Annotated in this window: 41 protein-coding genes (1 of these 41 cut by a window edge); 21 read left to right on the top strand and 20 right to left on the bottom strand. The window is 53.8% G+C overall.

Features of this window, described 5'->3' with window-relative positions; genetic code table 11:
- Positions 1-45 precede the first annotated feature (45 nt).
- Positions 46-336: a transposase gene (locus IE090_RS14065; protein ID WP_189389180.1), complete on the bottom strand. Its 291-nt coding sequence runs from the start codon at positions 334-336 to the stop codon at positions 46-48.
- 297 nt (positions 337-633) lie between these two features.
- Here IE090_RS14065 and IE090_RS14070 point away from each other — a divergent pair, with 297 nt between their 5' ends.
- Positions 634-2,034, top strand: a complete 1,401-nt coding sequence (locus tag IE090_RS14070; RefSeq protein WP_189389182.1) for a PhoPQ-activated protein PqaA family protein — start codon at positions 634-636, stop codon at positions 2,032-2,034.
- 198 nt (positions 2,035-2,232) lie between these two features.
- Here the strand turns inward: IE090_RS14070 and IE090_RS14075 are convergent, their stop codons facing one another.
- Both IE090_RS14075 and IE090_RS14080 read right to left on the bottom strand, forming a co-directional pair.
- Positions 2,233-3,192 carry a DUF4917 family protein gene (locus IE090_RS14075; protein ID WP_189389185.1) on the bottom strand — a complete coding sequence of 320 codons (960 nt, stop codon included), beginning with the start codon at positions 3,190-3,192 and terminating at the stop codon, positions 2,233-2,235.
- Between the two features lie 745 nt (positions 3,193-3,937).
- Positions 3,938-5,188 (bottom strand): MFS transporter, encoded by a 1,251-nt coding sequence (locus tag IE090_RS14080; protein ID WP_189389188.1) that lies wholly within the window; start codon positions 5,186-5,188, stop codon positions 3,938-3,940.
- A gap of 67 nt (positions 5,189-5,255) precedes the next feature.
- Between IE090_RS14080 and soxR the strand changes: the two genes are divergently transcribed.
- The 4 genes from soxR to IE090_RS14100 all read left to right on the top strand — a co-directional run bounded on the left by soxR (position 5,256) and on the right by IE090_RS14100 (position 12,517).
- Positions 5,256-5,693 carry a redox-sensitive transcriptional activator SoxR gene (soxR, locus tag IE090_RS14085; RefSeq protein WP_189389191.1) on the top strand — a complete coding sequence of 146 codons (438 nt, stop codon included), beginning with the start codon at positions 5,256-5,258 and terminating at the stop codon, positions 5,691-5,693.
- Between the two features lie 373 nt (positions 5,694-6,066).
- Positions 6,067-7,113 carry an efflux RND transporter periplasmic adaptor subunit gene (locus IE090_RS14090; protein WP_229815781.1) on the top strand — a complete coding sequence of 349 codons (1,047 nt, stop codon included), beginning with the start codon at positions 6,067-6,069 and terminating at the stop codon, positions 7,111-7,113.
- A gap of 14 nt (positions 7,114-7,127) precedes the next feature.
- Positions 7,128-10,193, top strand: coding sequence for an efflux RND transporter permease subunit (locus IE090_RS14095; RefSeq protein ID WP_189389197.1), 3,066 nt, complete (start codon positions 7,128-7,130; stop codon positions 10,191-10,193).
- A 134-nt stretch (positions 10,194-10,327) separates the two neighbouring features.
- Complete coding sequence (locus IE090_RS14100) at positions 10,328-12,517, top strand: DUF748 domain-containing protein (protein WP_189389200.1); 2,190 nt, start codon at positions 10,328-10,330, stop codon at positions 12,515-12,517.
- Between the two features lie 40 nt (positions 12,518-12,557).
- Here the strand turns inward: IE090_RS14100 and IE090_RS14105 are convergent, their stop codons facing one another.
- From IE090_RS14105 to fabB, 6 genes are all read right to left on the bottom strand, one after another.
- On the bottom strand, positions 12,558-13,331 hold the full coding sequence (locus tag IE090_RS14105) for an amino acid ABC transporter ATP-binding protein (protein ID WP_189389203.1): 774 nt from the start codon (positions 13,329-13,331) through the stop codon (positions 12,558-12,560).
- A gap of 12 nt (positions 13,332-13,343) precedes the next feature.
- The gene (locus IE090_RS14110; RefSeq protein WP_189389206.1) at positions 13,344-14,468 is read right to left on the bottom strand and encodes an amino acid ABC transporter permease; all 1,125 of its coding nucleotides are present in this window, start codon (positions 14,466-14,468) and stop codon (positions 13,344-13,346) included.
- 1 nt (position 14,469) lies between these two features.
- A complete protein-coding gene (locus IE090_RS14115) occupies positions 14,470-15,663 on the bottom strand; it encodes an amino acid ABC transporter permease (protein ID WP_189389209.1) in 1,194 nt (397 codons plus the stop codon).
- 70 nt (positions 15,664-15,733) lie between these two features.
- Positions 15,734-16,747, bottom strand: coding sequence for an amino acid ABC transporter substrate-binding protein (locus tag IE090_RS14120; RefSeq protein ID WP_189389212.1), 1,014 nt, complete (start codon positions 16,745-16,747; stop codon positions 15,734-15,736).
- A gap of 363 nt (positions 16,748-17,110) precedes the next feature.
- A complete protein-coding gene (locus tag IE090_RS14125; protein ID WP_189389216.1) occupies positions 17,111-22,006 on the bottom strand; it encodes an ATP-binding protein in 4,896 nt (1,631 codons plus the stop codon).
- 176 nt (positions 22,007-22,182) lie between these two features.
- Positions 22,183-23,400 carry a beta-ketoacyl-ACP synthase I gene (gene fabB, locus IE090_RS14130; protein ID WP_189389219.1) on the bottom strand — a complete coding sequence of 406 codons (1,218 nt, stop codon included), beginning with the start codon at positions 23,398-23,400 and terminating at the stop codon, positions 22,183-22,185.
- A gap of 225 nt (positions 23,401-23,625) precedes the next feature.
- Here fabB and IE090_RS14135 point away from each other — a divergent pair, with 225 nt between their 5' ends.
- Positions 23,626-23,877 (top strand): hypothetical protein, encoded by a 252-nt coding sequence (locus IE090_RS14135; protein WP_189389222.1) that lies wholly within the window; start codon positions 23,626-23,628, stop codon positions 23,875-23,877.
- Here IE090_RS14135 and IE090_RS14140 read toward each other — a convergent pair.
- The 4 genes from IE090_RS14140 to IE090_RS14155 all read right to left on the bottom strand — a co-directional run bounded on the left by IE090_RS14140 (position 23,852) and on the right by IE090_RS14155 (position 28,273).
- Positions 23,852-24,616 carry a phosphatase PAP2 family protein gene (locus IE090_RS14140; protein WP_189389225.1) on the bottom strand — a complete coding sequence of 255 codons (765 nt, stop codon included), beginning with the start codon at positions 24,614-24,616 and terminating at the stop codon, positions 23,852-23,854. The genes IE090_RS14135 and IE090_RS14140 overlap by 26 nt on opposite strands.
- Positions 24,606-26,189 carry an ArnT family glycosyltransferase gene (locus IE090_RS14145; RefSeq protein ID WP_189389227.1) on the bottom strand — a complete coding sequence of 528 codons (1,584 nt, stop codon included), beginning with the start codon at positions 26,187-26,189 and terminating at the stop codon, positions 24,606-24,608. The genes IE090_RS14140 and IE090_RS14145 overlap by 11 nt, the downstream gene beginning before the upstream one ends.
- Positions 26,182-27,228, bottom strand: coding sequence for a glycosyltransferase family 2 protein (locus IE090_RS14150; RefSeq protein WP_229815782.1), 1,047 nt, complete (start codon positions 27,226-27,228; stop codon positions 26,182-26,184). The genes IE090_RS14145 and IE090_RS14150 overlap by 8 nt, the downstream gene beginning before the upstream one ends.
- A gap of 103 nt (positions 27,229-27,331) precedes the next feature.
- Positions 27,332-28,273 carry a lysylphosphatidylglycerol synthase transmembrane domain-containing protein gene (locus tag IE090_RS14155; RefSeq protein WP_189389232.1) on the bottom strand — a complete coding sequence of 314 codons (942 nt, stop codon included), beginning with the start codon at positions 28,271-28,273 and terminating at the stop codon, positions 27,332-27,334.
- A gap of 126 nt (positions 28,274-28,399) precedes the next feature.
- Between IE090_RS14155 and waaC the strand changes: the two genes are divergently transcribed.
- Positions 28,400-29,425, top strand: coding sequence for a lipopolysaccharide heptosyltransferase I (waaC, locus tag IE090_RS14160; protein WP_189389235.1), 1,026 nt, complete (start codon positions 28,400-28,402; stop codon positions 29,423-29,425).
- Here the strand turns inward: waaC and IE090_RS14165 are convergent.
- The 3 genes from IE090_RS14165 to IE090_RS14175 form a co-directional block, all read right to left on the bottom strand.
- Positions 29,409-31,937 (bottom strand): EAL domain-containing protein, encoded by a 2,529-nt coding sequence (locus tag IE090_RS14165; protein ID WP_189389238.1) that lies wholly within the window; start codon positions 31,935-31,937, stop codon positions 29,409-29,411. The two genes, waaC and IE090_RS14165, sit on opposite strands and share 17 nt — an antisense overlap.
- A complete protein-coding gene (locus IE090_RS14170) occupies positions 31,927-34,785 on the bottom strand; it encodes a CheR family methyltransferase (protein ID WP_189389241.1) in 2,859 nt (952 codons plus the stop codon). Before IE090_RS14170 ends, IE090_RS14165 begins: the two co-directional genes overlap by 11 nt.
- Before the next feature lie 77 nt (positions 34,786-34,862).
- The gene (locus IE090_RS14175; protein ID WP_189389244.1) at positions 34,863-35,909 is read right to left on the bottom strand and encodes an AraC family transcriptional regulator; all 1,047 of its coding nucleotides are present in this window, start codon (positions 35,907-35,909) and stop codon (positions 34,863-34,865) included.
- A gap of 161 nt (positions 35,910-36,070) precedes the next feature.
- Between IE090_RS14175 and IE090_RS14180 the strand changes: the two genes are divergently transcribed.
- From IE090_RS14180 to IE090_RS14190, 3 genes are all read left to right on the top strand, one after another.
- Positions 36,071-37,678, top strand: a complete 1,608-nt coding sequence (locus IE090_RS14180; RefSeq protein WP_189389247.1) for an FAD-binding oxidoreductase — start codon at positions 36,071-36,073, stop codon at positions 37,676-37,678.
- 94 nt (positions 37,679-37,772) lie between these two features.
- On the top strand, positions 37,773-39,371 hold the full coding sequence (locus IE090_RS14185) for a glycerol-3-phosphate dehydrogenase/oxidase (protein ID WP_229815783.1): 1,599 nt from the start codon (positions 37,773-37,775) through the stop codon (positions 39,369-39,371).
- Between the two features lie 3 nt (positions 39,372-39,374).
- The gene (locus IE090_RS14190; RefSeq protein WP_189389250.1) at positions 39,375-40,928 is read left to right on the top strand and encodes an FGGY-family carbohydrate kinase; all 1,554 of its coding nucleotides are present in this window, start codon (positions 39,375-39,377) and stop codon (positions 40,926-40,928) included.
- A gap of 23 nt (positions 40,929-40,951) precedes the next feature.
- Here IE090_RS14190 and IE090_RS14195 read toward each other — a convergent pair whose 3' ends face one another.
- Positions 40,952-42,178, bottom strand: a complete 1,227-nt coding sequence (locus IE090_RS14195; protein ID WP_189389253.1) for an EAL and HDOD domain-containing protein — start codon at positions 42,176-42,178, stop codon at positions 40,952-40,954.
- A 100-nt stretch (positions 42,179-42,278) separates the two neighbouring features.
- Between IE090_RS14195 and IE090_RS14200 the strand changes: the two genes are divergently transcribed.
- Both IE090_RS14200 and IE090_RS14205 read left to right on the top strand, forming a co-directional pair.
- Entirely contained in the window at positions 42,279-43,244 is a 966-nt protein-coding gene (locus IE090_RS14200; RefSeq protein ID WP_189389255.1) for a chemotaxis protein CheV, read from the top strand.
- A gap of 72 nt (positions 43,245-43,316) precedes the next feature.
- Entirely contained in the window at positions 43,317-44,111 is a 795-nt protein-coding gene (locus IE090_RS14205; protein WP_189389259.1) for an MOSC domain-containing protein, read from the top strand.
- On the opposite strand, the gene IE090_RS14210 is transcribed toward IE090_RS14205, so the two are convergent.
- From IE090_RS14210 to gltA, 3 genes are all read right to left on the bottom strand, one after another.
- Positions 44,108-44,683 (bottom strand): hypothetical protein, encoded by a 576-nt coding sequence (locus tag IE090_RS14210; protein WP_189389263.1) that lies wholly within the window; start codon positions 44,681-44,683, stop codon positions 44,108-44,110. The two genes, IE090_RS14205 and IE090_RS14210, sit on opposite strands and share 4 nt — an antisense overlap.
- Positions 44,684-44,755: 72 nt before the next feature.
- Entirely contained in the window at positions 44,756-45,637 is an 882-nt protein-coding gene (locus IE090_RS14215) for an NAD(P)-dependent oxidoreductase (protein ID WP_189389266.1), read from the bottom strand.
- Between the two features lie 60 nt (positions 45,638-45,697).
- Positions 45,698-46,975, bottom strand: coding sequence for a citrate synthase (gene gltA / locus IE090_RS14220; protein ID WP_189389269.1), 1,278 nt, complete (start codon positions 46,973-46,975; stop codon positions 45,698-45,700).
- Between the two features lie 359 nt (positions 46,976-47,334).
- Here gltA and sdhC point away from each other — a divergent pair, with 359 nt between their 5' ends.
- The 9 genes from sdhC to sucD all read left to right on the top strand — a co-directional run.
- Complete coding sequence (gene sdhC, locus IE090_RS14225; RefSeq protein WP_189389272.1) at positions 47,335-47,709, top strand: succinate dehydrogenase, cytochrome b556 subunit; 375 nt, start codon at positions 47,335-47,337, stop codon at positions 47,707-47,709.
- Positions 47,703-48,050 (top strand): succinate dehydrogenase, hydrophobic membrane anchor protein, encoded by a 348-nt coding sequence (gene sdhD, locus IE090_RS14230; protein ID WP_189389275.1) that lies wholly within the window; start codon positions 47,703-47,705, stop codon positions 48,048-48,050. Before sdhC ends, sdhD begins: the two co-directional genes overlap by 7 nt.
- 3 nt (positions 48,051-48,053) lie before the next feature.
- Entirely contained in the window at positions 48,054-49,826 is a 1,773-nt protein-coding gene (gene sdhA / locus IE090_RS14235) for a succinate dehydrogenase flavoprotein subunit (RefSeq protein WP_189389278.1), read from the top strand.
- 15 nt (positions 49,827-49,841) lie between these two features.
- Positions 49,842-50,552, top strand: coding sequence for a succinate dehydrogenase iron-sulfur subunit (locus IE090_RS14240; protein ID WP_189389280.1), 711 nt, complete (start codon positions 49,842-49,844; stop codon positions 50,550-50,552).
- A 267-nt stretch (positions 50,553-50,819) separates the two neighbouring features.
- Positions 50,820-53,657 carry a 2-oxoglutarate dehydrogenase E1 component gene (locus IE090_RS14245; protein WP_189389283.1) on the top strand — a complete coding sequence of 946 codons (2,838 nt, stop codon included), beginning with the start codon at positions 50,820-50,822 and terminating at the stop codon, positions 53,655-53,657.
- A 31-nt stretch (positions 53,658-53,688) separates the two neighbouring features.
- Positions 53,689-54,897 carry a 2-oxoglutarate dehydrogenase complex dihydrolipoyllysine-residue succinyltransferase gene (gene odhB, locus IE090_RS14250; protein WP_189389286.1) on the top strand — a complete coding sequence of 403 codons (1,209 nt, stop codon included), beginning with the start codon at positions 53,689-53,691 and terminating at the stop codon, positions 54,895-54,897.
- Positions 54,898-54,917: 20 nt separating this feature from the next.
- Positions 54,918-56,360 carry a dihydrolipoyl dehydrogenase gene (gene lpdA / locus IE090_RS14255; protein WP_189389288.1) on the top strand — a complete coding sequence of 481 codons (1,443 nt, stop codon included), beginning with the start codon at positions 54,918-54,920 and terminating at the stop codon, positions 56,358-56,360.
- A 127-nt stretch (positions 56,361-56,487) separates the two neighbouring features.
- Entirely contained in the window at positions 56,488-57,651 is a 1,164-nt protein-coding gene (gene sucC / locus IE090_RS14260; RefSeq protein WP_189389427.1) for an ADP-forming succinate--CoA ligase subunit beta, read from the top strand.
- Positions 57,652-57,654: 3 nt separating this feature from the next.
- Positions 57,655-57,671: the beginning of a succinate--CoA ligase subunit alpha gene (sucD, locus tag IE090_RS14265; protein ID WP_189389291.1), read on the top strand. 856 nt of this gene lie beyond the right edge of the window; only the first 17 of its 873 coding nucleotides appear in the window; it begins with the start codon at positions 57,655-57,657; the stop codon falls past the right edge of the window.

Below are 57,671 nucleotides of genomic sequence, written 5' to 3' on the forward strand. Positions count from 1 at the left end.
GCGTGACACTGCCATCATCCTCCCACTGACGGATAAAGTCGTACTTTATTTCATTTCTTTCGCAAAGAAGGCGCTGGCCTTTTTTAGGATTTCCTTCTCTGAGCGCAGCTCTTTATTTTCACGCCTCAAGCGCTTCAGCTCTGCGCGCTCATCGGCCGCTAAAGACTCGCCTGAAGCTTCGAGTTCCAGTTCTTTTTTCCAGCGTCGAAGGTTGTTCTCACTGGTATCAACCGCCAGGGCTGCTTTGGCAAAGGAGTAGCCTTGCTCGGTAATCAAAGCTACTGCGTCTTTCTTGAACTCAGGCGTAAACTTGCGCCGTTTTTTCTCTGTTGTCATCGTTCACCTCGGTTGGTATGAATACTATCTTAACGAGGTGTCCGGGTGAATTAGACCACTACAACAACCTCAAGGAGTGCATGGCGTTTAGCGAGGTGTTTGCATAGCTATCATGTTTCTGCCGGCTAAAAACCACTGCCTAATTGGCTGTCTATCTATTTCCCTTATGTCTATAATTCCGCCCGAATTTTAGGCTGTATCAGTCTGATTTTTGCTCAATTCGATTCAAAATATATAAGGAATACCATGAAAACAGTGATGTTTTTCAGGTCGGCAGTTCTGCTGGCTGTCTCGCTGATGCTAACAGCATTCGCGCAAGCGGAAACCGCATTAGATCGCTACTTGGCAAAGGATGATGGCAAGTTCGATTGGGAATATGTTCGCACAGAAGACAAGGGTTTTTACGTTGGCCATGAGGTATTGGTAACGTCTCAGCAGTGGCTGACGGAAAAAGAAACAACCCGCCCGATCTGGCAGCACGATGTGATGTTTTACTTCCCTAAGAAGTTAGCGGATAAGCCGTATGGCAAGCTGGCTTGGCGTACCGATTCAGCCATTGTTTACGTGGCGGGTGGAACGCACTTGCGTGACTCTAAATTTGATGACTTGTTCGGCAAGGTGGCGGCAAAGTTTAATAAAATCGTGATTGAAGTTCGCCAGGTACCCAATGAGCCTTGGTCTTATGTGGTCGATGGTGAAGGTGCCAAAGAAATGCAGGAAGACAATTTGGTCTCGCGCTCTTTTGAATTGTTCTTAGATACGGGCAATGAGGAATGGCCGCTGTATTTGCCGATGGTGAAATCCGTGGTGAAAGCCATGGATGCCAGTACTGAGTTTTTGGATGAATACCATGGCCTTTATGTTGACCGCTTTTCTATGGTGGGCGGCTCTAAGCGTGGTTGGACTACTTGGCTAACCGCCGCCGTTGATCATCGCGTACAAGGCATTGTGCCGGCGGTTATCGACGTATTGGATATTGATAAGTCGCTGGAAAATCAGTACGAAGCCATTGGCGACTACTATCCAATCTTGCACACCTATACCGGCAAAAACTTGCCATGCCGTTTCAAAACCGAAGACGGTCAGAAGTTGCTCGACATCGTGGACCCGATCGAGTATCAGGACAGAATGGCCGGTCTGCCAAAATTCATTCTGAATGGTACCTCGGATGAGTTCTTTCAAAATACCAACAGTTTGAACTACTGGGACCAAGTGTCTGGCCCTAAGAACATTCGCTTTGTTCCTAATGCCAGTCACAATCTTCCAGAAGACGCCATTATGTCGGGCTTTGCATTTGCGAGTAAGGTGTTGGATCGCAATGGTCGACGCTCTGCGCCGCATATCTTTTGGGAAGCTGATCGCGAAAACAACGTATTGACTGTGTACTCTTCTAAGATCCCCATGAACGTTGAGTTTTGGACGGCTGATAACGAAACACTGGATTATCGTTTAAACGTCGCTGGCGATGAGGCTTGGAAGAGCAAGACGTTGCGCGCCAAGCATATGAAAGTCGAGTTTAAAGATCCGGATGGTGATGGCCGCTCTAAAATGTACTACGCATTTTCTAAGCCGCTCGAGGCACCTGAGTCGGGTTATCGTGCAAGCTTGTTTAGCTTAGACTTTGGCATGCAGACCTTTACCACCAGCATTCATATGACCCCTGAAGCGAAGCCGTATAGCGGTCTTCACTGTCAGTAATGTGATGGTTAAAACCCCGTAGCTAATACGAGGTTTTTATATGGTTAGGAGAGCATATATGATTCTTAATCTGACCAGTATTTGATCGTCAAGGCAATAGCTTTTTCTTTGATGCTGCCCCTGTGGTGACTGCCCGATTATTTTGTTTAGTGATGCTGCCTCGCTTTTATTTCTTAAATGCTTTGTTAACCCTATTGTTTACCAATTTATAAAATCAGTAACATTTTCTAGTCTTACGATCTCAGCTGTATGACCTAGTGTTGCACTCCAGTATCTATTTCGCTCATCTTGTTGGCCGGCGCCATCCCACTCAATAACTCGTATAGATTTTGCAGTTAAATATGGACGAAGAAGCAGGTTTAGGTGTTTGTCTAGGCCTGAATATCCAAATAGTATTATTTCATCGGCCTCAGAAAGAGCAAACTGTAAGTAATCCCAGTATGTTGATAAAACATGAGAGGCTGCAATAACAGATGGCTTATGCTTTACATGGGTCAAGACTATATGCTCGCTAGCCTCATTCCTGTCGACAGTTAATTGGTTTCGACTTAGCTTCGATGTTTGTTGGCCGTCATTAACGAAAAGAGGGGAGCCGTGGAGGTGCAGGTAGTATCCGTATTTTTTATCGTACTTACGCTCAAGTGCATCGGGTGAAAAACCACTATTCAACATCCCATCAACTAAATAGCCGTCATAGCCAGTGACAATATCATTGTCTATGAAAGAATTGTATAGCAATTTGTCATAGTTGAGCGTTGCAACATGTGAACGAGTATTTTTGATGAAATTAACAAGGTTGTTTTCGAACTGGTCAGGTAAGTTTCCATCATAGTTGTGGAGTTTAGTTGCTACTTTATGAATGTATTGGGCTGTAATTTCAGGAAAACCCCGGCCGTCCTCAGTAAGCCAGTGAACATCTCCTTGTCCAATTCGATTTAGAGCTTTGCAGTACGTAACAGCTTGGTGCAAGGTGTCTAGTTCATGCTCGCCTTTTGGAGCTCCCGTGCGCCCAAGGCATCGTTCAATTAATTGCTTCTGCTCCGGTGTTAAGAAATTTTCTTTATTCCATATGTCTTCAAGTGCTGTCGTTAATGAAAAGTGATCAGGGTCTAAAGCCATTCCCAATCCATTTCCAAATATTATTAATTTTCTACTCATTTTATTACCTTGGCATCATCAATTAGGGCCAATAGACTATTGGCCTTAGTGTCAGCCTTTCCAGCTGGAATTATTCGAGGACTTTCTACTAGTCCATTGAGTCACGATTGGATATCCCTGTTTTTCTCATATTTCCTATTGGAAAAGTGTGCCTGCCTAGTTTTCAGGCCAACAGTGGTATCAAAGCTAAGCGACAATTATCAGTGTTTTGATGTTATTGATAATTAAGCTACCAGGAAGGAATTCTGCTCGCAAGGCTGTCAAGCGACATAGTATGTCGGTAGCTTTCGCACGGTATTCATTCTAAGATTTGAACTCGCTCTCGCGCCTAGGTTCTCCGCGCCTTAGCAGGCCGCCTGAGTTGGCAATGGCTGTGCCCGTAGGGGCTGCCCGGACGGCAGCACCAGCCAACATCCTGCTTGGATGCAGGCTGTTGGCGTTGCGGCGACCACAGCATTGGCAACTCAGGATTCACGGCCTGCGCAGCGCAAAGCAGGGAGCTCGCCCGCCCGGCGTGAGGGATAAGATCCCTCAAGGAGGGCATAGGGCTTAGAGAATTTTAAAGCTATCTACGTTGTTTCTGCTGCGTTAAAAAGCTCAAAAAATGCTCACATATTACAGGTAAGCTGCGCTTTTTTTATTACTTTTCGCCTAGCAGAAACTGCCTCGATGTACGCTTTCAGTCGTTTGCCTGCCCGGCGTGAGGGATAACCTCAAGGAGCGCATAGGGTTTGGCGTTTGGAGGTTACGTGCCTTCGCTCGTTCTCCGCAGTGCCGGGTAGTGTTTGGGGTTATAGCGGCTTATCAAGACGATCACCAAAGCATACATAAGCGCCAGCACCAGCCAGGCGTTATTAAAGCTGCCTAAATAATCCCTCAGTGCGCCCATTAATAACGGCATAAAGGCAGCCAAGCTATAGCCATAGCCTTGCACTAATGCAGTCAGCGCTCCGGCTTTTTGCGCGTCGGGGTGGTGGTCCATGGTGATGATCATGACCAGTGGAAACTGACCACCAATGCCTAAACCCAGCAAGGTCATGGGAATCCACACGCTGGCGTGTGAGGGCGCCAACGCCAGCCAGAGAAAGCCGCTGATGGACAGTGCCAGCACGGTAAATAATGCCCAGCGTCGATCATCGCTGCGGCTGGCCAGGTAAGGGAAAATAAAACCCGCCACCACTTCGATGGCGGTCAAATAGCCTAGCCACAAACCCGACTGGGTCGCATCCAAGCCTTGGTCGAGTAAAAACGGCGGCAACCAGGCCAATACGCAGACGTAGCCGGCGGCGGCCAGCGTAAACGTGGTCGTCAGCGACAGCAAACGCGGTGTGGCCAGCCAGTAAGCTTGGGCTGGCACAGAGCCTGGGGTGGGGAATGCGTCGCGCCAATCCGACCAAATAAATAGGGCGATGATGGCCACCACGGCCCAGCTGGCCAGGGCTAAGTGCCAGTTGTCGCTCCATTGGAATACATAGGGCGTTAAACTGGCGGCGCAAGCGGCACCGGCCATGATGGCGGCCACGTAAAAGCCCATAATTCGGGCGCTGTGCGGGCCGGCCAGTTGTTTGATCACAACCGGCATGGCGGCCTGAATGACGGCGATGCCGGCACCTGCCAGCAGCGAGGTCAGCACCAATAAAGCAAAGTTCCATTGACCAACATCCACGCCGCGAAGGCCATTGGCCAGCAGTAATAAACCCAGTGAAAGCTGTATTAAGCGATGGGTGCTTATGTGTTGGCGAAGTTTAAGAGTGAGAAAACACCCCAGCCCCATGGCCAATACAGGCAACAAGGTCAGCCAGGAAAGGGCGGTGTAGTTGAGCTGCAAGTCGGCTTGTAAGGTGTCTGCCAATGGCCCAATGGCGGCCAGGGCCGGGCGCAAGTTAAGGCCAATCAGCATGGCGACGGCCATCAGTTTCCAGTGTGAGCTGGGCGCGTGTGCAGCGGCGCGCTCGGCGGTGGGTAAAAGTGACGCGTTGGTTATAACCCTCGTCATAAATAGTCTTCTCAATAAGTTAAGTTGGCGCTACTCTAAAAGCTCAATATAACTTGAGGTCAACAAGATGGTGAAACCACTCGCCGCCAGCAAAAGTGCGCTCAGTGTGGGGGATGTGGCACAGCGCTGTGATATTCCGGTGTCGACGGTGCATTTTTATGAGGCCCAAGGCTTGATAAAGAGCTGGCGTAACAATGCCAACCACCGCCGTTACAGTCGCCATGTGCTGCGGCGCATTGCGGTGATTAAAGTCGCACAGCGCACGGGCATTGCATTGAAAGACATTCACCAGGCTTTGGCTGTGTTGCCGCAAGACAAAGCACCGAGTGCTGAACAGTGGCAAGCGATGTCGCGCCAGTGGCAACAATTGCTGCAACAAAAAATCGCCGACCTAACCCTACTGCAAACGCAACTCGACAGTTGCATTGGCTGTGGCTGTCTATCCTTAGCCGACTGCCCGCTGCGCAACCCAGAGGATTGCCGTGCCGTGCAGGAATCGCCATAGCACTCCAACTCGGTGTCGCTGGTTTTTGCTGAGCGGCACACAAAGCTCGTGATTTTGAGTTCGCTGGTGATCCAGGGCGGGCGCCGGGTTACTTAAAGGTGCCTTTGGTAAAAAGGCGCCTTTGATAAACCTGTTATTGTTCGCGTACTGGCATAGATTGTTCACTACTGGCCAGCCGTTACCGATTGCGGGTAATGTAGCGCCTCCTGCGGCTCCGCACGCTGGCCGGGGCTGTGTGGGCGCGATGTTGGCGTCCATTCGTCGTAGGTTTTCATCATTCATAGTCTGTGGGCTAAGGCTTTATTACCGCACCGAACGCGGCCGGGCGCGGTGGCCAGGTCAACACAGAAAACGCAGAGCTAGAGGCACAGGTATGCAATTTCCGCTATTTAAGGGGTTGTTCCCGACATTCATGATGGCACTGACAGTCGTCAGTGGCACGGCCACGGCCGCCGAACGGCCTCCCATGCCGGTCGAAGCCCAAGTGGTTAACGCTGAAACGGTGAGCCGCACGATTGAACTCGTTGGCTCCTTAAGTGCCGACGAGAGCGTCACCATCAGCCCGGAAGTGGCAGGGCGCATCAGCAAAATTCATTTTCAAGAAGGTCAAGCGGTGCAAGCCGGCGATGTGCTGTTTACCTTAGACAGCTCCATCGAACGGGCGCAGTTGGCGCAGGCGCAAGCCAGCCGAGCGCTCAATGAGTTGGAATATCGTCGTGCCAGTGAGCTGTTAAAAAAGAACGTCGGCAGCGCCACCGACCGTGATGCCGCACTGGCCAAACTGCGTATCGACGAAGCGGAAGTTGAGCTGGCACGCGAGCGTGTCGCCAAAATGACGTTAACCGCACCGTTTGCTGGCGTGATGGGGCTGCGTCAGGTCAGCGTTGGCAAATACGTCTCGCCCGGCGAAGCCATGGCGCCTTTGGTGGCTACTAATCCGTTGAAGCTCGAGTTTCGCGTGCCAGAAGTGTACGTGCGTGAGTTGAGCGAAGGCCTGTCAGTAGCGGTCAGCGTTGATGCCTTGCCCGGTGAGAAATTCCAAGGCGAAATTTACGCCATTTCTCCCGCCGTGGATGTTAATGGCCGCAGCTTTAAAGTCTTGGCGGCCATTAATAATGACGCTGGGCTGTTAAAGCCGGGCTTGTTTGCCCGCGTCGAGTTAAACCTGGCGGACATCGACAACGCCCTGATGGTGCTCGAAGAAGCCTTGGTGCCCCAGGGCAAGCAGCAACTGATTTATAAGCTGGTCGATGGCAAGGTGCAGATTAACCCGGTCACCGTTGGTTTGCGCCAACAAGGTCGCGCTCGCATCACCTCAGGTGTGGCCGCTGGCGACATTGTGGTCACCGCCGGTCAAATGAAACTGCAACCGGGTGCGCCTGCTGTGCCTGTTAACTTGCCTCAGCCTGAGCAGCAATAAGGAGCTGACACTTTATGGTGTTATCGGAAATATCCATTCGTCGCCCAGTGCTGGCCACGGTGATGAGTTTGCTGATCTTGTTGGTTGGCCTCATCGCTTACGAGCGTTTGACGGTGCGCGAATACCCCAACATTGATGTGCCGACGGTGTCGGTAGAAACCATTTACGACGGTGCCAATGCCAGCATTGTCGAATCGCAGGTGACCAATGTGCTGGAGGATTCGTTGTCCGGCATTGAGGGCATCGATTTTATGACCTCGTCGTCCAGCTCAGGTAAAAGTCAGATCACCATCAACTTTAACCTCGATCGCGACGCCGATACCGCGGCGTCGGATGTGCGTGACCGGGTAGGGCGTGTGCGTGGCTTGTTGCCCGACGACATCGATGAGCCGGTGGTGGCGAAAGTAGAAGCCAACGCTCAGCCGATTATGTATCTGGCGTTTTCTAGCCCCAACCATACCCCGTTGGAAATGACGGATTTTGCTGACCGTTTGGTAAAAGACCGGCTGCAAACGGTGAAAGGCGTTGCGCAGGTGCGTATTTTTGGTGAGCGTCGCTACGCCATGCGCATCTGGCTGGATAAACAACGCATGGCCGCCTACGGCGTAACCGTGGTCGACATTGCCAATGCATTGCGCAGTCAGAACTTGGAAGTGCCGTCCGGCAGCATTCGCTCACAAACCCGTGAGTTTACCGTGCTGGCGCAAACGGATCTGACTCAGCCTCAGCAATTTGAGCAAGTGATTTTGCGCGATGACGATGGCTACCTAGTGCGTCTTTCTGACGTGGCTCGTGTACGCATTGGCTCGGAGCAAGATCGCGGCAGCGTGCGTTTTAATGGCGAAACTGCCGTTGCACTCGGGGTTGTAAAGCAGTCGGTGGCTAACCCGTTGGATGTGTCGGCAGGCATTCGTGAAATGATTCCATCGGTGGAGTCGATGCTGCCCGAGGGCATGGAAATTCAGGTGGCGTACGATTCGTCCATCTTTATCGATCGCTCGATTAAAGCCGTATACAGCACCATTATCGAAGCAGCGATTTTGGTGATTTTGGTGATTTTCCTGTTCTTGCGTTCTGCGCGAGCGACCTTGATTCCACTGGTGACCATTCCGGTGTCCTTGATTGGTTCGTTCATCTTTATGTTCGCGCTGGGCTACTCCATCAACACCTTGACCTTGCTTGCCATCGTGATGGCCATTGGCCTGGTGGTGGACGACGCCATCGTCATGCTGGAGAACATTTATCGCCACGTTGAAGAGGGCATGCACCCGATTCAGGCGGCGTTTAAAGGCTCGAAAGAAATCGGCTTTGCCGTCATCGCCATGACCATCACCCTGGTGGCGGTGTTTGCGCCCATTGCCTTTACCGAAGGCCGTACCGGCAAGTTGTTTGCTGAGTTTGCTTTGACTTTGGCCAGTGCGGTGTTGGTGTCCGGTTTTGTGGCACTGACCTTGTCGCCCATGATGTGCTCGCGTTTGCTGAAACATGAAAACCACGGCAAATTCTATTTGTGGGGTGAGCGCGTATTGGATGGCATGGCAGACGCTTATCGTCGCTCGCTCAAGGTCTCGTTAAAAGCGCGTCCAGTGGTGCTGGCCATTGGTTTGGCTTGCTTGGTGGGGTTGTATTTCAGCTTTACCAGCTTGAAATCTGAGCTCTCACCGACGGAAGACCGTGGCACCATCATTGGCTTTGGTATTGGCCCAGAAGGCTCGACCACCGAGTTTTTGGATCGCTACAGCCGCCAGTTGGAAGGCGTGTTCTCCGGCGTGCCAGAGGTGGAGCGCTACTTCGTTATCACTGGCCTGTTCCCTACCGAGAGCAACATCATTGCCTTTGCTGGCCTGCAAGATTGGGATGAGCGCGCGCGTCCAGCGCAAGCCATTGCCGGCGAGCTACGTGGCCCTATGTTTGCGGGCATTCCAGGCATTATGTCGTTTCCGGTGTTGCCGGCATCGTTGGGGCAAAGCCCAATTGCACGCCCAGTGGAGTTGGTGATTCAGTCAACCGGCGACTTTGCCGACTTGCAACGCTTGGTCGGTGCGGTAATGGGCAAGGTGTACGCCAGTGGCAAGTTGGCCAACCCGGATGTCGATTTGAAGCTCAACAAGCCTGAGCTGGTGGTCAATGTGAACCGCGATAAAGCCGCGGCTGTGGGTGTGCAAATCACCGACATCACCAGCACGCTATCGACCTTGCTGGGCGGCACCACGGTCAACCGCTATCGCCAGGGCAATGAGCAGTACGATGTCATTGTTAAAGTTGAAGACAGTGCCCGTACCACGCCAGAAGCGCTGAGCGAGATTTATGTGCGCAACAACACTGGCGTCATGGTGCAGCTGTCGAACCTGGTCACGGTGACTGAGTCGGTGGCGCCGAAAGAGCTGAACCACTTTAACAAGTTACGTTCGGCCACCATTCAGGCCAGCTTGACGCCTGGCATCACCCAAGGTGAAGCGCTGACTTGGCTGCGCAGTGTGGTGGAGGAGACCGCCGCTGACATGGATATTCAGGGCATTCAGTTCGATTACGGCGGCCAAGCTCGCGAGTACATCGAATCTGGCAATACTCTGATGGTCACCTTCGTATTGGCACTGGGCTTTATTTACCTGGTGTTGGCCGCGCAGTTTGAGAGTTTCCGCTCGCCCATGGTCATTATGCTAACCGTGCCGCTGGCGATTTTGGGTGCCTTGCTGACCATGCACATGACCGGCGGTACGCTCAACGTTTATAGCCAGATTGGCCTGATTACCTTGATTGGTCTGATTACCAAGCACGGGATCTTAATGACGGAGTTTGCCAACCAGCTGCGTGAGCAGGGCAAAGAGAAGTTCGAAGCCATTATCGAAGGCTCGGTATTGCGTTTGCGCCCTATCTTGATGACCGCAGGCTCCATGGTGCTGGGTACCTTGCCGCTGGCAATGGCCACCGGTGCCGGTGCCGAGGGCCGTCAGGAAATTGGCTGGGTCATTGTCGGTGGTATGACCTTTGGTACCTTGCTGACGCTGTACGTGGTGCCCACCATGTACACCTACATCGTGCGCTCCATGCCGCATTTGGTCGAGCCTGATTACGACTGAACTGGCTCGGCCTAGGTTGAGCAAAACCAAGCCGGCGCCTGACGCCGGCTTTTTTGTGCTCATTCATGGCGACATTGGTCACGTCAGAGGCGCATGCTAGAGTAGCCGCCTGTTAAAGCGAAGGATAAGAAGTGATGCGTTTGCGCTGGATCGGCTGGCTGTTGGCGGTGATGGTCATTGTGCCTCTGCTGGGCTTGTATTTGGCTCCGGGGTTGGGGCTATGGTGGGCAGATCGCTGGTATCAGCAACAAGGCGACGGTTACGGCATTGATGCCGAGCGGTGGACCTTCTCGCCCTTTGCCGGTGAACTGACTTTGCACCAACTGACCTTGCGCCATCCGGGCCATGCCAGCGGCGAGCAAACCCAACTGCAGCAGCTGCAACTGCAGTGGCACACGCCCTCTTTATGGCAGCAATATCTGCACATTACCGACTTACAGCTGCTGGGGCTGACAGTGCAAGTCGAGCAAAGCGGCGACATCAATGCGCCCGAAAGTAAGCCGCAGCTGATGGTTGCTGGCCTTAACCTGCCATTAGCCGAAACCGGCGAGCCGCCTGCCGCAGCTGAAGCTGAAGCCGAAGAAGCCGCCCCTTTGGCGTGGCGTGTTCGCGTCGATCAATGGCAACTGACCCCTGATATTCGCTGGCGGGCCGCGCAAGCGCCGGCCAGCGCGGGTCAAGTGGCGCTGAGCCTGACTGGCAAAAACCTGACTTGGCCCTTGAGCGAGGCCATGACGCACGAGCTGCAACTGCAATTGCGTGGTTTGAATCTCGATGGGCAGTTAACGGCCGATTTTAACTTGCACGTTCAAGGTCAGCTCGGCGCAGGCATGTCAGACTGGCAAGGTGACGTGCGTTTAAGTGAGGCGGCCCTGGCCCATAGCCAAGCGCCGCCCTTAGCGCTGGCTGAGTTGTCGTTGGCGCAATTGCGCTGGCAGCAGGCAAAGCCACAGGCTGCTGAACTTCAGTCGTTGCAGTTAGAGCAATTGCGCATTGGTGACAGCGAGCAACCCTTGCTGAGTTTGGCCAGCTACGCCGTCGATGAGTTGGCCTTGAGTGCCGAGCAAATTCGCACCGGCTGGCATGAATATCAGGGGCTGGAGCTGAACCTCACGCTGGATGAGCAAGGTGAGCTGATTGGCTTGCCGCCCCAGTCACAGGCTGCTAATGCAGAGTTGGCCTCCGCAGCGCCAGAGCAGAGCGTTACTGATGAGCCTGAGGCTCAGCAAACGCTATCTGAGCCAGCCGCGACCGAGTCAAACACACCTAGGCCAAGCACATCTGAGCCAAGCACGCCCAACATTGAGCTGGCTGGATTGCGCCAACGCGGTGAGCCATCGCGCCTTGAGCTGCGTGATGCGTCGGTGATGCCGACGCTGGAGCAAAGCGTGTCGATCAAAGCGTTGGAAGTGAGCCCGTTGCAATGGCAGGCCAGTGGCTCGCAACAGCCCAGTGGCTTGAAACAGCCCCTCGACTTTAACCTTGAGCTGGCATTGGACGACTACAACCGTATTCACTCTCAAGGCAAGCTCACCACCTTTAAACGCGAGCAGGTGATTTTCCCGCAAGGCCAGCTCACCTTTACCGTGGAGCAGTTAAATCTGGTGCCGTATAACGGCTATCTCGCTCGGGCAATGGGCTATCACGCCGAGCGCGGCCAGCTTAACCTTAAGGCCGAAGTCGGCTTTGATGAGGGACAGCTGCAAGGTGATGTGGATATTTTGCTGCGCAATGCGCGCTTCGAGCCGGAAAATGATGCAGTCATCGAGCGGGTCAGCCAGCAAATATCGATGCCAGTGGATACGGCGTTGTCGCTGCTGCGTGACGATAACGGCAATATTCGCTTAAACGTGCCATTGTCGGGCGATTTAGCCAGCCCAGATGTTGGTTTAAATGATTTGAGCAAACAGCTGGCGACCTTGGCGTTGCGCACAGCGACCATGCATTATTTAAAGCAAAGCCTAGTGCCTTACGGAACCTTGTTGAGCCTGGCGGATTATGCCGGCTCGAAGCTGATGGCCATACGCTTAGATGCCGTGGTGTTCAGCGCCGAGCAAGAGTCACTGAATGACCAGCAGCGCGCACAGCTCGATAAAGTCGCGGCCATTATGCAAGAAAAAACCGAACTGGAATTAAAAGCGTGTCCGCAGTTTGCTAAAACCGATGCCCCAGATAACTGGCCAGCACTGGCCACTCAGCGTGCGCAATGGATCAAGCAGTATTTGGCGCAGTCACAAGATGACAATGATCAAACCTTGGCGGCTCGCATTACCTTGTGCAAACCCGAGCTCGAAGAGCAGCATCAGGTGGTATTAGGTTTCTAGTTGGGAATTAAACAAGGGCGCCTAGGCGCCCTTGTTTAATTTAGTGCTCCAGAATCTGACTCAGGAATAACTGCAAGCGGTCGGTTTCTGGGTTGGCGAAGAATGTGTCAGGAGTGTTTTGCTCCACAATTTCGCCGCCGTCCATAAAGATCACTCTATCAGCAACTTTCTTGGCAAAGCCCATTTCGTGGGTCACACACAGCATGGTCATGCCTTCTTCGGCCAGCTCGATCATGACATCGAGTACCTCTTTAACCATTTCTGGGTCCAGTGCTGAGGTTGGCTCATCGAACAACATGATTTGTGGTGACATGCACAGTGAGCGGGCAATCGCCACGCGTTGTTGCTGACCGCCAGACAGCTGGCCTGGGTATTTGCTTGCCTGATTGGCAATTTTAACCCGCTCCAGATATTTCATGGCGATGGCTTCGGCCTCGTCTTTGGGCTTTTTTTGCACCCAAATAGGCCCGAGGGTGAGGTTTTCTAAAATGGTCAAATGTGGAAATAGATTAAAGTGCTGAAACACCATGCCGACATCGCGGCGAATGGCTTCAATGTTTTTTACGTCATCAATCATTTCTATGCCATCGACCACCAGTGAGCCCCGTTGGAACTCTTCCAGGCGATTGATGCAGCGAATCATGGTGGATTTACCAGACCCAGAAGGGCCGCAGATCACAATGCGCTCGCCTTTTTTGACGGTGAGGTTGATGTCTTTCAGCACATGGAAATCGCCATACCATTTGTTCAGGTCGGAAATGACGATGACGTCGTCCTGAGCTTCTTGTTCTGGGCGGTTGTTTACTTCAGTCATGGTGTAATTCCGTCAAGATTGGTGGCTGGTATCCAGTTTTTTCTCGATGTTGGCGGCAACGCGCGACATGCCAAAGCAGCATATCCAATACACCACGCCAACAAATAAATAGGCCTCGGTGGCATAGCCGCCCAGCCAGTTTGAGTTGGTTAAAGCGGTTTGTGCCGTGCTGAGCACCTCGAAAATACCAATGATCAGCAAGAAGGTGGTGTTCTTAAATAGCATGATCGAGGTGGCCAAAATGTTCGGCATAGAGACCTTGATCACCTGCGGCAAAATCACCAATAAGGTGGTTTGCCAATAGCTTAAGCCCAGCGCAGCGGAAGCTTCGTATTGGCCATTGGGGATGGCTTGAAAACCACCGCGATAAACCTCGGCCATGTAGCCGGCCATAAACAGGGTGAGCACGATCCACACCCGCAGTAGTTTGTCGACGTTAGTGCCTTCGGGGAAGAACAACGGCAACATGACTGAGCCCATAAAGAACAAGGCCAGTACCGGCACGCCACGGAAAAACTCAATCAAAATAACGCTGATCGAGCGCGCCATTGGCATGTTAGAGCGGCGGCCAAGGGCCCATAAAAAGCCCAGCGGCATGCCGAGAATAATACTGGCAGAGGCCAGTAATAAGTTCAGCGAAAAGCCACCCCAAAAATCCGTGCTGACGTATTCCAGCCCTAAGATACGACCATCCAAAATGGCGATGGCCACAAACGGAAAAATCACCAACAGCGCCAAGTCTAAGCGGTTACGCAAATGATGCGGCAGCCAGTAGGGTGACGATAGCACCAGTGCTAATAGCACCAGAGTCAGATTGATACGCCAGATCTCTGTGTCGGGAAATGAGCCATAAAACAGCTGCTGTGACCAAGCCTGAATAAATACCCAGCAAGCACCGCTGCTGGTGCAGTCTTGCTGCGTTGTGCCAGAAAAATCGGCTGACCACAAAAGCCAGTCCAGCAGCGGCGGAATCGCCCATAAAAAGAAAGCGACAATCACCAAGGTAGTGATGCTGTTCAGTGGGCCAGCAAACAGGTTGTTGCGCAGCCAGGCAATCGGGCCAGCGGCGGTAACGGGCGCCGGCTGTGACGGTTTGGGTTCAAATACCCGGGTAGTGTGATGGGAGCTACTGGACATACTATTTTCTCTCCACCAGGCTGACACGACGGTTAAACAGGTTCATGCACAAGGAAATGGTCATATTCACGGCGAAGTAAACCGCCAGAGTCATAAATACAATTTCAATGGCCTGGCCCGTTTGGTTGAGTGAGGTGCCGACAAACACGGTGAACAAATCTGGGTAACCGATGGCGGTCGCTAGGGTCGAGTTTTTCACCAGACTTTGATACTCACTGTTGAGCAATGGCACAATCACGCGCATGGCTTGGGGCACAATGATCAGCTTCATGATTTTGCTTTCTTTTAGGCCAATGCTGCGGGCGGCTTCGGTTTGTCCGTGGGGCACGGCTTGAATGCCGGCGCGCACCGCTTCGGCAATAAAGGCTCCGGTGTACACCGTCAAGGCTAAGGCTAGGGCCATCAGTTCAGGGATTACGGTAATGCCGCCGCGAAAGTTAAAGCCGCGCAACTCTGGGTATTCAAAGGAAAAAGGCGCACCGCCGATCACGCTGGCCAGCGCGGGTAAAGCGATCAAGATGCCCAGTGACAAGCGCCATACCGGCAGCTGCACACCTTCGTCATCTTGGCGTTTTTTGGCGTAGCGGTGCAGCCAAATGATGGCGGCAATGGCAACGGCTACCGCGATGTAGAACACAGTAGCGCCGGCTTCTTCTACGGGGGCGGGTAAATACAAGCCACGAACGTTAAGGAAGACGGCCTCGCCCAGGCTCATGCTGTTTCTGGCGCTGGGTAGCGCCGCTAGAACAGCGAAGTACCAGAAGAAAATCTGTAATAGCAGTGGAATGTTGCGAAAGGTTTCCACGTAGGCAACGGCCAGTCGGGTAACCAGCCAGTTTTTGGAAAAATGGGCAACGCCCATAATAAAGCCGACCATGGTCGCCAACACTATGCCAACGGCCGACACCAAAATGGTGTTCAATAAGCCGACAAAGAAGGTTCGTAGGTAGGTGTCTGTGGCATCGTAGGGAATCAACGACATTAAAATGTCGAAGCCGGCGGTGGTGGTTAAAAAATCAAAGCCGGTTTTAATGCCCCTAGCTTCCATGTTGGCCAAGGTGTTCGCAATGATTAAAAATACCAAGTACCCCAGTGTTGCCACCAGCAGAAGCTGATAAAACACGGCGCGTACATTGGGGTTGTTGTAGAACGCCGGAGCCGATTTGCTGCCTTCGGGGCGTTTGACTGCGCTCATAGTGTCCTCTCTTGGGCCCAATAATAAAGCCCGCCCTTAAAAAAGAGCGGGCAAACTGTGTTAGCAGTGTTTAGCGAATTGGGTTGGAGTAGAGGATGCCGCCTTTATTCCATTGCGCATTAAGACCGCGTGCAATTTGCAGTGGTGAGGACATGCCAACATTGCGTTCAAAGATTTCGCCATAGTTGCCGACCTGCATGACAATGTTTTTAGCCCAGTCTTTGCTTAAGCCCATTTTTTCACCGCTGTCACCTGTGGTACCCAACAGACGCTGTTGCTCAGGGCTGCCGCTTTTGGCCATTTGCTCGGCGTTGGCGCTGGTAACGCCTAAATATTCGGCTTCAATCAGGGCGGCTAGGGACCATTTGACGATATTAAACCAAGCGTCGTCACCTTGGCGCACTACAGGGCCCAGTGGCTCTTTGGAAATCACTTCTGGCAATACCACGGCATCGGATGGGTTTTTCAGGCCAATGCGAATGGCGTACAGCTGTGACTGATCAGAAGTCAGCACGTCACAGCGGCCGCTTTCGAAACCGGCGCGGGTTTGATCTGAGGTGTCGAACGTGACGGCGGTATATTCCATGTCATTGGCGCGGAAATAGTCGGCCAGGTTCAGCTCGGTGGTGGTACCGGCCTGAATACAGACTGCAGCGCCATTCAGCTCAAGAGCACTTTTAACCCCGATTTTTTTTGACACCATAAAACCTTGGCCGTCGTAATAGTTAACGCCAGCGAAGTTAAGCCCCAATGAGGTGTCGCGGGTATGAGTCCAGGTGGTGTTGCGCGACAAGACATCGACTTCGCCTGACTGCAGTGCGGTAAAACGCTCTTTGGCCGTTAATGGCTTGTAACTTACCTTGCTGGCATCACCTAACACAGCGGCTGCCACAGCTCGGCACACGTCAACATCCATGCCGCTCCATTGACCTTTTTCATCTTTTTGCGAAAAACCTGCTAGGCCTGTGCTCACACCGCAAGAAAGGGTGCCGCGCTTTTTGACGTCCTCCAGCGTGCCCGCGGTGGCGGTGGTGCTGATGCCCAGTGCCAGGGTGGCTGTCAGAATAGAAGCCAGTTTTTTCATGCTGTGATTCTCCATGGTTTTTATGTGCCCAGAATAGGGCTGTTGCTCTGTGACTTTGAAGCCTTATCGAAGGCAGTATCAAATACAGTGCCAAGGTTATTATTCTGTTGCAGTCATCGCTGCTGGTTGGTTGTTTTGTGATCTGTTTTTGGGTTTTCGGGCGACTAAGCCCAGTGGGACCACTCAACCAGCACAGTCACGATTGTGCTGTTGTTCACTAGACACGCAGACCTGCGACAGGTCAACCGGCAAAAAAAGCCGGTTGTTGTTTAATGATGGTGCAAATGGAAGAAGGGTGTGCAGTTTCTGCGCACAAAAAAGCGCCCTCTTGGGGCGCTTGGTAACACGGCTGGCTAAAGAGGCCTATTCGTTGTTGCTAACTGGTTTGACAACGAATAAAAGATCACCTTGGTTCACTTGTTGGCCATCGGCATTCATGATGCGAGTGACTTTATAGCGCTGTGTGGCTGGATACAGCTCGGCATCCGCGCGGTTAAACTGTGCCAGCGTCATCGGCGTGAACATTTTCATGGCTTCCATCAGGCACAGCGTTTGGCCGACCTCAATGATATCGCCCTCACGCACAAAGGCTGGCTCCGTCGGAGAGGGGGTACCGTAGAAAATACTGGTGGATGGCGACAGCACTTTCAGTTCATCCGAGCCTTCGATGCGCAGGGCGCTGGCATCGACAGCGTCGGCACTTAAGTCGGCTGCTTGCTCGATGTCGGCAATTAATGCATCGACGTCTAAGCGCTGCAGCAGTTTAGGTAAGTAGCCGGTGTCGTACTCGCCGTGGCAGAACACGTCGTCATCCAGCACACGTTTGAGTAGGGCGATGTTGGTGCATACGCCAGTGATGCGTACTTCATCCAAATAGCTGCGCAGCTTGGCGATGGTGTCGGCGCGGTCTTTGCCGTAGCAGATGATTTGCACCACCATGCTGTCGTAGAAAGGCGATACTTGCTTACCTGGCGCTGCCATCGAGATCAGCTCAATATGATCGTACTCTGGCAATACGCATTCACGAATGGTGCCTGGGTTTGGCACAAATTCAACTTTATCGCCTTTGATCACGGCTTTTTCTGCATTGACCCGTACCTCAATGGCGTAGCCATTGGATTTTGGTTGCAGTTCAGCAATGTCTTTGCCTTCGGCAATACGGAATTGCTCGCTGACAATATCAATACCAGACACCAGCTCTGTTACCGGGTGCTCGACCTGCAGTCGAGTGTTCATTTCCATGAAGTAAATCGACATGCTATCGAGGTCAAAAATAAACTCGACGGTACCTGCGCCCACATAATTAACGGCATCGGCCAGTTTTTCGGCATAGTCATAGGCCGACTGCTCCAGCTCGCGTGGCAGCATGGTTGAGCCTGACTCTTCGAAAATCTTCTGGTTGTTGCGTTGTACTGAGCAGTCACGTAATCCAAGAATGCGGGTATTGCCGTGGCTATCACGCAGTACCTGCACTTCAATATGGCGCAGCGAGGTAACGTATTTTTCTAGGTAAACATCGCCATTACCGAACGCTGCTTTGGCTTCGGTGGAAATCTGATGGAATAGGGCGTGAATTTTATCCGCCGACTCCACCACCTGAATGCCTTTACCGCCACCGCCATGCACGGCTTTTAATAATACTGGGTAGCCAATTTCCTCCGCCACATTGGCGGCGTTAGCGGAGCTGGTCAAAATGCCATGGGAGCCTGGCACGACCGGCACTTTAACGCCCATGGCCGTGTTAATGGCGTTGGATTTATTGCCCATGGTTTCCATCGACGACACTGGCGGGCCAACGAAGTTGATATCGTGGTTGCCACATAGCGCAGCAAATTGGCTGCTTTCAGATAAAAAACCAATGCCCGGGTGCAGGGCGTCGATTTGCTCATGGGCAGCAACGCGCAATACGGATTTGGCATTGAGGTACGATTCGTCTGGCGTATTGCCGCCAATGCAAACCACGCGGTCTTGTGGCCCCAGCATATCGACGGGCACTGAGTCCATGTCTGGGTCGGACTGAACCAGCACCACTTTAATGTCATTTTCTTGCGCTTTGCGCACCAGCTTAACCGCAGTACAGCCACGTGCGTGCACTAAGACTTTATCGATTTTGCCGTATTTTTTCTGCTGGTTGGCCATTTCGCCGGTATCGGGTACTAGGCGCTCGGCGTCTACATAACCTTCGAGTACGCGCTCTAGCACGTCGTCTACTGTATGGCGGGCGACGGGCATGTCTGGGTCGATGGCGCGCAGTTGTTCATCCAAATCCTCAAAGAATGGATGCTGCACCAAGCCATGCATGGCGTGCGGCGACACCGACAAATAATTCGACAGTGTGCAAGTGCTCGGCAAGTAAGACGGCACCACAATTTGTCCGGCAAATGGCATGTTGGTGCCAGAGAAATAATAGGTTTGCGCCAGTGGGTGAGTCACAAAGCTGGCCTGTGCACCACCGGTGCAATCGCCAAAACCAAAAATGACGATGGGCAAATCGTTATCGCGCACAAAACGTGTAATGCGATCGTTAACGATGGCCATAGAAAACAGGGCTGCTGCCCCTTCTTTGGTTTGCATGCCACCAGAAGAAACAAAGCACACGATGGGCAGTTGACGCTTGGCGCACTCCACCATCAGTTTGCAGAATTTCTCGGCGCTGGCCATATCAAAAGCACCGGCTTGGAAATCCAGATTAGACACCAGTGCACCGACTTGTTGCTCACGCTCACCGATTTTGATAGTGCCAATACCGGTAATGACGCCGCAAGGTTTAATGTTTTTATTCAGTGCTGCTTCAATGGAAGCGCGAAAACCTGGGAAGCCGACCGGATCTGCCGACATTAAATTGGCATTGAGCTCTTCGAAATCGCCGAAGAAGCGCTCCAGCAAGGCGTTGGCCGAGGTCTTTTTCTGGCGCTTGGTGTTATCCAGAACCTGTTGAATCAACAGGTCGTGGTAGGCCATGGTCAAGCGGTTCCAGAAGTCTTTGCGGCGACCAATGGACACAGGAATAATGCGGCCGTTGTAGCTTTTGCCTTCTTGCTCGGCCGCGTGATACTCCGCCAGTAGTTTTTCAAAAATAAAGGTGATGACCACAAACAGGGTGTCGGATAAGCGGGGGAAGGCCAGTTTTTTCCACTCTTCAACCGACTTCAGGAAGGCGCCACGGTTGCCACTCTTAATGAAATAGCTCAACCAGTGGTTAAAGGATTCACGTTCTTGCGGCGTATAGCTATCACCTGAGGTGGCTTCGGCCAGCGATTGATCCAATAACGCTTTCACCGACTCGCGTGACAGGCTGCGGCTTTCATTGGCTTCTTTCGCCACGTTGACCAGATTGCTGATGAAGTTGTCATACAAACGGCCAAACACCAGCATGTTCTGACACACCTGGCTGAACTCATAGCGCAGCTCATCGTGCAAAATGGCATCCAAAATGGTGATGTCTGGATGCGCTGGGTCTTGAATGCTTTCTTGGCGGAACTGAATATAAGGCGCCAGCGCTTCTTCTAAAATGCGGCGGTTGGCTTCGACTTTGACGCTGACAATGCTGCCCACCAAGGCTTGGGTGCGAGTCGACAGTTTCAGTTCGTTGCGAATGTCTTCTGGAATTAAGTCGCTGTTCAATACGCTGTTGAGCGCCGCAGCCAGAGACTGCTTTAAATCCCCTTTTTGGCGTTCTTGGGCCAGCGCCTGAGTAATGTCTTGGCGCGTTTCATGCGGCAGGCTGTCGCGAATATAGACCGCCAGCGGGTGAGGGTTTTTTTCAATAAAGTCGGCTACGGCGACGGCATCGAGAATGTCGTTGGCGCGCAGCATAAAGCGACTTTGCTTGTAGTCTTCCAGGTAGTTGAGCAAACCTTGGAAGTTCACGCTGGCATCGGATTTCCAGCGATTAAATAAATATAAGCCGAGGTTGAAGCACAGCTCTTGCTTGGCTTTTAAGTAGTTGTTTTTGGGCTCGCCCAAAAATAAGCGGGCAATGGTCGAGCGGCTTTCATCGCGCTCTTCATACTTGCTCCAGAACGACTTCCAGCTTTTGTGCAGCGTATCGTCGTAAACGATTTTTTCGGGTGCTTGCAGCCAATTACGGAATTTGCGCTGAGCCTCGCGCTCCAGGCGTTGTTGCAACTGGCCTTCGGGCACCTCGTTTTCAGCCAAACGGCCGTAGTTTTCCACCGTGGTGGCATGAATGCGGCGACGCAAACTGAGGTAACGAGTGTACTTGTAGGTCAGGCCAAAAATGTTCAGGTGCTCAGTCGGGGTTTGCGCGAGAAAGAAATTAGAGGCCTGTTCCAGCGCGACCAATTTTTCTGATGGCGATAAAAAGCGCTCGACCGAGCGCTGATAATGTTCCATTAAATAGGGGTTGCTGCGAGCAAAATCGGCAGCACTGGCTTCAATGGACTGAATGCCGGTGACAATGGCTTGATGCAGATTAAAGCGTTTTTCATCGGCATCCGTGGGCGCATAATCGATAATGCCATCGATGATGCCGGCTTTGCGCAGCTCATAACCGCTGACGCCGACGTACTTGGCACATTCTTGCCAAGACAAATTGTACTTGCGCGAAATGCTCGCCAAGCCCTGCGGCTGAATGGTATTGAAAATGCCATCGCGGACCGACAATAAAATATTGCTGGTGGCCAAAGGAATGGCGCCGCCGGAGTAGCCAGCCCCCCAAATAATGCCCAGCACCGGCACTTCATTGTTGGCCATTTCGGTGATTAAGTGCGAAATCGAGTGCGCTTGGTTATTGGCATTGGCCACTTCGCCAGCATCGGCCCCAGGCGTGTCGATGAAAGTCACAATCGGCATGGCACGGCGGGCGAATGCGCGCGCCTGTTGGGCGGCACGATTATGATGCTGCGGGCCCCAGACACCGTTGGCGTGCTCGCGGTTTTGACAAATAAAACCGACACGGCGCACTTGGCCAGCAAAATCCATGTCGGCTTCGCAGGTGTACAAAGGGCCATCTTCGACTTCGGTAATGGTACGCAAAATCAGATGTTTGACGATGGCCTTGGCGCTGGTGCGTGAGGCACTTTCGCTGGGCGCAACCACCTGTTCGATGTAGTCGTCGATGTTGAGCTGGCGTAAGCGTTTCAGCTCGGCCTCACACTGGGTTGGCGCCACCAAGCCTTTAACACTGTGGTCAACGGCGTTGTCTTCGTACTCAGGGAAAAGTGAAAAATCCGCCGATAATTGCTCGGCGATCAAAAAGAGTTGGTCTGTTTGTGTGTCGCTGTTCTGTGCTGTCATTGTGTCCGATATCCATACAAAACAAAGCACGCACAAATAAGCAGCCAAAGTCCGATGAAACAGAACCGCTTATGTGTGCGTCTGGTCAGGTTGGCGTCGCCTAGGCGGGTGGCCACCGTTCAGTGACCACTCGTTGCCAGGTAGGCATTAATCGCCCCTATGGACGCCCGAGTATGTCATTTTTGTACCGCTTGGAAAACCAAACTCGCGTTGGTTCCACCAAAACCAAAACTGTTCGACATTACCGTGCGTAACTGGGCCTCACGATTGCGGGTAACTAGGTCAAAGCCTGCGGTTCCTTCGTCCGGATTAGTAAGGTTGGCGGTGCCGGTAATAAACCCGTGTTCCATCATTAATAGGGTGTAAATGGCTTCTTGCACGCCGGCAGCACCCAATGAGTGACCGCTGAGTGACTTAGTTGAACTGATCGGTGGGCACTGGCCGTTAAAGGCATCACCACAGGCTTTCAATTCAGTGATGTCGCCCGCTGGCGTGCTGGTGCCGTGAGTGTTGAGGTAATCCACCTGTGGGTTGCCCGCCATTTGCAATGCCATTTGCATGCAGCGAGTTGCACCCTCGCCCGAGGGCGCGACCATGTCGGCACCGTCTGAGGTGGCGCCATAGCCGGTCAGTTCGGCGTAGATTTTGGCGCCGCGCGCCACGGCGTGTTCGTATTCTTCGACTACCACCATGCCGCCACCGCCAGCAATAACAAAGCCGTCACGCTCGGCGTCATAAGGGCGTGAAGCGGTCTCTGGGGCATCGTTATACTTGCTCGACAGTGCGCCCATGGCGTCAAACTGCATGCTCAGTGCCCAGTGCTCTTCTTCACCGCCGCCGGCAAACACCACGTCTTGCTTGCCTAATTGGATCAGCTCCATGGCGTGGCCAATGCAGTGGGCGCTGGATGCGCACGCTGAGGTAATGGAGTAGTTCACCCCTTTGATGCTAAAGGGCGTGGCCAAGTTGGCTGAGGTGGTGCTGCCCATGGTGCGAGTCACGCGATACGGCCCGACTTTGCGAATGCCTTTGGCGCGCAAAATATCGACGGCCTCAACGATGTCGCTGGTGGAGGCGCCGCCAGAGCCGGTTAACAAGCCGGTGCGCAGGTTGCTGACTTGCTCTTCGCTGAGGCCGGAGTCGGCAATGGCTTCTTTCATCGACAAATACGCGTAGGCCGCTGAGTCGCCCATAAAGCGCTTGAGTTTGCGGTCGATGTGCTCATCCAGATCAATTTGCGGCCGGCCCGCAACCTGGCTGCGAAAGCCTAGCTCCTCGTATTCAGCAATGTGCCGGATACCCGATTGCTGAGATTGCAGTGAGGCCAGCACCTCATCCTTGTTATTGCCTAGGCACCCAACGATGCCGATACCTGTGATCACCACGCGACGCATAATGTAACTCTTATTAAAGTGTATTGGTTGCTCCGGAACCCACCGGACGCGCCCAGCATAATACGGCTGGATTGAGGTAATATTGCAGCCGCATGTGATAAGGCCGAATCATCCACAGTTGGCGGGTTCTGCCACATGGCGGTCACTATAAAGCAGTGACGAAACGGGCAAAAAGAAAAATATTGTTAAGTATTAAGAATTAATCGGAAAGCTTGAGGGGTATTTGTGATGAATGGTCAAGATATGCGCTGGCACAAAGCACAGCAGTTACTGGACGAAAATGCCCTAGATGTGGCCACCATGGCAGCCTGCTTAGGGCAGGCAGAGGACAAACTGGAGGGAATGCTCGGAGCTGACCCTCGCCGCGCTATTCCCGACAAACTCGCCCGTCTGATGGAGCAAACCTTCAGCAAGCCTGAAGGCTGGCTCGACCAAGGCGATGACGGTGGTATTAGCTACGACCTGTTTGGCGAATAAGCTGCCAAAGCGGCCACCAGACTTTACGCATGGCGACGGCCAGTGCCAGCAGCGCACTGACAACGGTGAGCAGCTGCGTATCTGGGTAGCGGTCGTCGTGAAAGATCAAGGCGACGCTGGCCAGTGTCAGCAGTAGCAGGCTGGTAAAGCGCCAGCCGTTGCTGTTGATCCAAGCTTGGCGCTGTGACCACCAAACGCAGATCCAGGCCGTCAGCAACCCCAGTGCACCGCCTACCAACACATCCAATGGCCAGTGAGCACCGACGGCGATGCGGCTGAAGGCGGCGAGGGCGCCGACGGTTAAAATCAATATTCGCCAAGAGCGCCAATGCAGCGCCAGCAAGCCAGCTGCTGCCATGGCGGTGAAGGAATGGCCGGAAGGAAAGCTGTGATTACGAAGCGTTGGCCCAATGATATGAAACACATCCGCACCCAGCACTTGTGCTGGGCGTCCTAAGTCGAAGCCCTGCTTACCTGCATGCACGACCACCGCACCCAGCAACAGCAACAGCAGTGCTTGGCCGAACAGCTGTGGCCGATAACTGGCGGCAATCAGCAATGCTGCTACTGCCCAAAGCGTATCTGCCAGCAGGGTCAAGTTGGCCCATAGCCAATCTGGTAATAGCTGAGTCTGCTGGTTGAGCCATAAAAAGCTGGCAGTGTCGTTGCCTGTGACATAGACCCAAGCGGCGATCAGCAGCAGCGCCAGTGCCAGCAGTGGCGATAGCTTATCCGTCATGGTGGCTGTCTTTGGCTGGTACAGCGCCATCGTCTAAGCGGCGCACAATCACTATCGGGCCGGACTGAAACAGCACTTCATGCTGCTCCATTTCAACGCGATCCTCACGGCCATAACCGACTTCGCCAGGGTTTAAATCACGGCGCTCGGTGACGCGATTCAAATACACGTTAAAACTGGGCATATCGATGGATTGGGTGTACACAGGCTCGTTCAACAGTCGAGCAAACTGCGCCGCTTCCCACACTGGGCGTTGCTGCGCTTCGCTGGCGGCGGGCACCAAGACCAACCATACAAACATGGCTTGAATACCGCCCACCAAAATAAGCGTCATCCACGGCGCTGCTCGGCGTAGCAAGAAGATAATCAGCAGCGAAAGAATGCCCGCCCCAGCGGCGATGGCAGCAAACTGCAGATTGATGTACTCCGCTGCGCGCTGTGCCACAGCGACTTCAATCGGGTTGGTTAAGCGCGCTTCGATGCTCGGCACCAGCAATGGAAAGGCCGCCATCAAGCCAAAAAACAAGGCCGGGAAGGCAGCGGCCAGCCAGCGACTGCGCAACCACTCACGGTGGCGCGCCATCAAAATGATCAGCGGTGTGCAGCCATACAGAATGTAGTGCGGCAGTTTGGTGCTGGCGAGAGAAAACAACACCAACACCACTAAAAACCAGATCCATAAAAAGCGATCCAGCGTGTTTTTGCCGTCTTCATCGCCATGACGCAGATGTTTTAAGCTCGGCAAAATACGCAGCAACAAGCCGCCAAAGGGCGCAAGTACAAACGGCAGCACTAGGGGGTAAAACAACAGGCCACCGTCGTGTCCTTCCATGGCGTCATTAAAGCGGTTGACGTTGTGCTTGAGAATAAAGCCGTCGATAAAAGCCTGGCCTTGGTCGAGATAAATCAGCACATACCAAGGCGCGGCAATGGCCAAAAACAGCAGCCAGCCCGGAAAATAAAACAAGGCTTTGATTAGCTGTGGACGCAGGCCTGAGCTGAGGAAATACAGGCACGCGGTCAGCAATGGAATAACCACGGCCACCGGCCCTTTCGTTAGCGTGCCCAGCGCCATCAGAGCGTAAATGACCAGCAGCAAACGGCGCGATGGCGCTTGGCTGTAGTGATAAATGCACAATAAGGTCATTGCCAAAAACATATTGAGCACGCCGTCAGCAGTGGCCACGTGGGCGATGGCGTTAATGCCCAGAGCGGTGCCTGCCATCAGAGCGGCAGCGACAGCGGTGGCTTCGTTCAGGTAGCGGCGGGTAAAGAAGAAAATCGCCAAACACCAGAAAATGCCAGCCAGAGCAGAGGGTAGGCGAAAGGCCCATACCTCGATATCAAACACGTAAATAGAAGCCGCTTGCAGCCAATAAATTAAAATCGGCTTATCAAAGCGCAAACGATCATTGAGATACGTGGTGATAAAATCGCCACGCTCAAACATACCGCGGGTCGCTTCGCTGAAAGCACCTTCATCGTGATCAAACAGCAAATAGCCGTTCAGGTTTAAGAAAAACAAGCCGGCCAATGCCGGCAGCAGCCACCAGGGAAACTGTAACTTACGCATTAGAGGTGTCGTCGCCTTCGCTCGTCGCTTTAGGTTGCGCCCAGTCGGCCTCGGGTTGCTCACCGTGTTCGTCTTCTTCGCGACGGTAAATGGCATATTGCTGGCGCTGGGACGATTCGAAGTATGTGCGCGAAATCAGCTCAGACAAGACACCGGTTGTCAGGAACTGCAAGGCAGCAATGACACACACCACGGCAATTAAAAATAGCGGTCGAGTGCCGATGTCTTCACCCAAAATAAATTTCACAAAGCCCAAATGCAGCATCAGCAAACCGCCAATGGAACCGAGCGCCAAGCCGATGGAGCCAAAGAAGTGGCCAGGGCGGGCACGGTAGCGCATGAAGAAATACACCGACAGCAAATCCAAAATAACGCGGAAAGTGCGTGAAATGCCGTACTTAGATTCACCCGCCACGCGGGCATTGTGGGTCACCACAATTTCGCCGATGCGGCTCGGTGGCACGACGGCAGCCACCCAGGCAGGGATAAAACGGTGCATTTCGCCATATAGGCGCACTTGTTTGATGACCGAAGAACGATAAATTTTCAGTGAGCAGCCGTAGTCGTTGATGCGCACGCCAGTAATCTTGCCGATTAAGCGGTTGGCAATGCGGGAAGGGATTTTACGCAGCACCAGATCGTCTTGGCGATCTTTGCGCCAGCCCGTCAGTAAGTCTAAATCGTTGGCCAGCAAGTGGTCGACCATGCGCGGAATGTCTGCAGGGTCGTTTTGCAAGTCGCCATCTAGGGTGGCGATCAGCTCGCCGCGCGCTTCATCAATGCCGGCTTGCATGGCCGCGGTCTGGCCAAAGTTACGGCGCAGTTCCACCACGCGCACATGGCGGCCATAGCGCTCGGCCTCGCTGTGTAAGGCTTGGGGCGTGCCATCTGAGCTGCCGTCGTCGACCACCAGCAATTCCCAGCTGCCGCGATAATCGGCCAGCCCTTCGTGCACGCGGGCCACCATGGCAGAAACGTTTTCTACCTCATTAAACATAGGGATAACAACAGACAGGGAGGGAGTTGGCGACTGGCTCAAAACGATTTCCACTTTGGTTAGTAACAGCGATGGCAGACCAAACGCCCGCCGATGCGCGATCATACCGAAAAGGTCGGATCGGTAAAACTAAGGGCGAGCTGGCTTAATGGTGTGTTGCATGGGTGTTGCCAGTGCGCGACAGCCAAGGGCGCAGTGCAGCCACAAACAGCCCTGTCAGCGCAAAGGTACAGCCCAATACAAACAAATGCAGGTTGACCGCTGCGGCCAGCGCGTCGATGCGGTTGATGCCCCAAGGCAGTAAGCCTGCCAGAACACCGGCTTCATAGGTACCGGCACCGGCCACGCCGTGAATGGGCAAGACGCTGCTTAACTCACCACTGGTAGCACCGATCCAAGCCTGATGGTAAGGAATGGGCAAAAATTGGCCCAGCAGCCAGGCAAATACCGCCAGTTTCAAAGACCAGTTCAACAGCGTCCACAGCAGCGCTCGGGTAAACGGCCACGGCGACTTGGGCAGTGCATGCAGCAACTCCACCACCTTATCTGACCAGTTAGACGGGTGGCGTTGCAGCCAATGGGCTAAGGCGTTTTGCAGCGGCAGCACCAGCAGCGGGGCGATGATCAACAAGGCACTGAGCGCGAACCGCCAGTGGGCGTCGAGGGGCAACAGACTTTGCAAACTGACGGCCGCCAGCGCCAGCAGTGCATACAAATCCAGCAGCCTGAGCCACAGCAAAGCCGGCACGCTATGTCGATAGGGCAGTTGGAAGTGGCGCTTCATCAATAATGGAAACGCCGACTCGCCACTGCGCATGGGCAATAAGTTGTTGAAAAAGTTGTGCACCACGGTGATGTGCAGCAGGCGTGGAAACTGGCCCTGACAATAATGATGAAAAAAATCGAAAAAGCGCAGCGCGCGCAGCCAGTAACTTAGCAGCATCAAGCCGACGGCCAAGGCCAGTGATGTGGGTGGAATGGCTTGCCACGCAGCTAACACGGCCAGCCAGCCAAAGTTTTGCTCGACCACCCACACCAAGCCCAGCAACAACAGCAGGCCAAGCCAGAATTTCCACGATGACAGCACAGGGCGCTCCGCCGACGGTTAAAGCCGCGGATGGTTGCGCCAGCACGGTTTAAAGTCAAGCCAACGGCTTGAATCCAAGGGCAGATCACGTAAAGTTCGCCAGCGCTCACCTTGTTGGACATGCCCTTGAAAGTACTGATTGTTAAAACCTCGTCGCTGGGCGATGTGTTTCATACCTTGCCTGCCATTGAAGATGCCTACCGCCAAAGACCCGATATTGAGTTTCACTGGCTGGTAGAAGAAGCGTTTGCCGACATTCCCGCTTGGCATCCGGCGGTCACTAAGGTGATTCCCGTGGGCTGGCGGCGCTGGCGCAAACAGTTGTGGCGTAAAGAGCATCGCCAGCAGTTGGCGGCCTTTGTGCGCGAGCTGCGCGCTGAGCAATACGATGCCGTCATTGATGCCCAGGGCCTGATTAAAAGCGCGCTGTTTACTCGCTTGGCGCGCGGCCCGCGCTATGGCCTAGATAAGCACTCTTGCCGTGAGCCGCTGGCCGCTCAGGCTTATCAACATCCGCAAGCCGTGGCCAAAGGTCAGCATGCCATTCCGCGCGTACGCCAGCTGTTGAGCCAGGTGCTAGATTATGCGCTGCCGCCTAAGTTGTCCTACGGCATTGATCGTAAGCGTTGGCAGCGCCCAGACATACCCGGTGCTTATTGGTTGTTTTTGCACGGCACGACTTGGGAGACCAAATTATGGCCTGAGGCCTATTGGTGCGAGCTGGCCGATAAAGTAACGGCCTGCGGCGCGTCGGTGGTGTTGCCTTGGGGCAACGACGAAGAGTTTGCGCGCGCTCAGCGCATCGCCAGTGGGCGCGACAAGGTGCAGGTGCTGCCTAAAATGGGGCTGAACGAGCTCAATGCGTACCTAGCTCATGCGACGGCCGTGGTGGGCGTTGATACCGGCTTGTCGCATGTGGTGGCCGCCCTTGAAGTGCCGGCGGTGGCCATTTACGGCGCCACGGATGCCGATCTTACCGGGGTGCTAGGGCCGCAAGTGACGGTGATGCGCAGCCAGCGCCATTGCGCTCCATGCCTATCTAAGCAGTGCTTGCAAGCGGATGACGACGCGATTCAGCCGCCTTGCTATCGAGATGTGCCACCGCAGCGGGTGTTTGAGCATCTGCAGGCGCAGCTTACTGGCGGTCTTTAACGAAAGGGATGAGCTCGGCAATCGGTAGCGACGGCGAGTATAAAAAGCCCTGAGCGTAGTAGCACCGATGTTTGAGTAAAAACTCAGCTTGCGAGGCCGTTTCAACACCTTCGGCGATGGTTTGCTTACCGAGAGTGTCGGCCAGTGAGATCACGGCCTTGCAAATGGCTTCATCGTCACCGTCAACGCCAATGTCTTGCACGAAAGAGCGGTCAATTTTCAGGGTATTAAAAGGCAGTGACTTGAGGTAGGCGAGGGAAGAGTAGCCAGTGCCAAAGTCATCTATCGCCAGCTTGATGCCAGATTCACGCACTGCTCGCATCACCAGCGAGGCTCGTTGTGGGTTTTCCATGGCCAAGCTTTCGGTGAGCTCCATCGATAGCAAGTTGGCAGGAAACCCTTCGTTGTTCAGTTGCTGATGCACAAAAAACAAAAACTGGCTGTGCCAGAACTGCCGTGATGACACATTGACGCTCAAGTGTAACTGCTGCTCTAGCTGGCGGTTAAGCTGGCCTATGTCGTGCAGAGCGGTTGTCAGCACATACAAGCCTAAGGATTCAATCGCTTGGGAGCGTTCAGCGATGGGAATAAACTCACTGGGCGATATGTCCCCCAGTGCATCTGAGTGCCAACGCGCCAGCGCTTCCACACCCACGACGTTACCCGTGCGCAGGTCGATTTGTGGTTGGTATTCGACGCGGATTTCTTCTTTCTCTAACGCTCGTCGCAGGCTGGTATCCACCATCACACTGCGCTCGTATTGTTGTGCCAGTTGCTCATCGAACAGGGCCGTGGTTTCGCGACCGGAGTGTTTGGCCTGATACATGGCGATGTCTGCTTTGCGCATTAAATCGGCGTAATTGTCGCCGTCTTTGGGATAGCTGGTGATGCCAATGGATGCTGAGGGTGTCAGTTGATAACCAGGGAAGTCAATGGCGGTGGCTAGGCGGTTAAGAATATCTTTGGCCTTGAGGTGGGCGTTGTAATCGGAAATCTCTGGCAGCAACACCACAAACTCGTCGCCACCAAAGCGGCAAACGGTATCGCTGTCGCGTACTTCGGTGCGAATGCGTTGGGCAACTTGTTTTAACACCACATCGCCCACGTCGTGGCCGTAGATATCATTGATGTCTTTAAAGTGATCCAAGTCGATAAACAGCAGCGAAAACACCCGCTGATGGCGCTCGCTGCTGGTAATGGTTTGCACTACGCGGTCTTCTAGTAGGTTGCGATTGGCGCAGCCCGTTAGGGCGTCGTAAAACGCCAGTTGACGAATTTGCTCTTCTTTGCGTTTGCGCTCGGTGATGTCGCTAAAGACGGCGATGTAATGAGAGATTTGGCCTTCTGAGGTATTTACGGCGCTGATTTGCAACCACTGTGGGTACAGCGTGCCGTCTTTGCGGCGATTGGTAATTTCACCCGACCAAGCGCCTTCTATTTTTAGGCGTTGCCACATGGTCTGATAGAACGCTGGTGAGTGCAGGCCAGATGATAGCAGCGCTGGGGTATGGCCTTGGACCTCGGCAAAGCTGTAGCCAGTAATGGCCTCAAAGGCGCGATTGACCATAATGATGCGTTGATCGCCGTCGGTGACGATAATGCCTTCGTGGCCCTCGCTGAATACCCGCATGGCCAACCGCAGCTGCTCATCTGACTCGTGCTGATCGGTCACGTCGTACAAAAACAAACTGGTGCAGCCATTGACTGGGTCCGGCGGCAAGGCGCGACCACTAAAGTAACGATGGCTCCCGGTGTTCAGACTTAGAGCAAAAGACGAGGTCTGTTGCGTATCATGAACCCTTTGGATTTGTTGGCGAAAACAGTCGGCGACTTCCAGAGGTAACACCTCTGTCATGTCTTTGCCCTGATAGTCATGATCAACCTGTAATAACTCACTTAAATGGCTGCTCAGGTGTTCAATGCCTTCTTTGGGGTTAATGCAGGCGACCATGGCTAGGCCATGGTCGACAAAGGCATCCAGCATGCGGCGCGAGTGGCGGGCTTTGATCTCTGCGGTTTGATCATCAATCACCACCAAAAAGCCGCCGCTATCTGTGGGGATGTGTGGCGTAAACAGCACTGACAATACCACCATGCGTGCTTGATGGCGCAGCTGCAGCGGTGGGCTGACGATGAGCTCATCGCTGTGCAATAGCTGTGTCTGATACAGCCAATGGCCGTCATCTTGAGTTAAAAAGCGATGCAAGGCGCGACCACGTAAGGCTCCTTGGTGTTGCAATAAATCGCAACTGGCCTGATTGCTGTCATGAATATTGCCATGGATATCGAGGGTCACAATCGGCAGTGGCACCAGATCGTACAGCAGTTGAAAGTGTTGGCGCTGTTGAGCCAAGCGCTGTTGTGATTCTTCCAACTCTTGATTTTGCAGCTCTAGCTCGGCCTGATAAATCTGTAAGTCTTGCACTAGGTTCAGCTGCTCGGCATTAAGCGGCTCGCTGAGGGTTTGCAGGGCCTTTTTGCGCAGTGCTTCCAAGCGTGGGTTATTCATCATCTGGACAGCCTCCGGGGAGAGCGTCCCGATACCAGTTGGTGATGTTGAAGTGGCTGACAACAGCGGCATAGCCCTCATCCGCCACCGGCGCGACGGACATCAAAAACCAGCGCTGTTCAGTGGGAGAATGGCAGGGATATTGGACAAAATAGGCGTTACGATGGCCAAGGATGACTGCTTTGATGCCGTCACGAATGTCCAGCAGCAGGTCCGTGTTATCGTCACTTTGAGCAATGGAGGTTTCCAGTGTGTGCAAATAGTTGCTGCCAACGCCGCAGTGGCGACATTGGGGGTCACCATTGAGTGCAGCGAAGCGAGACCAGGCGCGGTTGACCATGGCAATTTCCCCATCGTACGTCAGTAGGGCAATGTGCTCAGGCAAAGCATCGATGACCGCCTGTAGCTGCTGGGCGCGTTGCACATCGGTAATATCGACGAAGGTGGCCACGGCACCGCGCAACTGCAGTCTTGGCTCGCTGTAGGGCATGATGCGCGCCAGCAAGGTGCGTTGTTGCTCGGTTTGCAGCTCACGCTCCAGCGGCTGCTGGGTATCGATGGCGCGGCGCAAATCGTCTATCACATCATCATAGTTGCTGGTATTGCGAATGTCCTCCAATGGTCGACCAATGTCGGCATTACGTAGGCGAAAGACATCGGTGACGTCTGGGCTGAAGCGGGTGACTTGTAGGTCGCTATTGACGAACACGGTAGCCACGCCAGAGGCACTGATCATGGTTTTTAGGTCGGCGTTGATCTGGTTGAGCTGTGCCACCTTGCCCTGATACTCACTGTTGACGGTGTTGAGCTCTTCGTTAACGGACTGCAGCTCTTCGTTCGAGCTTTGCAGCTCTTCATTGCTGGCCATCAGTTCTTCATTGGCGGCCTGCAGTTCTTCGTTGGTGGTTTCCAGCTCTTCAATGGTGGCTTTCAGGTTTTGCTGGGTATCGGCCAGCTCTTGCTCCAGCGTGTGTACATAAGGGTCATCACCGACCACAGTGGCAGATTCTGTCTGGTCTTGGTCAATATGCTCGTGAATAAAACATATCGCCACCAAGCAGGCGTTGTCGACGACAGGGTGTGCGACTAGGTGCAGGCGACAGGTTTGGCCATCTATGTCGTAACTGAGGGCAGCAGAGCGGCAGTTTTGTTGCTGCCCACGACAGCGCACCAGCAATGATTGCACGGTTGTGAGTAAGGGCGCCGTGACTAGGTCGCTGATATGAGTGCTCACTGGGCCATCAAACACCCGTAAGAAAGGCGCGACCCGGCCAACGGTACGCTGTACCTCGCCGCTGTCGACCTCGATCACCAAAGTGGGCGGTGCATATTGTTGCAGCAAAGTTTGGTGCAGCTGCTCTAACATCGGCTCGCTGGTGTCGTTGACCGGCTGGCGTGGTCTGGCGGGCAAACTGCGCTTAGGGAGCGCAGGTGTCGTGGGACTTAAATCGGTATGCGTGTTGCCGCGTAAGCGTTGATACAAGCTAAAGCTGTCATTGACACAGCGGTAGCTGTCGTCCATGCCCTGGGTGGATTCACTGTTGCCTAGCAACAGCACGCCAGTGGGTTTGAGAGCGTGGCGAAACCCGGCCAGTACGCGCGCTTGGGCGTCGCTTTGTAAGTAGATCAGGGTATTGCGGCAAGAAATGAGATCCATGCGAGTGAAGGGGGGATCGGCCAACAAGTTATGGCGCGCGAAAACGATGCTTTCGCGAATCTCGGCGCGAATCTGGTAGCCGCTGGGGGTGGCAATAAAATAACGCTGTAGGCGCTCGCGACTGATTTCATCGGCAATGCTGTGGGGATACAAACCACTGCTGGCACGCTGAATATTGGCGTCATTGACGTCGGTGGCAAACAGTTTCAGGCTGCCGCGACGTTGCTGCCGGTCCATCACTTCATGAATCAAAATGGCTAGGCTGTAGGCTTCTTCTCCACTGGCGCAGCCGGCGACCCAGCAGCGTAACTGGGTATCTTGGGTGTGTTTGAGCAGTTCGGGGATGACCTCAGCGGCGAGGTAGTCAAATACCTCGCCATCGCGAAAGAAACTGGTTACTGGAATGAGTAAGTCATCGTACAGCGCACGCTGCTCGATTGGGTTTTCTTCCAGATAGCGCAAATAGCGCGCTGGCTCATGCCGGTGCGTGGCATGGTAGCGGCGCTGTAGCCGGCGACTGACGGTGCTGTATTTGTATTGGCTGAAATCCACGCCGGTGGCTTGCAGCATAAACGCCAGTATGTGGCTTTCGTCGATGTTTTCTTCACCAAACAGTGGTGTGGGCTGGCGGATGAGTTCGGCAATGCGAGTGGGCAGATCGCGGGCATAGGCAATGACATCGACGCAGTCGGTACTGATGGCGCTGTCTGGCATGCCGCTAAAACGCGCGTCCTCTGGCGCTTGCACTAATACAGAGCCGCCGGCTTTTTTGAGTTCCATTAAACCGCGACTGCCGTCCGAGCCGGTACCCGAGAGAATGACGGCGAAGGCTTTATCAGCGTGCTGGCGCGCCAATGACTGCAAAAACAAGTCAATGGGCAAAGGCAGTATTTCTTGGTTGCGCTCCTGCACATGAAAGCGCTGCGCTTCCAAGGTGACGGTAACGCCTGGCGGGATCAAATAAATTGTGTTGGCCTGCAGCGTCATTTGATCTTCGATGATGCGAATATCAATTTTGGTGTGGCGCGCCAGCAGCTCCAGCATCATGCTTTTGTGCGTGGGCGACAGGTGTTGAATGACGACATAGGCCAGATCGTCTGGCAGAACGTTGTGGTCGAAGAACTGTTCCAGAGCCTCGAGGCCGCCGGCCGATGCCCCAATAGCGATGATGTGGTGTGGAGGGCTGTCCTGCATGTAGATTGATCTGACTGCGACTTTGAGTTCTCAAAGATAGCTCAGCCGGTACAGCAGCACAGCACTGTGTGACAATTTTATTGATCTGAGGGAGAAGGTTCGCTGTGGCGTTGGCGGTATTCGCCTGGGGTCATGCCGGTCCAGGCTTTAAAACGACGGTGAAACGACCGTGCCTCGCTGAAGCCCAAGCGGCTGGCCATGTCGCTGATCGGCATTTGGCTGTGGCATAGCCAGTCCGTTGCGGTTTCGCGACGCAAATCATCCAGCAGCTGTTGATAGCCGGTGCCGGCCTCTTGTAGGCGGCGCTGCAGCGTGCGCTCATTGAGGCCGAGTTGCTCGGCGACTTTTTCCCGCCGTGGCAGGCTTTCTTCCATCAGGTTGCGCAACAGCGAGCGGGTTTGCATCACGATGGGATGGCGCTGGCGTATTTCGGCCATCACGGTGGCGGCTTGTTGCTCCAAGGTGCGCAGCAAGGTGGGGTCGGGTTGGCGCAAGGGCGTATCGAGCACAGACTCGTGAATGATCAAGGCATTGCGCGGCGCGCCAAACTCCAAAGGTGCCTGAAACACCTCTTGATAAGCCAGCAAATGCTCGGCAGCCGGCGTGGGGGATTCAAATTGCACGCGCTCGGGTTTGCGCTCGGGTAAATCGGCCAGCCAGCGGGCAAAAATCAGCCAGGAGCCGAGCACGTTGTCGATCATGTGTGGCCGCACCACCGGGTCGTCGTATTGGCAAATCCAACGCATGGCAATGTGCGGTCCATGTTTTTCAATGCGGGTAATGCCCATGTCGCCGACGATGGCTTCGTACTCTGGCGTCAGGTGCAACGCCTCGCGCGCGGTGCGGGCATTCATCGCCATGTAGCCCACCAGGCTGTAGGAGCCTGGCTGCACATATTGAGCGCTTTTAAGGCCGAATAGGGGGTCATTGCTTTGCTCGATTAACCAGCGAATCAGGGTTTGAAAATCACGCCCGCGAACGCGTGCCACGCTGTTGTCCAGAATGCCGGCAGGCAAGCCGGTGGCCTTGAGTGCCAGAGTTGGGTCGATATGATAATCCTGAGCGGCGCGTAGATACTGGCGAATGGCATTGGCGGAAGCGGTGCCCAAGTCTGAAGTGCTCATGAGTGGTTTTCCCGTTACAGCCAATAACTGGCTGAATTTGCTCCGCGACTGTCCGCAAGAGTCAGTGCTTGTGGTTTTTGCCTCAGTATACTGGCTGACTATCCGAATCAAAAAGTGCGGATGTTGTAACAACATCTGACAACCAAAAGGAATCAACAGTTATGGCACGACGTTGGAACGGCTGGGGCGATGACGGTTACGTTAAAGAGGTATCCGCCCACGGTGGTGCATTGATTCGTTCCATTATCGGTGAGCCGACGCCGCTTAAAGACGCCACCTTGGACGAGGTCGTGGCGCAAGTGCCGGCCTCGCGTTTGCCGCAACATGCGTTAATTTCCACGGATGCCGAGCAGCGTGTTCGCCATGCCCGTGGCCAAAGCTTTCCGGACTGGCTCGCCATGCGCAGTGGCAAATTCGGCACTTTCCCTGACGGCGTCGCCTTTCCGGAAACCAGTGCACAGGTGCGTGAACTGCTCGATTTGGCGCGCCAGCATGATTTTGATGTCATTCCCTACGGCGGTGGCACGTCGGTGGCTGGCCATATTACTCCGGTAGCGAGTCAGCGCGCGATTTTGACCGTCGATATGGGGCGCATGAATCAACTGCTGGAGCTGAACGAAGAAAGCCAAATTGCGACCTTTGGTGCGGGCACGCCAGGCCCGCAGGTGGAATCCCAGTTGCGCGCCCGTGGTTATACCTTGGGGCATTTCCCGCAGTCTTGGGAGTTGTCGACCATTGGCGGCTGGATTGCCTCACGCTCCAGTGGCCAGCAATCGCTGCGCTATGGTCGCATCGAGCAAATGTTTGCCGGTGGACGCATGGAAACCCTGCGCGGCAGTTTGGATATTCCCACCATTCCTGCCAGCTCGGCCGGGCCGGACATGCGTGAGGTCACCATGGGCACGGAAGGGCGCATGGGCATCTTTACCGAGGTTAAGGTGCGGGTGACGCGCCTGGCGCAGGAAGAAAAGTTTTTTGTCATGTTTATGCCCAACTGGCAGCAAGCCAAAGCGGCGGTGCGTGAGTTGGTGCAGCAGAAAATTCCGCTGTCGATGATGCGCGTCAGCAACGCCAGCGAAACCCGTGCTCATGCTCATTTAGGCACCTCTGAATCGCAGTTTAAGCTGCTGGATCGTTACCTGAAATTTCGTGGCCTGGATGATCAGCGCTGCATGCTGACTTTCGGTGTGACCGGCTCTAAGTATCAAAATCGCACTTCGCTTAAGCAGATTCGCCAGGTGCTGAGCCAGTACGGCGGCGTGGGCGGTGTGATTGCCAATATGATGGGCAAAATCTGGGCCGAAGGTCGGTTTAAGTTCCCTTATTTGCGTGAAACCACCTGGCAGCAAGGCATCGCCGTCGATACGCTGGAGACCGCCACCGATTGGGATAACGTCGATGCGCTGATGCACGACATCGAGCAGGCCATCAAAACGGCCTTGAGCGATGAAGGCGAGCAGGTGATGGTGTTTACCCATTTATCGCACCTGTATGGTCAAGGAAGCAGCATCTACACCACTTATTTTTTCCGCTGCGGCGAAGATTACGACGCTACCTTGGCGCGCTGGCGCAAGCTTAAGAGCCGCGCGTCTGAGGTGATTGCCCAGGGGCGGGCGACCATTTCCCATCAGCATGGCGTGGGCAAGGATCATGCGCCGTATTTGCCGGCCGAAAAGGGCGAGCTGGGCATGGAGGTCATTCGCGGATTGTTGCAGCAGTTCGACCCGGATAAGCGCCTGAATCCGCAGACCTTGATTCAGGACGATTGAATAACAACCCATAAAAGTCATAACGACACTACATTCTCATTTTTTGGCCGGCTCTGCCGGCCGTTTTTTCGTTCCGGCTATGGACGGAGACAGCATGCAAACCAATTCAATGTGGCACACAGGTGGCCGTGAGCAGGCGTTGGCAACGCTCAAGGCTGAGCAGCACTGGGACATTATTATTGCCGGCGGTGGCATTACTGGCGCTGGCATCGCGCGTGAAGCGGCCCGTCGCGGCCTGAAAACCTTACTGCTGGAGCGCCAGGATTTTGCCTGGGGCACGTCCAGTCGCTCTTCCAAAATGGTGCATGGCGGCTTGCGCTACATTGCCGCCGGTGACATCAAAACCACCATGCATTCGGTGCAGGAGCGCGAGCGCTTGATGACCGAATTGCCGGGTCTGGTTGATCGCATGGGCTATTTGATGGCCCATTACCAAGGCGGTTTTCCTGGGCCTTTTGTGTTTAATACCCTGCTGCGGGTGTACGACTTTTTTGCCGGTAAGCGTTACCGTCAGTTTTTCCCCAGTGCGGCTTTTCAGTTCCTGAGCCCCCTGATTCGCCAACAGTCGTTGCTCGGTGGCACTCAGTTTGCCGATGCCGTCACCGATGATTCGCGTCTGGTGCTGCGGGTGTTGCGCGAAGCGCAGCGCGACGGTGCGGTGGTGGTGAACTACCTCGGGGTCAGTGAACTGCAAAAAGACGGCGAGCGCGTGTGTGGCGCGGTGCTGACGGATACCCTCAGCGGTGAGAGCTATTGCGTTCGCGCCGATGTGGTGGTCAATGCCACGGGTGCCTGGGCGGATCAGCTGCGCGGTCAAATGCAGGCGTCGCCACGCATTCGCCCTGCGCGGGGCAGTCATATTGTGGTGCCGTCTTGGCGCTTACCGGTGGCGCAGTCCTTTACCGCGCTGCACCCTAAAGACCAGCGGCCAATTTTTATCTTCCCGTGGGAAGGCCGCACCGTGGTGGGCACCACAGACCTAGACAACCCCAAACTCGATAACCAAGAAGCGCGCATGACGCGTGATGAGCTGAATTATTTGTTGGAGGTGGCGCGCTATCAGTTCCCCCAGGCTGAGCTCAGTGAATCTGACGTGATTTCCAGCTGGGCGGGTGTGCGTCCGCTGGTGTCTTCTGGGGCGCTCAACCCGTCGAAAGAAAAACGCGACCACAGTGTTTGGGATGACAACGGCCTGGTGAGTGTCAGTGGTGGCAAGCTGACCACCTTTCGCTTGATTGCCCTTGATGTTTTAAACGCTGCACGCCCCTACATTCAGCGCTTTCCCGATGGCGAGTTTGAGCAGCGTTTATTTACTCCCGCACAAGCACCGGCTGACGCTCGCTTTCGCGGCTTGCCTGGGTATTTGCAAAAGCGCCTGCTCGGTCATTATGGCGCTGAGCTGTCGACTCTGTTGGCCGAGGCGCGTGATGATGAGCTGGAGCTGATACCCGGTTGTCGCTGCTGCTGGGCCGAGTTGCGCTACAGCGCCGGTCATGAGGCCGTTGAACACTTAGATGACCTGTTGCTGCGGCGCACCCGCATTGGCTTGCTGGTGGAGCAGGGCGGTTTGATTTACGCCGATCGCATTCGCCGCATCTGCAGCGAGGCATTGGGCTGGAGTGAAGCGCGCTGGCAGCAAGAGCGTGAGCGCTATGAGCACATTTGGCGCAGCGCCTACAGCTTGCCGGAGTAAGCCATGTCGGAATATGTGTTGGCCATTGATAACGGCACGCAAAGTGTCCGGGTGCTGGTGTTTGATCGCCACGGCAACGAAGTGGCTAAGAGCAAGGTCGAGCTGGAAGCCTATGTGTCGGCTCACCCCGGCTGGGCAGAGCAGCAGCCGGATTATTATTGGCAGGCGCTGCAGCAGGCGTTTGCCGGGCTATGGTCTCAGGGCTTGGTGGCACCTGAGCAAATTGCCGGCGTGGCGCTGACCACGCAGCGCTACACCATGATCAATCTGGATGAGCATTTTCAGCCGCTGCGCCCGGCGATTGTTTGGATGGACCAGCGCAAAGCCACACCAGAGCGCCCATTGGGCGGTCTGTGGGGCTTGTTAACTCGGCTATTGCGGCTAACGCCGGTGATTAACGACATGCGTGCCAAGGCACGGGATAACTGGCTGCAACAGCATGAGCCCGATGTGTGGCGTCGTACGCGCTACTACGTCAATTTATCTGCCTACTTAACCCATCGCCTCACTGGCCAGTTGCGTGACTCCGCGGGCTCGATTGTCGGTTACTTGCCCTATGACTATCGCCGTCAGTGCTGGGCGAAAAAATCCGACTTGAAGTGGAAGCTGCTGGCTGCCACGCCGGAAATGATGCCAGAGCTGGTGCAGCCAGGTGAGCCGTTGGGCGCCATTACTGCGGATGCGGCTAGGTTGACAGGCTTACCAGAAGGTCTGCCGCTGATTGCTGCGGCCTCCGATAAAGCCTGTGAAGTGCTCGGCGCCGGTGGCAGTGATCCGCACATTGGCTGCTTAAGCTATGGCACCACCGCCACCATCAATACCACCACCTCACGCTACTTAGAGACCATTCCGTTTATTCCGCCTTACACGGCAGCGGTGCCAGGTCATTACAACACCGAGATGATGGTGTATCGCGGCTTTTGGATGGTGAGCTGGTTTAAGCAGGAGTTTGCTCATTACGAACAGCGCAAAGCCGCTGAGCAAGGGGTGCCAGCAGAGCAGCTGTTTGACGACCTGCTCAATCAGGTACCCGCCGGCTCCATGGGGCTGATGATGCAGCCTTACTGGTCGCCTGGGGTGCGCCAGCCTGGCCCGGAGGGCAAGGGAGCCTTGATTGGCTTTGGTGACGTGCACAAGCGCGCGCATGTGTATCGTGCCATTTTAGAGGGCTTGGCCTACGAGCTGCGCCAGGGCAAAGAGCAAATTGAAAAGCGCAGCAAGGTGCCCATTACTCGCCTGCGAGTGTCCGGCGGTGGCTCACAAAGCGATGCAGCGATGCAGCTGACGGCGGATATTTTTGGCATGAGCGCGGAACGGCCGCACACCTTTGAGGCGTCGGGCTTGGGCGCTGCCATCAACTGTGCCGTCGGTTTGGGTTGGTATGGAGATTATCGCCAAGCCACCGATGCCATGACTCGGGTGGGGCAGGTGTTTGAGCCGCATTTGCCCACGGTGCGCTTGTACGATCGCTTGTACCGTGAGGTGTATCAACAAATGTACAAGCGCATGCAGCCTTTGTATCGCGCGATTCGTGATATCACAGGCTACCCAGATTAGAGGCACCTCTTAAGTTCGGTGCCTTAGCCTAGCTGGGCAAACAGCTCGCGACTGTGGTCGATGGCTTGGCGATAATGGTCGTGCAAGTGCGTGCGGCTAAGCCCGAGCTGTTGCAACGCTGGCCAATCAATGGCGGGCCAGTGGTCGCGCTCGAGCAATTGCAGGGTTTGCAGCAGCAAGCCATAGCGGCCTTGTTGATGCAATAAGGCTTGAGTGAGCTCGTCGTCAAAGCGCAGGCGCTGACAAATATCGCTCATTGGTAGGTCGGTAAAGGCGTCCAGCAATGAAAACAGCCCCAGCGTGAAGGCTGTGTCGGTATCTAGGCCGGCATCGGCTGCTAGGTCTCTGCAGCAGTGAGCGCGCACCAAAGCTTGTTCGCGCAGGGCAAAAGGTTTGTCATCTAAGCGACCCAAAGCCAGGATATTGGCCCAAGCTCGAATGCGATCTAAGCCTGCCAACACCAATGCGTGCTTAATGGAAGAAATGGTGCTAACGCAGCCAACGGCGGCTGAGTTCACCAGCTGCAACAGTTTAAAACTCAACTGTGGCTCGCTGTGCAGCAGAGTCTCAACACTGGCCATGTCGACATCGGGCTGGTTCAACACTTGCAGCAACTGTAAAACGGCGACTTTGTTATCGGCCAAGCGTTTGCCATACAGAGGCTTAGGTCGGTCAAAAAAATAGCCTTGAAATAAGGTGTAGCCGGCTTCTAAGCAGAAACTGAACTCTTCATGATCTTCTACTTTTTCCGCCAGCCATATTTGCCCGTCTCGTTTGTGTTGGTTGAGTAAGGCGGCGCTGTCTTCTAGGTTGCGGCACAGGCGCAAGTCGACTTTGACGATGTCCGCCATGGAGAGCATGGCCAGCTGTTGCGGGCTGGCGCTGAAGTCGTCCAAGGCGATGCGATATCCGTAGCGTTTTAAACGCTGCAGTGCGTCAAGGTTTTGTGCGTTGGCCTGGGTATACTCGATGACTTCGGCCACTAGAGTGTCGGGGGCCAGTAGTGGCGGGTTTTGTAGCCAGTGCTCGGTAAAGTTGATATAGGCCGGTAAACCACCGGTTACTTGCTCGATGCCCAAGTCTTGAAATGCGCTGACCATCACATCACGCGTTGCTTGATCACCACATAATGACTGTGCCAGCTGGTCAAGAGGCGGCAGCGGACGATACAGCAGCTCGTACGCAACGACTTGCAAATGGGTATCTAAAATGGGCTGGCGGGCCAATAGAGGCGGCGGATCTTGATGCATGGTCTTACCGTCGTTGCTATGTGCTTATTGTAACGGCTTTCACAGGCGTTTTTGTGGCCTTTGTCTACACTTTAAAGAAAATCGCATTGCGGAGCACGGTATGAGTGGAGTTCTAAGCAGCGTTGACGCCCGCACCCAGTTGGTGGGGCAGAATCGCCTAGAGTTGCTGTTGTTTCATTTGGGCGGTACACAGCTGTTTGCCATCAATGTGTTCAAAGTCCAAGAAGTGATGCGCCTACCGACACTGACCAAAATGCCAGATCGTCACCCAGTCGTGCGCGGTGTAACGCATTTGCGCGGGCAAACGGTGCCGGTGGTGGATCTTCGTCATGCTATCCAGATGGGGCCGCTCAAAACTTCAGAAGATGAAGCCACCATTATTGTGACCGAATACAATATGACGGTGCAGGCCTTTCTGGTGGGGGGGGTGGACCGTATCGTTAATATGAACTGGAACGAGATTTTGCCACCTCCAGGTGGCTCAGGCCGTACTCACTATCTAACCGCCATTACAAGGATTGATGATCGCATCGTTGAGATTATTGATGTTGAAAAGGTGTTGGCAGAAATCGCGCCCTATGACCTGAACTTGTCTGAGGATCTGTATGACAGGGAACTGATGGAGCGCATCCGCGGTAAAGATATCCTGATTGTGGATGACTCCCATGTGGCGTTAGAGCAAATGAAACAAGTGTTGACCCCGATGGGGCTCAATATTGTTATTGCGAATAACGGCCTCGAAGCCTATCAAATGCTAATGCACTGGAAGGAGCAGGGGAAAGATATCCGCAACGATTTGGTGATGATTATCACCGACGCTGAAATGCCAGAGATGGACGGTTATATGCTCACCACAGAAATACGCCGAGATCCTGAGCTCAAAGATACCACCATTGTTTTGCACACCTCGTTGTCTGGCAGTTTTAACAAGGCCATGGTACAGAAGGTCGGCTGTGACGGCTTTTTGTCCAAGTTTGCTCCCGAGGCTATGACAGATGAAGTGCAGCGTTTAATTCGTGTTAAGCTCGGCATGGAGGCGCCCTCGGCTGCCGATCCAGTTCGATGATTCGCACATTGTCTTGCATTCGCGCAAAATAGCCGGCTTCGCCGGCTTTTTTGTGTTTATTAAGGATTCAGTATGGCCCGTATCGAGCGATTATTTATTTATCCAGTAAAATCGTGTGCGCCGGTAGAGGTTCAGAGCATGCAGCTGGACGCGCTGGGGCCAGTTGGTGACCGGCGTTTTATGCTGGTAAATGAGCAAGGGAAATTTCTTACTCAGCGTCAGTTGCCGGCCATGGCTCGCATTGAAGCGCAATGGTTCGGTGGAGAGTTGCAATTATCTTGGCCGGGGCAGTCGCGGTTTTCGGTATCAATGCGCGACGAACGCTGTGATGTTGAGGTTTGGGGTGATGTTGTTTCGGCGCGCTTAGCAGCGGATGACACTCACAGCGCTTTGAGCGATTTTTTGGGGCGTGCGTGCCGCTTGGTGCAAATGGACGAACAAAGTCAGCGTGCAGTTGCACAAGAATACGTAGGCTCGGTCGAGCGACAGGTTGGCTTTGCGGATGGCTTTCCGCTGTTGGTGGTGAATCAGGCCAGTGTCGATTTTCTCAGTGAGCGCTTAGGGCGTGAAATAGATGTGCGGCGTTTTCGCCCCAATGTTGTTATAAACGATCCGAATTTTAGCCCGTTGGAGGAAAATCAATGGCGCTCTTTAAGCATTGAGGGCGGCTCCATTGATTTGGTGAAATTGTGCACTCGCTGTGTTATTCCGACTCGGGATTTGACGACGTTAGAGCGAGAGGCGGATTTTCTGGATGTGCTTAAAAACGATTGTCGTGTCGATGGCAAAATTGTTTTTGGCCAGAACGGTTTGCATCGAAATATAACGAGCTTAAGCGTGGGTCAGGCGGCGACGGTAGTGCGTTAAAAAAACTCGATTTCGTCGCTGTTGTCGTCTGTGTGTGGTTTGGCGCCCTGTGTCTCGAAGTGATGGCGATATATCTGCAGGGCTTCGGCAATGGAGTGGCCAGATAAAATGTATTCATACATCAACCGTTCGGCCTCCATGGTGTAGTTGGACTTGATATCTTGTTGCAGCGCTTGCCAAGCTTGGCGTTGGTAGCGCTGTGTTGGGCTTGCGATTAAATGACCCATATGCTCCAAGCTATCGCTCACATGCTCCAAACGCTGGCATAGGCGATCATAAAACTGAAAGCTAACCACAGACTGCCCGATGCTGGCTTGAATGTGCTCGGCCAGTTCACGCACTGATGGGTGTTGCTGGCTATCTGATAAGGCTAGGAGCTGTTGGGTGCTGTCGGCGATGCTGCTGAATTGTTGGGTGAGCTGATTGATGCTGTCGCTGCTTTCATGCAATGAGGTGTCGATTTGGCTGACCGCCAATGCCAGCAGTGTCAGTGTTTCACTGATCTGGCTCCAATCCGGTTGTTCGTTGTCGCTGGACGGGGCGGATAAACTGCGGCGGTCAGGCTTGGTCATATGAATATCCTTTCGCTGAATACCAAGCCTAGACCAGGCTCCTCAAGGCAGCCAGAAGCGACTGCGGTCAAGTTACGATGATGGATTAAGCTGCTGCAGGCGGTACAGCAAGGCGGACGTATCGCTGCGGCCTTGGCCCAGTGCCTGCAGCTCGGCATAGAACTGATCAACCAGCGCCGTCACAGGTAAGCTGATGCCGCTTTGGCGAGCTTCGTCCAAGCAAATGCCCAAGTCTTTTCGCATCCAGTCAACGGCAAAGCCGTGGTTGTACTCGCCTTGGCTCATGGTTTGATGGCGATTTTCCATTTGCCAGCTCCCCGCAGCCCCTTGGCTGATGACGCTGACGACTTTGGCAATGTCCAGGTTTTGTGCTTGTGCCATGAGCAGGCCTTCCGCTAAACCTTGCACCAGACCTGCAATGCAAATTTGATTAACCATCTTGGTGGCTTGGCCGGCACCGGCATTGCCTAATCGTTCAATGGCCTTGGTGTAGGGGGCGGTGAGGCTTTTTAATGTATCGAAATGCTTTTCATCACAGCCGACCATGAGGCTCAGTTGGCCTTGGATGGCGCCTTGCTCACCACCTGACACAGGTGCGTCAGCAAAAATCAGCTGGTGCGTCTGGCAGTAGCTGTGCATTTCTTGGGCGAGCGAGCTGGAGGTGGTGGTGTGGTCGATGATGAGGGTGCCGGGTTTTAAGTGAGTAGCGATGCCACCTTCAGCACTGATCAGTTCGCGCACATCGCTGTCACGACCAACGCACAGCAGTACCGCGTCGGCATCTTTGGCTGCTTCAGCAATGGACTCACAGGCTTGGCCGCTGTGGTTGTCTGCCCATTGCAAAGCTTTGCTGTGGGTTCGATTCCAAACGCGCACTGTGTGCCCAGCGTTGGCAAGGTGTCCGGCCATGGGGTAGCCCATGGTGCCTAAGCCAATAAAACATAGTTTGGCCATGTGTCATCCTTTTTAGGAGGGTCGGGAATGAAAAAAAGCCGCTCAGTGAGCGGCTTTTAATTAGGCTGGGTAGTCGCGCTTGTCGTAGCCTGTGTACAGTTGGCGCGGACGGCCAATGCGGTAGCCTTCGCTGATCATCTCATTCCAGTGAGCAATCCAGCCTGGCGTGCGGCCGGTAGCAAAGATCACGGTGAACATTTCCGTTGGAATGCCGATGGCTTTCAAGATGATGCCAGAGTAGAAGTCAACGTTAGGGTACAAACCGCGCTTAACGAAGTATTCATCTTCAGTGGCGATTTTTTCCAGTTTCATGGCAATTTTCAGCAGCGGGTCATTTTCCATGCCCAGCTCTGCCAGTACTTCATCGCAGGTTTGCTTCATGACCTTGGCGCGCGGATCGAAGTTTTTGTAAACCCGGTGGCCAAAGCCCATTAAGCGGAAAGGATCGTCTTTGTCTTTTGCTTTGGCAATGAAAGTATCGATGTTGGACTCGTCACCGATTTCATTCAGCATGTTCAGCACAGCTTCGTTGGCACCGCCGTGAGCTGGGCCCCACAGAGCGGCAATACCGGAAGCAATACAAGCAAATGGGTTGGCGCCAGTAGAACCTGCCAGACGCACGGTCGATGTCGAGGCGTTTTGCTCGTGGTCAGCGTGCAGTAGGAAGATCCGGTCCATAGCCTTAGCCAACACTGGGCTGATTTCTTTTTCTTCACACGGTGTGTTGAACATCATGTGCAGGAAGTTTTCTGAGTAGCTCAGCTCATTGCGCGGGTACATGAACGGCTGGCCAATGCTGTATTTGTACACCATGGCCGCTAGAGTCGGCATTTTTGCGATTAAGCGATGAGCCGACACCAGGCGATGATGCTCATCATGAATATCCAGTGAGTCATGGTAGAAAGCTGATAAGGCACCCACTACGCCGCACATAACGGCCATGGGGTGAGCGTCGCGGCGAAAACCATTAAAGAAGTGGCTTAACTGCTCGTGCACCATGGTGTGGTTCTTGATGGTGCTGACGAAGGTGCTCTTTTGCTCGTCGGATGGCAGTTCGCCATGCAGCAGCAAGTAGCAGGTCTCTAAGTAGTCAGAGTGTTCCGCCAGTTGTTCAATCGGGTAGCCGCGGTGCAGCAGGACGCCAGCGGCGCCATCGATGTAAGTGATTTTTGACTCGGTCGCTGCGGTAGAGACAAAGCCAGGGTCGTAAGTAAACAGGCCTTTTCCAGTCAGACTGCGAACGTCGACGACATCGGGGCCTACGGTGCCTTCGTAAACGGGAAGTTCCAGTGCCTCGTCGACGCCATCGACCTTCAGAGTTGCTTTCTTGTCAGCCATAATACGGCCTCCTGCTGTTATCGTTTTATCCCTGAAAAACAGGGTGTGACCTAAATTTGAGGGGCCAACTATATGTGCTGTTCCTCGTTTGTCAATTACCAGGGGGTTGGGCTAGCGCTGCGGGTTTGCTCCAGTATAGTAGCCTCTCGACAACTGTCAGCGGCTGTAAAGATGGCCTGCCCACGGGCTTTGCCGGTAACTGCCGAAGGTGTTGTCGATTGTAAAACTAGCCTCTGGTGACTATAATTTGTCGCAACCTAAAACTTGTGCAAGACTTATACAAGGTTGGGTTGAATTCTTGAGCCTGAGCTACCCGGCGGAAAATTGTCAGGGTTGCCAATAAGAGAGTGTTTAGAGCCGTGAATAGCAATAGACCAGTAAATCTAGATCTGACTACCATTCAGCTCCCGCTACCGGCCAAGGCTTCCATTTTGCACCGTATTTCAGGCGTGATCCTGTTTGTCGCTGTTGCATTTATGCTGGCTGCTTTGTCCATGTCGCTCGAATCTGAATCCAGTTTCGCAGACTTTAAAGCGGCCTTTGATAATGGCCTTGTCAAATTTATTACCTGGGGCATTTTGTCCGCCCTTGGTTATCACTTTATTGCCGGTGTTAAACACCTGGTAATGGACATGGGTATCGGAGAAACCAAAGAAGGCGGTCGCACCGGCGCCATCATTACCCTAGTAGGGGGTGTCATCATGATCGTTCTTGCAGGAGTGTGGGTATGGTAGCAAGTGTTACGAACTTAGGCCGTAGCGGCCTGTATGACTGGGTGATTCAGCGTCTGTCAGCCGTTGTGTTAGCTCTTTACACTCTGTTCATGCTCGGTTTTTTGATCGCATCGCCGGATTTGCAGTATGCGCAATGGCAAGGCTTGTTCGCGCAAACTTGGATGAAAGTGTTCTCTTTGGCCGCCCTTATCTCACTGTGTGCCCACGCTTGGGTAGGCATGTGGACTGTCTCAACCGATTACCTCAAAGCCGCCGGTATGCGGTTTGCGTTCCAGTTTGTGTGTGCAGGTTTTCTGTTCACCTACCTGGTTTGGGGTATCGATATTCTTTGGGGTGTGTAAGTTATGGCTAAAATCCGAACTATGTCTTTTGACGCCATCGTAATCGGTGGCGGTGGTGCTGGCATGCGTGCTGCGCTGCAATTGACCGAAGCAGGCATCAAGACCGCTTGTATTACTAAAGTTTTTCCAACGCGCTCTCACACTGTGTCTGCCCAAGGCGGCATTACCTGTGCGATTGCGTCTGCTGACCCCAATGACGATTGGCGCTGGCACATGTACGACACCGTTAAAGGGTCAGACTACATCGGCGACCAAGATGCCATTGAATATATGTGTTCCGTTGGTCCGCAAGCGGTATTTGAGCTTGAGCACATGGGGCTGCCGTTCTCGCGCACTGAAGAAGGTCGTATTTATCAGCGTCCGTTCGGCGGTCAGTCGAAAGGTCCAGATAACCCAACTCAGGCGGCGCGTACGTGTGCTGCGGCGGACCGTACCGGTCACGCGCTGTTGCACGCGCTTTACCAAGGCAACCTGAAAGGCGGCACTACCTTCTTGAATGAGTGGTACGCAGTCGACTTGGTGAAGAATGCCAAGGGTCAGATTGCGGGTGTGATCGCCATTGATATCGAGTCGGGCGAGACGGTTTACGTCAAAGCCAAAGCGACCGTGCTGGCGACCGGTGGTGCAGGACGCATTTATCAGTCGACCACCAATGCACTGATCAACACAGGTGACGGTGTCGGTATGGCGCTGCGTGCAGGTGTGCCGATGCAAGACATGGAAATGTGGCAGTTCCACCCAACGGGTATTGCCGGTGCCGGTGTTCTGGTAACAGAAGGCTGTCGCGGTGAGGGTGGCTATCTGATCAACAAAGATGGCGAGCGCTTTATGGAGCGCTATGCACCGAATGCCAAAGACTTGGCAGGGCGTGATGTGGTAGCCCGCTCCATGGTTATGGAAATTCTGGAAGGTCGCGGCTGTGGTGAAAACGGTGATCACGTCTTCCTGAAGTTGGATCACTTGGGTGAAGAAACGCTGAACGCCAAGTTGCCGGGTATTCTGGAGCTGTCGCGTACCTTTGCTCACGCTGATCCAGTTAAAGAGCCGATTCCCGTAGTACCTACGTGTCATTACATGATGGGCGGTATTCCTACTAATATCGGTGGCCAAGCCTTGACCCAAGATGAAAACGGTAACGACGTTGTGGTTGAAGGCCTGTATGCGGCTGGTGAGATCGCTTGTGTGTCTGTGCATGGTGCCAACCGCTTGGGTGGTAACTCGCTGCTGGATCTGGTGGTGTTTGGTCGTTCTGTGGGTTTGCAGGTGGAACAAAACTTCCGTGACGGTTTCGAAAGTGAAGCGGCCAGTGAAGAAGACATCGAGCGCGCCATGGCGCGTCTGAATCGTCTGAATAACTCCACGACTGGCGAGAAGGTAGCAGACGTTCGTGCGGACCTGCAAAAAACCATGCAGCTGTACTTTGGCGTATTCCGCGAAGGCGAAAGCATGGAAAAAGGCCTTAAGCTGCTGGATGAAATCGGCGAGCGCGTGAAAAACACCGTATTGGATGATAAGAGCGCAGCATTCAATACCGCGCGTATAGAAGCCTTGGAGCTCGATAACCTGTTTGAAACGGCGTACTCAACGGCAGTAGCTGCCACAGAGCGGAAAGAATCACGCGGCGCTCATGCGCGTAACGACTTTACCGAGCGGGATGACGAGAATTGGTTGTGCCACTCTCTGTACTTCCCACAGACCAAGTCGATCGGTAAACGTGCGGTGAACTTCGCACCGAAGACGGTGGAAGCCTTCCCGCCGAAAGTACGTACATATTAATCGGGGAGTGATCACATGTTAGTAAGTATATATCGCTATAACCCGGAGACCGATGAAGCGCCGATAATGCGCGACTATGAAATCGATATTCCGGGTAACCGTGACGTCATGGTGCTGGATGTTTTGGCCATGGTGAAAGAGCAAGACTCGAGCTTGGCTTATCGCCGTTCCTGCCGTGAGGGCGTGTGTGGCTCTGATGGTATGAACATCAATGGTAAAAACGGCTTGGCTTGCATTACCCCGATTTCTGAGGCGACCAATGGTAAGATGGACAAGCTGGTGCTGCGTCCATTGCCAGGTATGCCGGTGATTCGTGATTTGGTGATCGATATGAGCTTGTTCTACAAGCAATACGAGAAGATCAAGCCATACTTGCGTAACGATACACCGGCCCCTGCCATTGAGCGTCTGCAATCGCCGGAAGAACGCGAGAAGCTGGATGGCCTGTACGAGTGTATTCTGTGTGCATGCTGCTCAACTTCATGCCCATCGTTCTGGTGGAATCCGGATAAGTTCGTCGGTCCGGCAGGCTTGTTGCAAGCCTACCGTTTCCTGGCGGACAGCCGTGATACCACCACAGCAGAGCGTTTGGCGGAGCTGAGTGACCCATTCAGCGTCTTCCGTTGTCGTGGTATTATGAACTGTGTCAACGTTTGCCCTAAAGGTCTAAACCCGACTCGGGCAATTGGCCACATCCGTAACATGTTGTTATCACAGCAGGTATAATCGGGTCGTGTTGTCGTCATCCGGCGGCATTAGACATAAGTGGGCTGGACACACAGGCCACTTATGTTGACAATTTTTCAAGAATGGCGCTTATAATGCGCCATTTTTACTAAGCTAGTCCTTAATTTGAGGGGGCGGAAACAGCCGCTTCGCCTCAGAGGAAACGCGACCTGACCGGTTGACCCTCTACCATGCCTTGCATTAGAGCTGGTGCGTGCACTCTGTGGTGTTCCCCTCGCAGTCACAATGATCAGGGTGTCATACACAATGCACGAGCAGACAATGGAGCAACTTTGGAGCACCTCGCAATTAGCGGGTGGCAACGTTGCTTACGTGGAAGAGCTCTTCGAGATCTACCTCAAAGATCCCAACGAGGTGCCCGAAGAATGGCGTAACTACTTTGACCAGCTTCCCCGTGTCGATGACAACGCCACCGTCGACATTCCCCACAAACCGATCCGTGAACAATTTCTGTTACTTTCCAAAAATCAGCATCGGGCGCGTCCTGCGTCGGCTGCCAGTGTGAGTTCAGAACATGAGCGCAAGCAGGTTCAGGTACTGCAGCTCATTAATGCCTATCGCGGTCGCGGCCACCAGCACGCCAAGTTAGATCCTTTGGGTCTGATGCAGCGAGAAAATGTCCCAGACCTGGATTTGGGGTTCCACGGCTTGTCTGCAGCCGATATGGATACTCTGTTCCAGACCGGCTCTCTGTTCATTGGTAATGACGAAGCCAAGTTAAAGGACATCGTTGACTCACTCGAGGCCACCTATTGTGATAGCGTCGGTGCTGAGTACATGCACATTGTCAATACGGCTGAGCAGCGTTGGTTCCAGCAGCGCCTAGAAAGCGTGCGCTCGCATCCTAAATATGGCGAAGAAGTGAAACTGCACTTGCTTGAGCGACTGACTGCCGCTGAAGGACTGGAAAAATATTTAGGCTCGCGTTATCCCGGTGTGAAGCGCTTTGGCTTAGAAGGTGGCGAAAGCTTTATCCCACTGATGGATGAGCTGATCCAGCGCAGTGGCTCTTATGGCGCTAAAGAAATCGTCATTGGTATGGCTCACCGTGGTCGCCTTAATACCCTGATCAATATATTGGGCAAGAAAACATCGGACCTGTTCGACGAGTTTGATGGTAAAGCGGAATATCACAGTCATGGTGACGTGAAGTATCACCAAGGCTTTTCTTCCAATGTGATGACGCCGGGCGGTGAAGTGCACTTGGCACTGGCGTTTAACCCATCGCACTTGGAGATTGTGTCACCTGTTGTTGAGGGTTCCGTGCGGGCGCGCCAGGATCGTCGTGAAGATCGACAGGGTGATAAAGTCGTGCCTGTATTGATTCATGGTGATGCGGCGTTTGCGGGTCAGGGCGTGGTCATGGAGACCTTCCAGCTATCTCAGACACGTGCCTACAAAACCGGTGGCACGATTCATATCGTGATCAATAACCAAGTTGGCTTTACCACCTCTAAGCGCGAAGACGTGCGTTCGACCGAATATTGCACCGACGTTGCCAAAATCGTTGAAGCGCCAATTTTGCACGTGAACGGCGATGATCCTGAAGCCGTGCTGTTTGTGACGCAGTTGGCAGTAGATTATCGCAACGAGTTCAAGAAAGACGTTGTCATTGATTTGGTGTGCTACCGCCGTCGTGGCCACAACGAGGCCGACGAGCCGTCCGGTACACAGCCGTTGATGTACAGCAAGATCAAGACTCAGAAGACGACTCGTGATCTGTATGCCAATCGTTTGATTGAACAAGGCGTACTGGATGCTGCTAAATCAAAAGAGCTGGAAGAAGACTATCGTACGGCATTAGATAACGGCGAGCATGTCGCCCGTGCCTTGGTGAAAGAGCCGAACGAGGCCCTGTTTGTCGACTGGAAACCTTACGTTGGTCACAAGTGGACAGCCGATGCTGACACCTCCTTCGATTTGAAAACCCTGCAAGAGCTGTCCAGCAAGCTGTTGGAAGTACCGGAAGGTTTCTCTGTGCAGCGCCAGGTCAATAAAATCCTAGAAGATCGCCGCAAGATGACTGCCGGTGCTTTGCCGATTAACTGGGGTTTTGCTGAAACCATGGCCTATGCCACCCTTATTCACGAAGGTCACCCTGTGCGTATCACGGGTCAAGATGTGGGGCGTGGTACTTTCTCGCACCGTCATGCGGTTTTGCACAACCAAAAAGACGGTAATAGTTACGTGCCGCTAGCCAATATTGCGGATGGTCAGGCGCGGTTCAGCCTGTACGATTCGCTGCTGTCAGAAGAGGCCGTTTTGGGCTTCGAATATGGCTACGCGACCACTATGCCAACGGCGCTGGTGGTATGGGAGGCACAGTTCGGCGACTTTGCGAATGGTGCACAGGTGGTGTTCGACCAGTTCATCTCCAGTGGTGAGCACAAATGGGGCCGCTTATGCGGTTTGACCATGCTGTTGCCTCACGGTTATGAAGGTCAGGGTCCAGAGCATTCCTCGGCACGTTTAGAACGCTACTTACAGTTGTGTGCTGAGCACAATGTACAGATCTGTGTGCCATCGACCCCAGCACAGGTGTATCACATGCTGCGCCGTCAGGTGATTCGACCGCTGCGCAAGCCACTGGTGGTCATGTCGCCGAAAAGCTTGCTGCGTCATAAGCTGGCGACCAGCACGCTAGAAGAGCTCGCTCATGGCAAGTTCCAGACCGTCATTGATGAAATTGATGAACTGGATAAAAACAAAGTTAAGCGCGTGTTGATGTGTGCCGGTAAGGTCTACTACGACTTACTGGAGCGTCGCCGCAGCGAAGAAATAGACGATGTGGCCATTGTTCGCATTGAACAGTTGTACCCATTCCCAGCTGCAGATTTAACGCGTGTGCTGTCGCAGTACGAAAATGCCGAAGAGGTGTTCTGGGTGCAAGAAGAGCCGATGAACATGGGTGCTTGGTACAGCAGTCAGCATCACATGCGTCGTGTGTTGTCGTCGATCAACGACGGCATTCACTTGCAGTACGCTGGGCGTAAAGCATCGGCATCGCCGGCGGCAGGCTACATGGCACTGCACCTTGAACAGCAAGAATCATTGATCCGTGACGCTCTGGGGCTTCAGGGCTAGGCAAACGCAGAATACGAAGGAAAAACTCTAAATGAGCATCGAAATTAAAGCACCCACCTTTCCTGAGTCCGTCGCTGACGGCACCGTCGCAACCTGGCACAAGCAACCGGGTGAAGCGGTCGCCCGTGATGAACTGCTGGTTGATATTGAAACGGATAAAGTCGTGTTGGAGGTTGTCGCTCCAGCGGACGGCACCATGAAGGATATCCTCAAGCAAGAAGGTGATGTGGTACTGAGCGACGAAGTCCTAGGTATCTTTGTTGAGGGTGCGGTAGCAGAGGCTGCTCCGGCAGCAGAAGCAACGCCCGCGGCAGCCGAAGCAGAAGAAGCACCAGCGGCTGCTGGTGACATCATCCTGAGCCCTGCGGCACGTAAGCTGGCAGATGAGAAGGGCATTAACCCATCTGATATCAAGGCGACTGGCAAAGACGGCCGTGTCACCAAAGAAGATGTGTTGAACCACCTGAAATCTGCGCCTAAATCTGCACCCGCTGCTGCGCCTGCGCCAGCTGCTGCAGCGCCGGCTGTGCCAGCAGGTGAGCGCGTTGAAAAGCGCGTACCTATGACGCGCCTGCGTGCCACCATCGCTAAACGTCTGGTGGACGCTCAGCAAAATGCCGCCATGTTGACCACGTACAACGAAGTCAACATGAAGCCGGTCATGGAGCTGCGCAAGAAGTACAAAGACCAGTTTGAAAAAGCGCACGGCGTGAAACTGGGCTTTATGTCTTTCTTTGTTAAAGCAGCCACTGAAGCGCTGAAACGCTTCCCAGCAGTGAATGCTTCCATCGACGGTAACGACATGGTGTATCACGGTTACCAAGATGTTGGCGTGGCGGTATCTACCGATCGTGGCTTGGTCGTGCCAGTATTGCGCGACTGTGACAGCATGGGCTTGGCTGAAATTGAAAGCACCATTGGCGACTTTGCCAAACGCGGCCGTGAAGGCAAGCTGGGCATCGAGGATATGCAGGGCGGTACCTTTACCATCACTAATGGCGGTATTTTCGGCTCGCTGATGTCAACGCCAATCCTGAATCCACCGCAAACCGCCATTCTGGGTATGCATAAAATTCAGGAACGCCCGATGGCGGTGAACGGTCAGGTAGAAATTTTGCCGATGATGTACCTCGCAGTGTCATATGACCACCGCATGATTGATGGTAAAGAAGCAGTACAGTTCTTGGTGACCATCAAAGACCTGTTGGAAGACCCAGCTCGCCTGCTGTTGGACATTTAATTTAGAGTTAAGGATTTGAGATGAGCAAAAAGTTTGATGTGGTTGTTATCGGCGGTGGCCCTGCCGGTTACGTCGCTGCCATCCGTTGCGCCCAGTTGGGTCTGAACACCGCGTGTATCGACAAGTGGTTGGACAAAGACGGTAAAGGCGTTTTTGGTGGCACCTGTCTGAACGTTGGCTGTATTCCATCCAAGGCTCTGCTGGACAGCTCGCACAAGTACGAAGAAGCCAAAGAGAAGTTCTCTTTGCATGGCATCAGCGTCGGCGACGTCAGCATGAACGTTGGCGATATGCTCAAGCGCAAAGAGCAAATCGTTAAGAACCTGACCATGGGTGTGGCGACTCTGTTCAAAGCCAATGGTGTCACGCCATTGGAAGGTACGGGCAAAATCTTGGCCGGTAAAAAGGTTGAGTTCACGGCTCACTCTGGCACCACTGAGGTGTTGGAAGCAGAAAACGTGATCATTGCCACCGGTTCTGTGCCGGTGAACATTCCACCAGCGCCACTGACTGATGACATCATCGTTGACTCTACCGGTGCGCTGGAATTCACCGAAGTGCCTAAGCGCTTGGGTGTGATCGGTGCCGGTGTGATTGGTCTGGAGCTGGGCAGCGTGTGGGGTCGTTTGGGCTCTGAAGTTGTCGTTCTGGAAGCGCAGGACAACTTCCTGCATCTGGTTGACCAAACTGTCGCTAAAGAAGCGAAAAAACTCTTCACCAAGCAGGGTATGGACATTCGTACCGGTGCGCGTGTGACCGGCTCTGAAGTAAAAGATGGTCAAGTCACTGTGACTTTCCAAGATGCCGAAGGCGAAAAATCAGAAGTCTTCGACAAGCTGATCGTCGCTGTGGGTCGTCGCCCATATACGGAAGGCCTGTTTGCTGGTGATTCTGGCATTGAGCTGGACGAGCGTGGCTTTATTCATGTCGACGAAACCTGTAAGACCGACGCGCCAGGCGTTTGGGCTATTGGTGACGTGGTGCGTGGCCCGATGCTGGCGCACAAAGCTTCAGAAGAAGGCGTGATGGTGGCGGAGCGCATCGCTGGCCACAAAGCGCAACTGAACTACGATGTGATTCCATCCGTGATTTACACCCATCCGGAAATTGCTTGGGTGGGTAAAACGGAAGAAGAGCTGAAAGCTGCTGGTGAGTCGTATAACGTGGGCATGTTCCCATTTGCGGCCAACGGTCGTGCCATGGCAGCCGCAGATACCGATGGTTTTGTGAAAATCATCGCCGATGCTGAAACCGACCGTATCTTAGGTGCCAGTGTTATTGGCCCAAGTGCGGGTGACTTGTGTCAGCAGGTCGTAGTGGCGATGGAGTTTGGCTCCAGTGCTGAAGATCTGGGCATGATGGTGTTCTCACACCCAACGGTTTCAGAAGCCGTGCACGAGGCTGCGTTGGCAGTCAATAACGCGGCGATTCACAAAGCGAATCGTCGCCCGAAGAAGAAGTAAGGCACTGGCCCGGATAACCGGGCCTTGTTTTATAGCTGAACCGACCGCCGCTATCCGGCGGTTGTTCGGTTGTTCAGCATCACAAACGTCGGGTACTCCGACAAAACTGATAGACAGGACGAAAGCGATGAACCTTCACGAATATCAGGGTAAGCAGCTTTTCGCTCAGTATGGTCTGCCTGTGTCAAAAGGTGTGGCAGCCCAAACTGCAGACGAAGCTGTAGCAGCAGCCGATGAAATCGGCGGCGACAAGTGGGTCGTAAAAGCACAAGTACACGCCGGTGGCCGCGGTAAAGCGGGTGGCGTGAAGCTGGTTTCCAGCAAAGAAGAGATCAAAGAATTCGCTGAAAAGTGGCTGGGTCAAAACCTGGTGACTTATCAGACTGACGAAAACGGTCAGCCTGTCAGCCGTATTCTGGTAGAAAGCTGCACCGATATCGCTAACGAACTGTACTTGGGCGCGGTAGTTGACCGCTCAACTCGTCGCGTTGTTTTCATGGCATCAACGGAAGGTGGTGTTGAGATCGAAAAAGTGGCGGAAGAAACGCCAGAAAAGATCCTCAAAGCAATCATCGACCCGCTGACGGGCGCGCAGCCTTACCAAGGCCGTGAGCTGGCGTTTAAGCTGGGTCTGCAAGGCGATCAAATCAAGCAGTTCACCAAGATCTTTATGGGTTTGGCGCAGTTGTTTGTTGAAAAAGACCTGGCGCTGATCGAAGTGAACCCGCTGGTGATCAAAGAAGACGGTGATCTGCACTGCTTGGACGCCAAATTGGGCGTTGATGGCAATGCGTTGTACCGCCATAAAGACCTGCAAGAAATGAACGATCCTTCGCAAGAAGATGCGCGTGAAGCCGAAGCGGCGGAATGGGATCTGAACTACGTCGCGCTGGATGGCAACATTGGCTGTATGGTCAACGGTGCTGGTCTGGCGATGGGCACCATGGACATGGTTGCTCTGCACGGCGGCTTCCCTGCTAACTTCCTGGACGTTGGTGGCGGTGCGACCAAAGAGCGCGTTGCGCACGCGTTCAAATTGATCCTGTCAGACGACAAAGTGAAGGCAGTATTGGTGAACATCTTCGGTGGTATCGTGCGTTGTGACATGATCGCTGAAGGCATCATCGGTGCCGTAAAAGAAGTCGGCGTGAACGTTCCTGTGGTGGTTCGTCTGGAAGGCACCAATGCCGATCTGGGCAAAAAAGTTCTGGATGAGTCAGGTCTCGACATCATCGCGGCACAAAGTTTAACAGACGCTGCAGTTCAAGCAGTTAAGGCAGCGGGGAACTAAGACATGTCTATTTTGATTAA

This window comes from Bacterioplanes sanyensis (assembly GCF_014652515.1).
Classification (GTDB): Bacteria; Pseudomonadota; Gammaproteobacteria; order Pseudomonadales; family Oceanobacteraceae; genus Bacterioplanes; species Bacterioplanes sanyensis.

What these genes read in the sequence shown, in the direction of transcription:
- IE090_RS14065 (WP_189389180.1), bottom strand. Translation starts at nt 336, where the DNA reads ATGACAACAGAGAAAAAACGGCGCAAGTTTACGCCTGAGTTCAAGAAA.
- IE090_RS14070 (WP_189389182.1), top strand. Translation starts at nt 634, where the DNA reads ATGCTAACAGCATTCGCGCAAGCGGAAACCGCATTAGATCGCTACTTG.
- IE090_RS14075 (WP_189389185.1), bottom strand. Translation starts at nt 3,192, where the DNA reads ATGAGTAGAAAATTAATAATATTTGGAAATGGATTGGGAATGGCTTTA.
- IE090_RS14080 (WP_189389188.1), bottom strand. Translation starts at nt 5,188, where the DNA reads ATGACGAGGGTTATAACCAACGCGTCACTTTTACCCACCGCCGAGCGC.
- soxR (WP_189389191.1), top strand. Translation starts at nt 5,256, where the DNA reads ATGGTGAAACCACTCGCCGCCAGCAAAAGTGCGCTCAGTGTGGGGGAT.
- IE090_RS14090 (WP_229815781.1), top strand. Translation starts at nt 6,067, where the DNA reads ATGCAATTTCCGCTATTTAAGGGGTTGTTCCCGACATTCATGATGGCA.
- IE090_RS14095 (WP_189389197.1), top strand. Translation starts at nt 7,128, where the DNA reads ATGGTGTTATCGGAAATATCCATTCGTCGCCCAGTGCTGGCCACGGTG.
- IE090_RS14100 (WP_189389200.1), top strand. Translation starts at nt 10,328, where the DNA reads ATGCGTTTGCGCTGGATCGGCTGGCTGTTGGCGGTGATGGTCATTGTG.
- IE090_RS14105 (WP_189389203.1), bottom strand. Translation starts at nt 13,331, where the DNA reads ATGACTGAAGTAAACAACCGCCCAGAACAAGAAGCTCAGGACGACGTC.
- IE090_RS14110 (WP_189389206.1), bottom strand. Translation starts at nt 14,468, where the DNA reads ATGTCCAGTAGCTCCCATCACACTACCCGGGTATTTGAACCCAAACCG.
- IE090_RS14115 (WP_189389209.1), bottom strand. Translation starts at nt 15,663, where the DNA reads ATGAGCGCAGTCAAACGCCCCGAAGGCAGCAAATCGGCTCCGGCGTTC.
- IE090_RS14120 (WP_189389212.1), bottom strand. Translation starts at nt 16,747, where the DNA reads ATGAAAAAACTGGCTTCTATTCTGACAGCCACCCTGGCACTGGGCATC.
- IE090_RS14125 (WP_189389216.1), bottom strand. Translation starts at nt 22,006, where the DNA reads ATGACAGCACAGAACAGCGACACACAAACAGACCAACTCTTTTTGATC.
- fabB (WP_189389219.1), bottom strand. Translation starts at nt 23,400, where the DNA reads ATGCGTCGCGTGGTGATCACAGGTATCGGCATCGTTGGGTGCCTAGGC.
- IE090_RS14140 (WP_189389225.1), bottom strand. Translation starts at nt 24,616, where the DNA reads ATGACGGATAAGCTATCGCCACTGCTGGCACTGGCGCTGCTGCTGATC.
- IE090_RS14145 (WP_189389227.1), bottom strand. Translation starts at nt 26,189, where the DNA reads ATGCGTAAGTTACAGTTTCCCTGGTGGCTGCTGCCGGCATTGGCCGGC.
- IE090_RS14165 (WP_189389238.1), bottom strand. Translation starts at nt 31,937, where the DNA reads ATGATGAATAACCCACGCTTGGAAGCACTGCGCAAAAAGGCCCTGCAA.
- IE090_RS14170 (WP_189389241.1), bottom strand. Translation starts at nt 34,785, where the DNA reads ATGCAGGACAGCCCTCCACACCACATCATCGCTATTGGGGCATCGGCC.
- IE090_RS14175 (WP_189389244.1), bottom strand. Translation starts at nt 35,909, where the DNA reads ATGAGCACTTCAGACTTGGGCACCGCTTCCGCCAATGCCATTCGCCAG.
- IE090_RS14180 (WP_189389247.1), top strand. Translation starts at nt 36,071, where the DNA reads ATGGCACGACGTTGGAACGGCTGGGGCGATGACGGTTACGTTAAAGAG.
- IE090_RS14185 (WP_229815783.1), top strand. Translation starts at nt 37,773, where the DNA reads ATGCAAACCAATTCAATGTGGCACACAGGTGGCCGTGAGCAGGCGTTG.
- IE090_RS14190 (WP_189389250.1), top strand. Translation starts at nt 39,375, where the DNA reads ATGTCGGAATATGTGTTGGCCATTGATAACGGCACGCAAAGTGTCCGG.
- IE090_RS14195 (WP_189389253.1), bottom strand. Translation starts at nt 42,178, where the DNA reads ATGCATCAAGATCCGCCGCCTCTATTGGCCCGCCAGCCCATTTTAGAT.
- IE090_RS14200 (WP_189389255.1), top strand. Translation starts at nt 42,279, where the DNA reads ATGAGTGGAGTTCTAAGCAGCGTTGACGCCCGCACCCAGTTGGTGGGG.
- IE090_RS14205 (WP_189389259.1), top strand. Translation starts at nt 43,317, where the DNA reads ATGGCCCGTATCGAGCGATTATTTATTTATCCAGTAAAATCGTGTGCG.
- IE090_RS14210 (WP_189389263.1), bottom strand. Translation starts at nt 44,683, where the DNA reads ATGACCAAGCCTGACCGCCGCAGTTTATCCGCCCCGTCCAGCGACAAC.
- IE090_RS14215 (WP_189389266.1), bottom strand. Translation starts at nt 45,637, where the DNA reads ATGGCCAAACTATGTTTTATTGGCTTAGGCACCATGGGCTACCCCATG.
- gltA (WP_189389269.1), bottom strand. Translation starts at nt 46,975, where the DNA reads ATGGCTGACAAGAAAGCAACTCTGAAGGTCGATGGCGTCGACGAGGCA.
- sdhD (WP_189389275.1), top strand. Translation starts at nt 47,703, where the DNA reads ATGGTAGCAAGTGTTACGAACTTAGGCCGTAGCGGCCTGTATGACTGG.
- sdhA (WP_189389278.1), top strand. Translation starts at nt 48,054, where the DNA reads ATGGCTAAAATCCGAACTATGTCTTTTGACGCCATCGTAATCGGTGGC.
- IE090_RS14240 (WP_189389280.1), top strand. Translation starts at nt 49,842, where the DNA reads ATGTTAGTAAGTATATATCGCTATAACCCGGAGACCGATGAAGCGCCG.
- IE090_RS14245 (WP_189389283.1), top strand. Translation starts at nt 50,820, where the DNA reads ATGCACGAGCAGACAATGGAGCAACTTTGGAGCACCTCGCAATTAGCG.
- odhB (WP_189389286.1), top strand. Translation starts at nt 53,689, where the DNA reads ATGAGCATCGAAATTAAAGCACCCACCTTTCCTGAGTCCGTCGCTGAC.
- lpdA (WP_189389288.1), top strand. Translation starts at nt 54,918, where the DNA reads ATGAGCAAAAAGTTTGATGTGGTTGTTATCGGCGGTGGCCCTGCCGGT.
- sucC (WP_189389427.1), top strand. Translation starts at nt 56,488, where the DNA reads ATGAACCTTCACGAATATCAGGGTAAGCAGCTTTTCGCTCAGTATGGT.